Source organism: Micromonospora sp. NPDC048947, from assembly GCF_040649495.1.
Taxonomy (GTDB): Bacteria; Actinomycetota; Actinomycetes; order Mycobacteriales; family Micromonosporaceae; genus Micromonospora; species Micromonospora alfalfae.
Genome location: NZ_JBEZFO010000002.1, coordinates 341253 through 398511, shown reverse-complemented (window position 1 = coordinate 398511; position 57259 = coordinate 341253). Strand labels below are relative to the sequence as shown.

General features: G+C 71.4%; 54 protein-coding genes (2 of these 54 only partly in view). 24 read left to right on the top strand and 30 right to left on the bottom strand.

Features of this window, described 5'->3' with window-relative positions; all coding sequences use genetic code 11:
- The 3 genes from AB0B98_RS05230 to AB0B98_RS05220 form a co-directional block, all read left to right on the top strand.
- Positions 1-691, top strand: the 3' portion of a protein-coding gene (locus AB0B98_RS05230) for a hypothetical protein (RefSeq protein ID WP_357361051.1). Its footprint begins 269 nt before the window's first position; only the last 691 of its 960 coding nucleotides appear in the window; its start codon lies off the left edge, out of view; the stop codon is at positions 689-691.
- Positions 688-1950, top strand: coding sequence for an adenylosuccinate synthetase (locus AB0B98_RS05225; protein ID WP_357361049.1), 1263 nt, complete (start codon positions 688-690; stop codon positions 1948-1950). The genes AB0B98_RS05230 and AB0B98_RS05225 overlap by 4 nt, the downstream gene beginning before the upstream one ends.
- Before the next feature lie 179 nt (positions 1951-2129).
- On the top strand, positions 2130-2765 hold the full coding sequence (locus tag AB0B98_RS05220; RefSeq protein WP_238672749.1) for a DedA family protein: 636 nt from the start codon (positions 2130-2132) through the stop codon (positions 2763-2765).
- 6 nt (positions 2766-2771) lie between these two features.
- Here the strand turns inward: AB0B98_RS05220 and AB0B98_RS05215 are convergent, their stop codons facing one another.
- Both AB0B98_RS05215 and AB0B98_RS05210 read right to left on the bottom strand, forming a co-directional pair.
- Entirely contained in the window at positions 2772-3413 is a 642-nt protein-coding gene (locus AB0B98_RS05215; RefSeq protein WP_357361047.1) for a response regulator transcription factor, read from the bottom strand.
- On the bottom strand, positions 3410-4561 hold the full coding sequence (locus tag AB0B98_RS05210; RefSeq protein ID WP_238672747.1) for a histidine kinase: 1152 nt from the start codon (positions 4559-4561) through the stop codon (positions 3410-3412). The genes AB0B98_RS05215 and AB0B98_RS05210 overlap by 4 nt, the downstream gene beginning before the upstream one ends.
- A gap of 167 nt (positions 4562-4728) precedes the next feature.
- Here AB0B98_RS05210 and AB0B98_RS05205 point away from each other — a divergent pair, with 167 nt between their 5' ends.
- The gene (locus AB0B98_RS05205) at positions 4729-5376 is read left to right on the top strand and encodes a DedA family protein (protein WP_357361136.1); all 648 of its coding nucleotides are present in this window, start codon (positions 4729-4731) and stop codon (positions 5374-5376) included.
- A gap of 42 nt (positions 5377-5418) precedes the next feature.
- On the opposite strand, the gene AB0B98_RS05200 is transcribed toward AB0B98_RS05205, so the two are convergent.
- The gene (locus tag AB0B98_RS05200; RefSeq protein ID WP_238672746.1) at positions 5419-6057 is read right to left on the bottom strand and encodes a TetR/AcrR family transcriptional regulator; all 639 of its coding nucleotides are present in this window, start codon (positions 6055-6057) and stop codon (positions 5419-5421) included.
- A 67-nt stretch (positions 6058-6124) separates the two neighbouring features.
- On the opposite strand from AB0B98_RS05200, the gene AB0B98_RS05195 reads away from it, so the two are divergent.
- The 3 genes from AB0B98_RS05195 to AB0B98_RS05185 all read left to right on the top strand — a co-directional run bounded on the left by AB0B98_RS05195 (position 6125) and on the right by AB0B98_RS05185 (position 9608).
- Positions 6125-6577, top strand: coding sequence for an SCP2 sterol-binding domain-containing protein (locus tag AB0B98_RS05195; protein ID WP_357361045.1), 453 nt, complete (start codon positions 6125-6127; stop codon positions 6575-6577).
- 1 nt (position 6578) lies between these two features.
- A complete protein-coding gene (locus tag AB0B98_RS05190) occupies positions 6579-7793 on the top strand; it encodes an acyl-CoA dehydrogenase family protein (RefSeq protein ID WP_357361043.1) in 1215 nt (404 codons plus the stop codon).
- 252 nt (positions 7794-8045) lie between these two features.
- On the top strand, positions 8046-9608 hold the full coding sequence (locus tag AB0B98_RS05185; protein WP_357361041.1) for an AMP-binding protein: 1563 nt from the start codon (positions 8046-8048) through the stop codon (positions 9606-9608).
- A gap of 55 nt (positions 9609-9663) precedes the next feature.
- Here AB0B98_RS05185 and AB0B98_RS05180 read toward each other — a convergent pair whose 3' ends face one another.
- The 5 genes from AB0B98_RS05180 to AB0B98_RS05160 form a co-directional block, all read right to left on the bottom strand.
- A complete protein-coding gene (locus AB0B98_RS05180) occupies positions 9664-10866 on the bottom strand; it encodes a hypothetical protein (RefSeq protein WP_357361039.1) in 1203 nt (400 codons plus the stop codon).
- A gap of 5 nt (positions 10867-10871) precedes the next feature.
- Positions 10872-11456 (bottom strand): SigE family RNA polymerase sigma factor, encoded by a 585-nt coding sequence (locus tag AB0B98_RS05175; protein WP_357361037.1) that lies wholly within the window; start codon positions 11454-11456, stop codon positions 10872-10874.
- Positions 11457-11951: 495 nt separating this feature from the next.
- Complete coding sequence (gene purD, locus AB0B98_RS05170) at positions 11952-13202, bottom strand: phosphoribosylamine--glycine ligase (protein ID WP_357361035.1); 1251 nt, start codon at positions 13200-13202, stop codon at positions 11952-11954.
- Between the two features lie 119 nt (positions 13203-13321).
- Positions 13322-14251 carry a type IV toxin-antitoxin system AbiEi family antitoxin domain-containing protein gene (locus tag AB0B98_RS05165; protein WP_357361033.1) on the bottom strand — a complete coding sequence of 310 codons (930 nt, stop codon included), beginning with the start codon at positions 14249-14251 and terminating at the stop codon, positions 13322-13324.
- A gap of 198 nt (positions 14252-14449) precedes the next feature.
- On the bottom strand, positions 14450-15739 hold the full coding sequence (locus tag AB0B98_RS05160; protein WP_238672740.1) for an adenylosuccinate synthase: 1290 nt from the start codon (positions 15737-15739) through the stop codon (positions 14450-14452).
- Between the two features lie 124 nt (positions 15740-15863).
- Between AB0B98_RS05160 and AB0B98_RS05155 the strand changes: the two genes are divergently transcribed.
- Both AB0B98_RS05155 and AB0B98_RS05150 read left to right on the top strand, forming a co-directional pair.
- Positions 15864-16934: a diacylglycerol kinase family protein gene (locus AB0B98_RS05155; protein ID WP_357361031.1), complete on the top strand. Its 1071-nt coding sequence runs from the start codon at positions 15864-15866 to the stop codon at positions 16932-16934.
- A gap of 818 nt (positions 16935-17752) precedes the next feature.
- Positions 17753-19516 (top strand): chromosome partitioning protein, encoded by a 1764-nt coding sequence (locus AB0B98_RS05150; RefSeq protein ID WP_357361134.1) that lies wholly within the window; start codon positions 17753-17755, stop codon positions 19514-19516.
- Between the two features lie 45 nt (positions 19517-19561).
- Here the strand turns inward: AB0B98_RS05150 and AB0B98_RS05145 are convergent, their stop codons facing one another.
- Positions 19562-19990 carry a DUF3151 domain-containing protein gene (locus AB0B98_RS05145; RefSeq protein ID WP_238672738.1) on the bottom strand — a complete coding sequence of 143 codons (429 nt, stop codon included), beginning with the start codon at positions 19988-19990 and terminating at the stop codon, positions 19562-19564.
- 249 nt (positions 19991-20239) lie between these two features.
- Here AB0B98_RS05145 and AB0B98_RS05140 point away from each other — a divergent pair, with 249 nt between their 5' ends.
- Positions 20240-21433: a hypothetical protein gene (locus AB0B98_RS05140; protein ID WP_357361028.1), complete on the top strand. Its 1194-nt coding sequence runs from the start codon at positions 20240-20242 to the stop codon at positions 21431-21433.
- Positions 21434-21484: 51 nt separating this feature from the next.
- On the opposite strand, the gene fbaA is transcribed toward AB0B98_RS05140, so the two are convergent.
- Complete coding sequence (gene fbaA, locus AB0B98_RS05135) at positions 21485-22510, bottom strand: class II fructose-bisphosphate aldolase (protein WP_124853722.1); 1026 nt, start codon at positions 22508-22510, stop codon at positions 21485-21487.
- 135 nt (positions 22511-22645) lie between these two features.
- Positions 22646-23029: a phage holin family protein gene (locus tag AB0B98_RS05130; RefSeq protein WP_030491363.1), complete on the bottom strand. Its 384-nt coding sequence runs from the start codon at positions 23027-23029 to the stop codon at positions 22646-22648.
- Positions 23030-23152: 123 nt separating this feature from the next.
- On the opposite strand from AB0B98_RS05130, the gene AB0B98_RS05125 reads away from it, so the two are divergent.
- Together AB0B98_RS05125 and AB0B98_RS05120 are read left to right on the top strand one after the other, a co-directional pair.
- On the top strand, positions 23153-23365 hold the full coding sequence (locus tag AB0B98_RS05125) for a hypothetical protein (RefSeq protein WP_238672736.1): 213 nt from the start codon (positions 23153-23155) through the stop codon (positions 23363-23365).
- A 147-nt stretch (positions 23366-23512) separates the two neighbouring features.
- Positions 23513-25084, top strand: coding sequence for an LPXTG cell wall anchor domain-containing protein (locus AB0B98_RS05120; protein WP_357361026.1), 1572 nt, complete (start codon positions 23513-23515; stop codon positions 25082-25084).
- 74 nt (positions 25085-25158) lie between these two features.
- On the opposite strand, the gene AB0B98_RS05115 is transcribed toward AB0B98_RS05120, so the two are convergent.
- Positions 25159-26220 carry an LCP family protein gene (locus AB0B98_RS05115; protein WP_357361023.1) on the bottom strand — a complete coding sequence of 354 codons (1062 nt, stop codon included), beginning with the start codon at positions 26218-26220 and terminating at the stop codon, positions 25159-25161.
- A 2-nt stretch (positions 26221-26222) separates the two neighbouring features.
- Positions 26223-26702: a SigE family RNA polymerase sigma factor gene (locus AB0B98_RS05110; protein ID WP_112586142.1), complete on the bottom strand. Its 480-nt coding sequence runs from the start codon at positions 26700-26702 to the stop codon at positions 26223-26225.
- A gap of 182 nt (positions 26703-26884) precedes the next feature.
- Here AB0B98_RS05110 and AB0B98_RS05105 point away from each other — a divergent pair, with 182 nt between their 5' ends.
- Together AB0B98_RS05105 and AB0B98_RS05100 are read left to right on the top strand one after the other, a co-directional pair.
- On the top strand, positions 26885-28441 hold the full coding sequence (locus AB0B98_RS05105; RefSeq protein WP_357361021.1) for an LPXTG cell wall anchor domain-containing protein: 1557 nt from the start codon (positions 26885-26887) through the stop codon (positions 28439-28441).
- A gap of 130 nt (positions 28442-28571) precedes the next feature.
- Entirely contained in the window at positions 28572-29393 is an 822-nt protein-coding gene (locus tag AB0B98_RS05100; protein ID WP_357361019.1) for a DedA family protein, read from the top strand.
- Positions 29394-29559: 166 nt separating this feature from the next.
- Here AB0B98_RS05100 and AB0B98_RS05095 read toward each other — a convergent pair whose 3' ends face one another.
- The 10 genes from AB0B98_RS05095 to AB0B98_RS05050 all read right to left on the bottom strand — a co-directional run bounded on the left by AB0B98_RS05095 (position 29560) and on the right by AB0B98_RS05050 (position 38522).
- Positions 29560-29937 carry a metalloregulator ArsR/SmtB family transcription factor gene (locus AB0B98_RS05095; protein ID WP_030332125.1) on the bottom strand — a complete coding sequence of 126 codons (378 nt, stop codon included), beginning with the start codon at positions 29935-29937 and terminating at the stop codon, positions 29560-29562.
- A gap of 57 nt (positions 29938-29994) precedes the next feature.
- Complete coding sequence (gene pyrE, locus AB0B98_RS05090; RefSeq protein WP_112586136.1) at positions 29995-30534, bottom strand: orotate phosphoribosyltransferase; 540 nt, start codon at positions 30532-30534, stop codon at positions 29995-29997.
- 169 nt (positions 30535-30703) lie between these two features.
- Entirely contained in the window at positions 30704-31513 is an 810-nt protein-coding gene (locus AB0B98_RS05085) for an SDR family oxidoreductase (RefSeq protein ID WP_357361017.1), read from the bottom strand.
- A gap of 10 nt (positions 31514-31523) precedes the next feature.
- Positions 31524-32180 carry a hypothetical protein gene (locus tag AB0B98_RS05080; RefSeq protein WP_357361015.1) on the bottom strand — a complete coding sequence of 219 codons (657 nt, stop codon included), beginning with the start codon at positions 32178-32180 and terminating at the stop codon, positions 31524-31526.
- 72 nt (positions 32181-32252) lie between these two features.
- The gene (locus AB0B98_RS05075) at positions 32253-33017 is read right to left on the bottom strand and encodes a hypothetical protein (protein ID WP_357361013.1); all 765 of its coding nucleotides are present in this window, start codon (positions 33015-33017) and stop codon (positions 32253-32255) included.
- A 102-nt stretch (positions 33018-33119) separates the two neighbouring features.
- Entirely contained in the window at positions 33120-33698 is a 579-nt protein-coding gene (locus AB0B98_RS05070) for a DUF4178 domain-containing protein (RefSeq protein WP_357361011.1), read from the bottom strand.
- A gap of 82 nt (positions 33699-33780) precedes the next feature.
- Positions 33781-34632, bottom strand: coding sequence for a hypothetical protein (locus AB0B98_RS05065; RefSeq protein ID WP_357361009.1), 852 nt, complete (start codon positions 34630-34632; stop codon positions 33781-33783).
- Between the two features lie 69 nt (positions 34633-34701).
- On the bottom strand, positions 34702-35082 hold the full coding sequence (locus AB0B98_RS05060; RefSeq protein ID WP_357361007.1) for a hypothetical protein: 381 nt from the start codon (positions 35080-35082) through the stop codon (positions 34702-34704).
- Positions 35083-35200: 118 nt separating this feature from the next.
- Entirely contained in the window at positions 35201-37792 is a 2592-nt protein-coding gene (clpB, locus tag AB0B98_RS05055) for an ATP-dependent chaperone ClpB (protein ID WP_357361005.1), read from the bottom strand.
- A gap of 85 nt (positions 37793-37877) precedes the next feature.
- Positions 37878-38522 carry a helix-turn-helix domain-containing protein gene (locus AB0B98_RS05050; protein ID WP_357361003.1) on the bottom strand — a complete coding sequence of 215 codons (645 nt, stop codon included), beginning with the start codon at positions 38520-38522 and terminating at the stop codon, positions 37878-37880.
- Positions 38523-38607: 85 nt separating this feature from the next.
- On the opposite strand from AB0B98_RS05050, the gene AB0B98_RS05045 reads away from it, so the two are divergent.
- From AB0B98_RS05045 to AB0B98_RS05030, 4 genes are all read left to right on the top strand, one after another.
- Complete coding sequence (locus AB0B98_RS05045; protein ID WP_357361001.1) at positions 38608-39744, top strand: epoxide hydrolase; 1137 nt, start codon at positions 38608-38610, stop codon at positions 39742-39744.
- A 261-nt stretch (positions 39745-40005) separates the two neighbouring features.
- The gene (locus AB0B98_RS05040) at positions 40006-40506 is read left to right on the top strand and encodes a TrkA C-terminal domain-containing protein (RefSeq protein ID WP_030332098.1); all 501 of its coding nucleotides are present in this window, start codon (positions 40006-40008) and stop codon (positions 40504-40506) included.
- A gap of 5 nt (positions 40507-40511) precedes the next feature.
- A complete protein-coding gene (locus AB0B98_RS05035; protein ID WP_238669753.1) occupies positions 40512-41726 on the top strand; it encodes a cation:proton antiporter in 1215 nt (404 codons plus the stop codon).
- Between the two features lie 291 nt (positions 41727-42017).
- Positions 42018-42449 (top strand): hypothetical protein, encoded by a 432-nt coding sequence (locus AB0B98_RS05030; protein WP_030332093.1) that lies wholly within the window; start codon positions 42018-42020, stop codon positions 42447-42449.
- Between the two features lie 345 nt (positions 42450-42794).
- Here the strand turns inward: AB0B98_RS05030 and AB0B98_RS05025 are convergent, their stop codons facing one another.
- The 5 genes from AB0B98_RS05025 to dnaK all read right to left on the bottom strand — a co-directional run bounded on the left by AB0B98_RS05025 (position 42795) and on the right by dnaK (position 47536).
- Positions 42795-42989 carry a hypothetical protein gene (locus tag AB0B98_RS05025; RefSeq protein ID WP_357360999.1) on the bottom strand — a complete coding sequence of 65 codons (195 nt, stop codon included), beginning with the start codon at positions 42987-42989 and terminating at the stop codon, positions 42795-42797.
- A 136-nt stretch (positions 42990-43125) separates the two neighbouring features.
- Positions 43126-43566, bottom strand: a complete 441-nt coding sequence (locus AB0B98_RS05020) for a helix-turn-helix transcriptional regulator (RefSeq protein ID WP_030332087.1) — start codon at positions 43564-43566, stop codon at positions 43126-43128.
- Between the two features lie 30 nt (positions 43567-43596).
- Positions 43597-44778, bottom strand: coding sequence for a molecular chaperone DnaJ (gene dnaJ, locus AB0B98_RS05015; protein ID WP_357360997.1), 1182 nt, complete (start codon positions 44776-44778; stop codon positions 43597-43599).
- An 85-nt stretch (positions 44779-44863) separates the two neighbouring features.
- Complete coding sequence (gene grpE / locus AB0B98_RS05010; RefSeq protein WP_238669750.1) at positions 44864-45619, bottom strand: nucleotide exchange factor GrpE; 756 nt, start codon at positions 45617-45619, stop codon at positions 44864-44866.
- Positions 45620-45667: 48 nt separating this feature from the next.
- Positions 45668-47536 carry a molecular chaperone DnaK gene (dnaK, locus tag AB0B98_RS05005; RefSeq protein WP_112640920.1) on the bottom strand — a complete coding sequence of 623 codons (1869 nt, stop codon included), beginning with the start codon at positions 47534-47536 and terminating at the stop codon, positions 45668-45670.
- A gap of 220 nt (positions 47537-47756) precedes the next feature.
- Between dnaK and AB0B98_RS05000 the strand changes: the two genes are divergently transcribed.
- From AB0B98_RS05000 to AB0B98_RS04990, 3 genes are all read left to right on the top strand, one after another.
- On the top strand, positions 47757-49577 hold the full coding sequence (locus AB0B98_RS05000) for an ABC transporter (RefSeq protein WP_357360994.1): 1821 nt from the start codon (positions 47757-47759) through the stop codon (positions 49575-49577).
- Positions 49574-51259 carry a GTPase gene (locus tag AB0B98_RS04995; RefSeq protein WP_357360992.1) on the top strand — a complete coding sequence of 562 codons (1686 nt, stop codon included), beginning with the start codon at positions 49574-49576 and terminating at the stop codon, positions 51257-51259. Before AB0B98_RS05000 ends, AB0B98_RS04995 begins: the two co-directional genes overlap by 4 nt.
- Before the next feature lie 75 nt (positions 51260-51334).
- Complete coding sequence (locus tag AB0B98_RS04990; RefSeq protein ID WP_238669747.1) at positions 51335-52558, top strand: hypothetical protein; 1224 nt, start codon at positions 51335-51337, stop codon at positions 52556-52558.
- A gap of 41 nt (positions 52559-52599) precedes the next feature.
- Here the strand turns inward: AB0B98_RS04990 and AB0B98_RS04985 are convergent, their stop codons facing one another.
- A complete protein-coding gene (locus AB0B98_RS04985) occupies positions 52600-53223 on the bottom strand; it encodes a phosphatase PAP2 family protein (RefSeq protein WP_357360990.1) in 624 nt (207 codons plus the stop codon).
- 65 nt (positions 53224-53288) lie between these two features.
- Positions 53289-54185, bottom strand: a complete 897-nt coding sequence (locus tag AB0B98_RS04980) for a hypothetical protein (protein ID WP_357360988.1) — start codon at positions 54183-54185, stop codon at positions 53289-53291.
- A 525-nt stretch (positions 54186-54710) separates the two neighbouring features.
- Here AB0B98_RS04980 and pdhA point away from each other — a divergent pair.
- The 3 genes in view from pdhA to AB0B98_RS04965 are tightly spaced (each overlapping or abutting the next) and all read left to right on the top strand, a layout consistent with a single transcriptional unit that may run on beyond the window.
- Positions 54711-55886: a pyruvate dehydrogenase (acetyl-transferring) E1 component subunit alpha gene (pdhA, locus tag AB0B98_RS04975; protein WP_238669744.1), complete on the top strand. Its 1176-nt coding sequence runs from the start codon at positions 54711-54713 to the stop codon at positions 55884-55886.
- Positions 55886-56875: an alpha-ketoacid dehydrogenase subunit beta gene (locus AB0B98_RS04970; protein ID WP_357360986.1), complete on the top strand. Its 990-nt coding sequence runs from the start codon at positions 55886-55888 to the stop codon at positions 56873-56875. The genes pdhA and AB0B98_RS04970 overlap by 1 nt, the downstream gene beginning before the upstream one ends.
- On the top strand, positions 56872-57259 hold the start of the coding sequence (locus tag AB0B98_RS04965) for a dihydrolipoamide acetyltransferase family protein (protein ID WP_357360984.1). It continues 1121 nt past the right edge of the window; only the first 388 of its 1509 coding nucleotides appear in the window; it begins with the start codon at positions 56872-56874; its stop codon lies beyond the right edge, outside the window. The genes AB0B98_RS04970 and AB0B98_RS04965 overlap by 4 nt, the downstream gene beginning before the upstream one ends.

Below are 57259 nucleotides of genomic sequence, written 5' to 3'. Positions count from 1 at the left end.
ACGGCAGGGCTACGCCAGCGACCCGCAGATCATGTTCGGTGCCATCGGCGACGCCACCTGCGACCGGGTGCCGTTGCAGGTGGGCCAGTTCGAGTCGGACAACCGGATGGATGACGACCTCGGCCGGATCGTGCTCGAAGGCGGTGGCGGCGGGCAGATGAGCGAGTCGTACGAACTGGCCATGTACTTCATGGCCCGGCACACCGTCACCGACAACTGGGAGAAGCGCGGCCGGCGCGGTTACCTGTTCATCATCGGCGACGAGCTGGCGTACCAGCGGGTGAAGGCCCGGGAGGTGGCCGGCCTGATCGGGGACGACCTCTCCGAGGACGTGCCGCTGCGGCAGGTGGTCGACGAGGTGACCCGCCGCTGGGACACCTACTACCTGCTCCCCGCCGGCAGCCACTACGCCGGCAACGCGAAGGTGCTCGACTTCTGGCGGGACCTGTTCGGGCAGAACGCCGTGGTGCTCGACGACCTCGACGCGGTCTGCGAGACCATCGCGCTCACCATCGGCCTCGGCGAACAGGCCATCAACCTGGACGAGGGCCTACGCGACCTGGACCGCGCCGGCTCCGGCGCCACCGGGACCGTGTCGAAGGCGCTGGCCCGCCTCGGCCGGGAACGGCGGGCCGAGGTGTCGACGCTGCCGACGTTCACCGACACGGCCAGCGGGGTGACCCGGCTGTGAACCACGTGGCGGTGGTCGACCTCGGCTACGGCGACGCCGGCAAGGGCACTGTCGTGGACTGGCTCTGCGCCACCCGTGGAGTGCACACCGTGGTCCGCTTCAACGGGGGCGCGCAGGCGGCACACAACGTCGTGCTGCGCGACGGGCGGCACCACACGTTCGCACAGTTCGGCGCCGGCACCTTCCATCCCGGTGTGCGTACGCACCTGTCCCGGCACGTGGTGGTGGACCCGCTGGCGTTGGCCGCCGAGGCCGACCACCTCGCCACTGTCGGGGTGCCCGACGCGCTCGACCGGCTGACAGTCGACGGGGACGCGCTGCTCGCCACCCCGTACCACCGGGCCGCCAACCGGGCCCGCGAGATCGCCCGGGGAGCCGACCGGCACGGCTCCTGCGGGCTGGGGGTGGGCGAGGCCGTCGCGTACGGTCTCGCCCACCCCGACGACGCGCCCCGGGTCGCCGACTGCCACAGCCCGGCACTGCTGCGCCGCAGGCTGACCACACTGCGGGACCGGCTGACAGCCGAGCTGGGCCCGCTGGACGCGCCACCGGTCGACGACTGCCTGCCCGCGTTCACCGGCTTCGCCGGGCGGGTCGCGATCGTCGACGGGAGCTGGCTGGCCCTGGCGCTGCGCACCGGGACCTGCGTCTTCGAGGGTGCGCAGGGGGTGCTGCTCGACGAGTGGCACGGCTTCCACCCGTACACGACGTGGAGCACCACCACGTTCGCCAACGTCGACAGCCTCCTCGCCGAGGCGGGCCGGCCCGGCGACGTGACCCGGATCGGGGTGCTCCGGGTGGTCACCACCCGGCACGGGCACGGTCCGTTGGTGACCGAGGACCCGAGCATGCCGTTCACCGACCGGCACAACGCCACGAACCCGTGGCAGGGCCGGTTCCGGTTCGGCCACTTCGACGCGGTCGCCCACCGGTACGCCCTCGCCGCGGCCGGCGGCGTCGACGGCCTGGCAGTGACCCACCTCGACCTGGCCGGCCCCGACCTGCGGATCTGCCGCCGCTACGACACCACCGAGCGGCTCACCCCGGGCCCGCCCGGCGACCTGGACCGGCAGGCCGCGCTCACCGCCCGCCTACTGCGCTCCCGCCCGGTGTACGACGACCCGCCGACGGACTGGGCCGAGGCGGTCGGCGCGGAGCTGGACGCACCGGTGGTGCTGACCTCGCACGGCCCCACCGCCGACGACAAGACCTCACACGGCCCGCTGCTCACCCCACCGGCGCTGGTTCACTCGGTCTGACCCACCCACCCCACCCCACCCCGCCCCGCCGCAACCCGTCGATCTTGCACTTTCGGTTGTTGTTCTGCGGCTTTTGCAGGGATTGGTTAGCGCCCAAAGTGCAAGATCGGCGCGGGGAGAGGTGGGGTTATCCCGCGGCTTCGGCCACCGGGCGGGTCGCACCCGGCGAGCATGGGGGAATGGATTCCGCGCTCGACCTGCTCCGACAGCTGGTCACCTCACCGTGGGTGTACCTGCTGATCTTCGGGCTCACGGCGGTCGACGCGTTCTTCCCGGCCGTACCCGGCGAGGCGGCCGTCATCACCGCCGCCGTGCTCTCCACCAGCGGAAATCCCAAGCTGGCGGCGGTTGTCGCCGCCGCTGCGGTGGGCGCCTGCGCCGGTGACCACGTCTCGTACGCCATCGGGCGCGGTGGCGGCGCGAGACGCCTCGCCGGGTTTCCCGACGGCAGCCGCCGACGAGCCAGCTCGGAGTGGGCCCGGCGCGCGCTGAACCGGCGCGGCGGGCTGATCCTGACCACCTCCCGGTATCTGCCGGGCGGGCGGACCGCCGTCACCCTCACCATGGGCGCGGTGCGCTATCCCCGCCGGTCGTTCCTGCTGTACGACGCGATAGCGGCGGTCACCTGGGCCCTGTACTGCGGGCTGCTCGGCTACTTCGGTGGGCTGGCCTTCGAACGGCACCCCGTCAAGGGTGTCCTCGCCGGGATCGGCCTGTCGGTGATCGTCACGCTGGGCATCGAGGGCGTCCGTTGGCTGCGCCACCGGGCCCGCCGCCGCGCCGCCGCCACCACCGACCGGGCCGGCTCGACCTGACACCCGTCACAGCAGGTCGGCGTCGTGCACCAGGATGGCCAGCTGCACCCGGTTCCCCGCGTGGAGTTTCGCCAGCGCCCGGCTGACGTGTGCCTTGACGGTGGCCTCGCTCATCGTCAGCCGCCGGGCGATCTCCGCGTTGCCGTGCCCGCGCGCCACCTCCCGGACGATCGCCAGCTCCCGCCCGGTCAGCGGTGCGAGCCGCTCACGGGCCGCGTCCCGGCGGGCCGGACCACGCTCGGCGAACGAGCTGATCAGGCGGCGGGTCACCGTCGGGGCGAGCATCGCGTTGCCGGCGGCCACCGTCCGAACGGCGGCGGCCAACTCGCGGGGCGGGGTGTCCTTGAGCAGGAAGCCGACAGCCCCGGCCCGCAGCGCCCGGTGCACGTACTCGTCGAGGTCGAAGGTGGTCAACATGATCACCTTCGGGCCGACGGCGACCACCGCGGGCGCGACGGTCAGCCCGTCGACGCCCGGCATCCGCACGTCGAGCAGTACCACGTCGGGGCGTAACCGCTGGGCCTGATCCAGCGCGCCGACGCCGTCGGCCGCCTCGCCGACGACAGTGATGTCCTCAGCCGCCTCAAGGATCAGCCGCAGCCCGGCCCGAACAAGCTGCTCGTCGTCGACCACCACCACCCGGATCACGCCGCACCCGCCAGCGGGATCAGGGCCCGGACCAGGAAGCCGCCGTCCACGGGAGCTGCCTCCAACCGGCCGCCGAGCAGCTCCACCCGCTCACGCAGCCCGAGCAGCCCCTGCCCGGCACCCGGCAGCCCCGACCCGCCCTCGGACGGGCCGTTGCGGATCAGCACCTCCAGCCCGTCGGGCAGGTAGCGCAGGCAGACAGTCGTCTCGGCGTCGGCCGCGTGCTTACGCACGTTGGTCAACGCCTCACGGACCACCCGGTACGCGGTACGGCCCAGCGTCGCCGGAAGTGCCGTCGGCACACCTTCGTCCTGCCGGGACACCCGCAGACCGGCGGCGCGGGACTCCCCGATCAACTCGTCCAACGTGTCGAGCCCTCGCTCCGGCGTCACGGCAGGGTCTGCCTGGCGCAGCACACCCAGCACCTCGCGCAGGTCGGTGAGCGCCTGCCGGCCGGTGGTCCGGATCAGCGCGGCGGCCTCGACGGTCGCCGGGTCGACGGCTGTCACCTCCAGCGCCCCGGCGTGCACCACCATCAACGAGACCCGGTGTGCCACCACGTCGTGCATCTCCCGGGCGATCCGGGTCCGTTCCTCGGCCCGGATCCGGTCGGCGCGGGCCTCCTGCTCGCGTTCCAGCCGCTCGGCCCGGTCCCGCAGAGCGGCGAGCGTGTCCTGACGGGCCCGCACCCAGAGACCGAAGACCAGCGGAAGCCCCACCAGGCAGGCGGCGAGAAGCAGCACGTTGCCGGTGCTGGCGGTGGTGATCCGGCGTACGCCACCCACCGCCAGCCCGACCAGCACCCCGCCGGTCAGCACCACTGCCACACCGGCGAGGTAGCCGGCGAGTTGGCGACCGCGCAACCGCAGACCAGCCTGGTACGAGGCCAGCACCCCGGCCGCCGCCGCGGCGAGCACCAACCAGCCGACCGCCGCGGCCAGGAACAACGGCCAGCGGCGGGACCGGATCGTGGCGGCGGCCCACGCCGAGCCCAGTGCGATCAGCAGCACGACAGCGCTCGGCAGCGGCGAGCGGACCCCGATGTCACCGGTCGCGCTGGCCCACACGGCCACGGCGACCAGGACGGCGAGCAGCAGCGGGGCGTACCGATGGACGACCCGCCGGGGGGCGACGGCGCTGGAGGCCACGCAGCGAGCCTAGAGCGCAGCCGACGGATGGGGGCGCCTCGCAACGCCGTACCCGGGTGAGGTGGGGGATGACCCCTATGCGCAGTCCGGGCCGGCCGCTACCTAAGTAGTGCCGCCCGCCTGACCACTGGCCGATGTCGGGAGCCGCCGCCCCGACCAGCATCAGGATCATGGATCTGCTCGACCTGCTGCACGACACGATGTCCTCGCCCTGGGTGTACCTGGCGATCTTCGCGATCGCGGTGCTCGACGGCTTCTTCCCGGTGGTACCGAGCGAGACGGCGGTGATCACCGCAGGGGTGTTCGCGGCCTCCGGTGCGCCGTACCTTCCTGCGGTGATCCTGGTGGCCGCGAGCGGAGCACTGATCGGCGATCACATCTCGTACGCCATCGGTCGGGGCGGTGGCACCCGGCTACTCGACCGGCTGCCAGCCGAGGGCCGGCGCAGGGCCGCCATCGAGTGGGCCCGTCGAGGGATCGCCACCCGGGGCGGCCTCATCCTCACCGTGGCCCGTTATGTGCCGGGCGGCCGGACGGCGGTCACTCTCACCATGGGCGCTGTGCGCTATCCCCGACGGCGGTTCCTGGCCTTCGACGCCCTCGCTGCCGGCTCGTGGGGTCTCTACTCCGGGCTGGTGGGCTACCTCGGCGGAATGGCCTTCGAGCAGGACCCGCTGCGCGGTCTCCTGCTTGGTCTGGGCCTCGCGCTGGGCGTGACCACCATCGTCGAGGTGGTTCGCTGGCTGGGCCGGCGTCGCCGATCCACGGGGTCGGCGTCGGCGACCGAACCGGTGCGCCGAGTGCCGGTGCGCTGACCTCGGGGGGGCTGCCGGGGCCGGGCGCTGACCTCGGGGCGGTCAGTCGGCGGCCGGGCGCCAGACGACGCCGTGCAGCAGTTGGGCGGCACCGAGCCAGGCCACGTTCATCATCCGGGTGGCGGTCTTCTCCGGGTCGGCCTCCGGGTGGTCCGCGAGCCAGTCGGCAAGCGACTCGGTCGCGCCGACCAGTGCGTACGCGACGACCTCCAGGTCGACGGCGGCGATCTCCCGGCCTTCGGCGCGCAGGGCGTGGTCGAGCATCCCGGCGACCACCTCGACCAGCCGGGCCCGCATGGTGGCCAACTCGCCAGCGAACGGCTGCTCACCCCGGGCCTGCCGGTAGAGCACCGCCCAGCCGTCGCGGTGCGCGCCCACGAAGCCGAAGAACGCCCGCAGCCCGCGCCAGAGCCGCTCGTCGGCCGGCAGGTCGGGAGCCGCCGCCCCGGCGATGGCCTGCATCATCCGGGTGCCCTCCCGGTGCAGACAGGCGACGAAGAGCTCCTCCTTGGTGCCGAGGTACGCGTACACCATGGGTTTGGAGATGCCGGCGTCCTCGGCGATCTCGTCCATGCTGGCGGCGTGGAAGCCACGTCGGGAGAAGACCTTGACGGCCGCGTCGAGCATCTGCTGCTCGCGGACGGCGCGAGGCAGGCGCTTGAATGCGGGGACGCTGGACACCTTGCGAGCATACCTACTCGTGCGTAGGGTTACGCGCGAGTAGCCAATCTTCCGGAAGGCGCACCTGATGACTGACTTCGACCCGGCCACCTTCGCGAACGTCGGCCCCAAGGAGTTCGCCCAGCTGGTCAAGTCCACCCCGGACGACAAGATCGCCCAGGTGATGTCCGGTGACATGCGGGACAAGGTCCTGGGCGAGGTGTTCGGTCGGATGCCGTCGCTGTTCCGCGCGGACCGGGCCGGTTCCACCAACGCGGTCATCCACTGGGTCATCACCGGTCGTCCCGACGGCGGCAGCGACACCTACGAGGTGGTCATCGCCGACGGCACCTGCGTCGTGAACCAGACCCCGCAGCACGACCCGAAGCTGAGCCTCACCATGGGCCCGGTCGAGTTCCTGAAGATCGTCTCCGGTGGCGCCAACCCGGTGATGATGTTCATGACCGGCAAGTTGAAGGCGAAGGGCGACCTGGGCCTCGCCGCCAACATCGCCAACCTGTTCGACATCCCCAAGGCCTGACATGGCTGAGTTCTCGCTCGACCTGAACGAGGAACAGCGGGATCTACGCGACTGGGTGCACGGCTTCGCCGCCGAGGTCGTGCGCCCGGCCGCCGCCGAGTGGGACGAGCGCGAGGACACCCCGTGGCCGGTGATCCAGGAAGCCGCCAAGGTCGGCCTCTACGGCTTCGAGTTCCTCGCCACCTGCTGGGCCGACCCGACCGGGCTCTCCCTTCCGATCGCCAGCGAGGAACTCTTCTGGGGTGACGCCGGCATCGGCCTGAGCATCTTCGGCACCTCACTCGCCGTCGCCGCCATCTACGGCGCCGGCACCCCCGACCAGATGGTCGAATGGGTGCCGCAGTGCTTCGGCGACGTCGACTCGCCGGCCGTCGCCGCCTTCTGCACCAGCGAGCCGGAAGCCGGCTCCGACGTCGGCGCGATGCGCACCCGGGCCGTCTACGACGAGGCCACCGACGAGTGGGTGCTCACCGGTCAGAAGGCGTACGCCACGAACGGCGGAATCGCCGGAGTGCACGTGGTCACCGCCTCCGTCGACCCCGCGCTCGGCTCCCGGGGTCAGGCGGCGTTCGTCGTACCGCCGGGCACCCCCGGCCTGGCCGCCACCCGCAAGCTGCGCAAACTCGGCCTCCGCGCGTCCCACACCGCCGACGTCTTCCTCGACGGGGTACGCGTACCCGGACGCTGCCTGCTCGGCGGACGGGACGCCCTGCTGGAACGCCTGGACCGGGCCCGCTCCGGTCAGCGGGCCACCGGGCAGGCCGCGATGCGCACCTTCGAGCTGTCCCGACCCACAGTCGGCGCCCAGGCGCTCGGCGTGGCCCGGGCCGCCTACGAGTACGCGCTCGACTACGCGAAGGACCGGGTCCAGTTCGGACGCCCGATCATCGAGAACCAGGCGGTCGCGTTCGCGCTGGCCGACATGCGGATGGAGATCGACGCGGCGCGGCTGCTGGTCTGGCGGGCCTCGTGGATGGGCCGTAACAACCGCCCGTTCACAGCTGGCGAAGGGTCGATGTCCAAGCTCAAGGCCGGCGAGGCGGCCGTGTCGGTCACCGAGAAGGCCGTGCAACTGCTCGGCGGAGCCGGCTTCCTGCGTGACCACCCGGTCGAGCGCTGGTACCGGGACGCCAAGATCTACACCATCTTCGAGGGCACCTCCGAGATCCAGCGACTCGTCATCTCGCGGGCGATCTCCGGGATGCAGATCCGCTGACCGACCGGCGCCCTGCGGCTCGGGGGTGCCCAACGGCCGGCCGGCCCGGGGGCGGGCGGTCCCTGCTCCGGCCGGCCGCGCCGCACGCCGCCGCGCACCGCAGCCGGAATCCACGATCTGTGCAGTCTTCGTCACCCCACGCCGACGCGGACTGGGCCTTCCGCAGCGCCCAGTGCATGATCAAGGAAAGAAGCCCTGATGGACGGGGGAACCAGTCGCCCGTCCGCGCACCGCCCGTAGGAGGTCTGCGGCATGGACCTGCCGTTCTTCGTCGCCACGCTGACTCGTCGCGGGCTGCTCATGCCGGGCAGCCCGATCCGGATCACCTCTCAGCTCAACGCGTTGCGCACCTGGGGGTGGAGCCTGGCCGGCGAACTACGCCAGGCAGCCGCCCGCGACCCTGGCCGGCTGGCGGTCATCGACGAGGACGGCACCGAGCTGACCTACCAGGACCTCCTCGACCGGGCCGAACGGATGGCCCGGTCGATGCGGGCCGGGCTCGGCGTACAGGCCGGCGACCGGATCGGCGTGCTCTGCCGCAACCACCACGGGCTGATCGAGACGATCGTCGCAGCCAACCTGCTGGGTGTGGACGCGGTCCTGGTCAACACCGGGCTCTCCACCGCCCAACTGGTCACCGTCGCCGAGGAGCAGCGACTCCGGCTGCTGGTGCACGACGACGAGTTCGCCGAGCGGGTCCTCGGCCTCCCCGCCGAGCTGCCCCGCCTCGACGAACGCACCCGCGAGGAGTTGGTCGCCGGGGCCCTCCCGGGCGAGCTGCACCCTCCGGAGCGCGACGGCAGGATCATCGTGCTCACCTCGGGCACCACCGGGGCACCCAAGGGCGCCCGACGACCCACGCCCAGTGGTTTCGGCCCGCTGGTGTCCATCATCGATCGCATCCCGCTGCACACCCGCGATCGGGTAATGATCACAGCGCCGATCTTCCACACCTGGGGCTTCGCCGCCCTCCAGGTCTGTTTCGCGCTACGGGCCACCATCGTGCTGCAGCGCCGCTTCGACCCGGCCGCCACGCTCACCGCGCTGCACCATCACCGGTGCGACGCGCTCTTCGCCGTACCCGTGATGGTGCAGCGACTGCTGGAGGTGCCCGCGCCAGACCCGCGTCCGCCACTCAAGGTCGTCGCCGTCAGCGGTTCGGCGCTGCCTGGTGGGCTCGCCCCGAAGTTCATGGACGTCTACGGAGACGTCCTCTACAACCTCTACGGCTCCACCGAGGTCTCCTGGGCCTCCATCGCCGGTCCCCAGGATCTGCGCGAGGCACCCACGACGGCAGGCCGACCACCACACGGGACCCGGCTGGAGTTGCTCGACGACAACGGGCAGCCGGTCGCGAACGGACAGGTCGGGCGGATCTTCGTCGGCAACGAGATGCTCTTCGAGGGGTACACCTCAGGTGCCAACCGGGAGACCCGCGACGGGCTGCTCGACACCGGTGACCTCGGCCGACTCAGCCCCGACGGGCTGCTCTTCGTCGACGGCCGGGCCGACGACATGATCGTCTCCGGTGGTGAGAACGTCTTCCCGTCCGAGGTGGAGGATCTGCTCGCCCAACTGCCACAGGTCCGCGAAGCGGCCGTGATCGGCGTGCCCGACCCCGAGTACGGCCAGCGACTGTCGGCGTTCCTCGCCCTGCACCCCAACGAGACGCTCGACCCCGAGGCGGTACGCGAGTACGTCCGGCACTACCTGGCCCGATTCTCCGTCCCCCGAGACGTGATCTTCGTGAAGTACCTGCCCCGGAACGCCACCGGCAAGGTGCTCAGCCGGGAACTACGCCGCTACTACGGCTGACCGCCCCGAAACCGTCAGCGAAAGCCGACGAGTTCCGGGGCGGTTACCGCCCCCGTCAGTCGACCGTCAGCGAAGGCCGCCAGTCCGGCTTGGCCTCGGCGAGGTCGAGGCGCTGGAACAAGCCCTTCGTGCCCTGCTCATCGAGCGTTCCGCTGTGTGCGTCGATCTTGACCACCATCCCCCGTACGTCGAGCACCTCCAGCGTCTCCGACGAACTCGGATCAGCGGCAGCGTAGAAGGAAGCCTGATGACCGTCGACTGTGGTGTTCGGCGGCCGGAAGAATTCCTTACCTTTCAACTCGGCCCGAACCTTGTCGGTCATCTCGACGTACGGAAAGAAGCCGACGTCCACCGTCTTCGCCCGCTGCCTGCCGGGATCCGCCGTGGAGGGTTCGGCGCTGTAGGTGACGCCGGCATACCACCGCCAGCCGTCCGGGGTGAGCGGCCCGGAGACGTTGGTCTGGATCGGCCGCACCTTCTGCGGCACCCCCTTCACCTGGGCCGGCATCCGCACCAGCTCGGTCGTACCGAACCTGAGCCTCTGCGCCACGTGCAGGGCGATCTCGCGGGCATCCTGCCCCGCCGCCCAGGGTGAGACATCGACAGCGGCCCAGCCGTCCGGGGCGTACTGCCAGCGGAGGGAGAGCCGGTCAGTGCCGTCGACGTCGTACTGGGTGAAGGTCGCCGATGTGCCCCGCACATCTGGCGCGGGCGCCGTAGTCAGGGTGGGTGCCCGTTGGTCGATGCCCATGACCTGCGGCGCGGGCGGCGTCACCCCTCGCGGGTGGAGACTGACCGCAACCCCTGCCCAGTTGGGGTTCGGCGAGTCGACGGCGTGCGCGATCAGGACGACACCCGGCCCGCTCAGCAGCAGACCCGACTGGTACTGCAAGCTGTCCAGACCCGACGGCAACCAACCGAACCGAACGTACTGAACGGTCGGATCGATCGTCTCCAACGCGGCCGGGATCCGGGACGTGTCGGGTGACGGCACCTCCCCGGTGTACGGCTCCAACGGCGCCAGCGCACCGACCATCTCCAGCGCCGGCGGCGACGACTCGTCCGGCGCGACCAGGCCCGGCACCGTGACCGCGCCGACGGCAACCGCGACCACCGCCAGCGCGGCACCCGCGCCCCGTGCGTACCAGCGCTGCCGCCGCCCGACGGTCATCGCCCGTTCGATGTTCACAACGACCGACGGTGTCTCGGCCGCCTCGACCTCGGCGCGCATCAACCGCGCCACATCCGTGTCATCCATCATCGTCAACCTCCGTGGGCCAACACACTGGTCGGCGTACCACTCGCCATGCCGGTCTGCATGGTGGTCGGCACGTCATCTCGGGCGGGGGCGAGCAGGCCTCGCAGCGTCGCCAGCCCCTTGGCGGTCTGGCTCTTGACGGTGCCCGGCGCGCAGCCGAGCGCCTGCGCCGTCTCCTCCACCGTCAGGTCCTGAAAGAACCGCAGCACCAGGACGGCGCGCTGCCGAGGCGCGACCTGGCGCAGCGCCGCCACCAGATCGAGCCGTTCAGCGGCGTCCGGGGCGGTCGGTGCGGGCCGCTCCGGTAGCAGGTCGGTGAGCCGCACCCGCGCCCAGCCGCGTCGCCGCTCGTCGATCAACCGTCGCATCAGCATCGTCCGCACCAGTGCGTTCAGGTTGCCGGCCCGCCGTGCCCGGGACCAGTTGCGGTACAGCTCGGTGAGCACCCGCTGCACGACGTCGTCGCCCTGGTGCCAGTCACCGCTCATCAGGTACGCCGTCCGCCGCCACTGCGGCAGACCAACCCGAACGCACTCGGTGTACTCGGCATCGGCCGCGGCCCGCTCGGCCGATGTCCGGCTCAGCGGCATCCTCGGACCTGTCCTCCCACCGGCCACCAACAGCACGGCGATCGTCCGCAAACCCGCATTTCCACTCCTCGCGTCGTTGTGCCTCCGACACCGCTAAGTCGTGGCCGGAGCAACGCAGGGTTGCCCCGCGGGGGGCGACAACCTCACCGGACCGGCGCATCTCCTGCCCGCAACGACCCGCCACCCGACCGACCGACCGGGCCACTCGGCCAGGCGACGGATCGGCACGCCGGCTGGACTGTCGGCGGCCGTCCGGCCGTGGTGGGGACAGAACGTGCCCGGGTGCGGCCCTTCAGGGTGCCGTTCGGCGGCACCGGAGCATGGCGAACCCGCCGACCGCGCCCACGGCGATCCGCTCCGCCCGCCCGGATCAGGGCATCGAGCTACGCGATCATGGACGACCTGCAAGGGTGGCCCGGAACAGGGTAGAGGTCCATCAGCCCGACCCACACCGCGGACGTTCGCGATCGAAACCCAGCCCGCCGACGCGGGGACTCAGCTGGGGATCGTGATCCGGTTCTCGATCGCGGCGGCGGCGATGTCGGTGCGATGCTGCGAGCCGGCCAACTCCACCCCGTCCACCAGCGCGTACGCGGCGTCCCGCGCGGCAGCCAGGTCGGCGCCGGTGGCCGTACCGCAGAGGACCCGGCCGCCAGCGGAGAGCAACGCGCCGTCGCTGGCCCGGCGGGCGGTGCCCGCGTGGATGATGCCCGGACGGTCCGCACCGGTGATCACGTCGCCGGTGCGCGGCGCCGCCGGATAACCCGCCGAGGCGAGCACCACCGTCACGGCGCTACCGTCGCGCCACCGCAGCGGCGGGTGCTCGGCCAACGAGCCGGTGGCCGCCGCGTGCAGCAGCCCACCCAGCGGGGTCTCCAGCAGCGCGAGCACCACCTGAGTCTCCGGGTCACCGAAGCGCGCGTTGAACTCGATCACCCGAGGGCCGGCGGCGGTGATCGCGAGCCCGACGTAGAGCAGGCCGGCGAACGGGGTGCCCCGGCGACGCATCTCCGCGAGCGTCGGGTGGACCACGTCGCGCATCACGTCGTCGACCAGCCCGGACGGGGCCCAAGCCAGCGGCGCGTACGCCCCCATGCCACCGGTGTTCGGCCCGGTGTCGCCGTCACCGAGCCGCTTGAAGTCCTGTGCCGGCACCAGCGGCAGCGCCGCCTCGCCGTCGGTGACCACGAAGAGGCTGACCTCCGGGCCGTCGAGGAACTCCTCGACCACGACACGTCCACACTCGTTCGCGTGCGCCAACGCGGCAGCCCGGTCGTCGGTCACCACCACGCCCTTGCCGGCGGCGAGCCCATCGTCCTTCACCACGTACGGCGCGCCGAACTCATCCAGCGCCCGAGCGGTGCTCGCCTCGTCCGTGCAGACGTACGCCCGGGCGGTCGGCACACCGGCGGCGGTCATCACGTCCTTGGCGAACGCCTTGGAGCCCTCCAGCTGCGCGGCAGCACCGGATGGACCGAACACGGCGATGCCCTTGGCGCGCACCGCATCGGCGACCCCGGCGACCAGTGGCGCCTCGGGCCCGATCACCACCAGGTCAGCGGCGGTCTCCACGGCCAACGCCGCCACCGCCGCCGGATCTGAGGCGCTCACCGCACGCAGCTCAGCCACCGAAGCGATCCCCGGATTACCAGGCGCCGCAACAACCGCGGAAACCCCCGAGTCGCCAGCCAGCCCGAGCGCGAGCGCATGCTCCCGCCCACCACCACCCACCAAAAGAACCCGCACGCCCGAGATCCTACTGTCCCCCACTAACTCCCCGTTGATCATGAAGTTATTGCCCTCCACCGCGGCGAGTCGTGGCAATAACTTCATGATCAACGGGGCGGAGGCGTTGGCAATCGGGATCAACGGTGACGGGAGTTGGCGATTGCCTGGCGGATGGTCCAGGGGATGTAGTCGGGGCGGAGGGTGTCGTCCCAGGTGAATCGGAGGACAGTCCAGCCTGCGTTGACGAGGCGATTCTGGCGGCGACGATCGGCATAGACGGCCTCCGGGGCGCCGTGCGGGCCGCGGCCGTCGGCCTCGGCGATGAGCCGGGGAACACTCCAGCCGAGATCGCCGATTCCCAACAGGTAGCCGTCCTCATCGCGGACCTCAAGTTGCAGTGCGTCCGGTGGCACCTTTCCGTCGACGCAGCGCAGCCGGGCCCGCGTCTCAAGCGGAGACTGCGAACGCCCATCGGCCTCGGTGAGATAGCCGCGCGCCGCCACCGCACCGCGTCGTCCGCGAATGAGGCCCGGAACGGAGAGCAGGTCATCGGTGGTCACGAGCCGACGGTTCAGCGCCGAATCCAGCACGCTCACCGCCGAGAACCGATCAACCCTCAGGCTCACGTCAGCAAGGGTCCGCAGCGGTTCGGTAGCGGTGATTCCGTGCACCCGGACAAGCTGCTCGGGCTGGATGACCAACTGGTGGACCACCACCTCCGGGTGAGCGAGCCGGGCGGGCCTGGCGATCGGGCCTGGCACCGATAGGTCGATCACGTCGGTGGCCCGCAGACCGGCCAGTCCGTGCAGTTCCGCGGCCGTTGCGAGCACAGCGGCTGCGGCTGGTCCAAAGGAGGCCACCGCAGCCCTGATCCGCGCCGATCGAGGAACGCCGTCGTACAGGTCGGCGTCCACCAGGTAGCTGCCACGCGCCACAACCCGCCAGCGTCCAGCCCGACAGAGCCGCTGCACCTCATGCGTGGTCAGGCCGGCCGCGCGCGCCTGCCCGAGCGTCACCACTCCGTCCTGCGCGGCCGCAACCCGCCGCGCCACGTCCAAGGCGTCCACCCGCCCACCCTGGCCCAGCCCGAAGCCTCAAAACACCCCCTGTGGACAACCACTCCGCCCCTGTGGATAACCAGCCTGATCACCACAGGTTGATCATGAAGTTATTGCCAGTCACGTCGGCGTGTCGTGGCAATAACTTCATGATCAACGCGGCGGGAAAGGGGGTGGGGGGTGGGGGCGGGCAGGGGGTCGGGGGGGTTAGGGGAGGAGGGGGTGGAGGACTACGTTTTCTTCTCGGCCTGGGCCTACGCCCACGACGCTCACCCTCGTGTTGCAGATCTCTTCGACCCTCGCGATGTAGCGGCGGGCGTTCTCCGGGAGGTCGTCGATGGTGCGGGCCTTGGTGATGTCCTCCCACCAGCCGTCGAGTTCCTCGAAGACCGGCTTGGCGTGGTGGAAGTCCGTCTGGCTCATCGGCATGTCGTCGACCCGAACGCCGTTGATCTCGTAGCCGACGCAGATCGGCACCTTGGGCAGGCCGGTGAGCACGTCGAGCTTGGTGATGACCAGGTCGGTGACGCCGTTGAGGCGGCAGGCGTACCGGGCGACGACAGCGTCGAACCAGCCGCACCGGCGCTCCCGCCCGGTGGTGGTGCCGTACTCCGCGCCGATCTTGCGCAGGTGGTCACCGTTGGCGTCGAACAGTTCGGTCGGGAACGGCCCGGCACCGACCCGGGTGGTGTACGCCTTGCTCACCGCGATGACCTTGTTGATCGCGGTCGGCGGGATGCCCGCCCCCACACAGGCGCCACCGGCCGTCGGGTTGGACGAGGTGACGAAGGGGTAGGTGCCGTGGTCCATGTCGAGCATGGTGGCCTGGGCGCCCTCCAGCAGCACCGTCTCGCCCCGGTCCAGGGCGTCCCAGAGCATCGCCCGGGTCTCCGCGATGTACGGCTTGAGCCGCTCCGCGTACGCCAGGTACTCCTCGACGGTCGCCTCAACGTCGATCGCCTTGCGGTTGTAGACCTTGAACAGGATCTGGTTCTTCTCGCGCAGGGCGAGTTCCAGCTTCTTGCGCAGGATGCCCGGGTCGAGCAGGTCCTGGAGGCGGATGCCGATCCGGGCGACCTTGTCGCCGTAGGCCGGGCCGATGCCACGGCCGGTGGTGCCGATCCGGGACGAGCCGAGGTAACGCTCGATGACCCGGTCCAGCGCCCGGTGGTGCGGCATGATCAGGTGCGCGTCACCGGAGATCCGCAGCCGGGACACGTCGACGCCGCGCTCCGCCAGGCCGTCGATCTCGGCGAGCAGCACCTTCGGGTCGACCACCACACCGTTGCCGATGACGATCATCGCGTTCGGCGAGAGCGCGCCGGACGGCATCAGGTGCAGCGCGTACTTCTGGCCGTCCGGGGTGATCACCGTGTGCCCGGCGTTGTTGCCGCCGGAGTAGCGCACGACGTAGTCGACCCGCTCACCAAGCAGGTCGGTAACCTTGCCCTTGCCCTCGTCGCCCCACTGAGCGCCGATGAGCACGATCGCTGGCATCTTTTCCGCCTCCAGAAGGCTCGGGTGCCAGGTGGCGACCGCTCGGCGAGCCCGGGGTGTCAGGTTAACAAGTAGTGACGGCGTGGCCGGCAGGGGTCGCGTCGAGAGGCAGGAGGCTCCTTCCGTGTACGACGTGGTGCTGCTCACCCTCGGTTCGGAGCGGGACGCTCCCGGGGGCTGTGGCAGCGGCGGGGCCTGCTGCGGCGGCGCGACCGGGGCCGACACCGGCCAGACCGACAGCAGCCAGGCCAACACCAGCCAGACCGACAGCAGCCAGACCGACAGCAGCCAGGCCGACACCGACACCGGGCAGTGCGCGACCGAGCGGCCACGGGTGCCGGTGCTGGCCTGCGCCGACGCGCTGAACGCCCGGGGTGCCCGCGTGGAGACGGTCACCGCCCGCTCCGACGCCGAGATCGACGCGGTGTTGGCGCGGCTCGACGGTCCGGCCCGACCGGACGGCCTCACCTGGCCGGACCCGGACAGCAAGACCCGGCTGGTCGTCGCCACGGCCAGCGACGGGCAGTTGCGCGCCGTGCTGCGCCGGCTGGTCAAGCGGTACGCCCCGGCGCCGAGCAAGCGCCCGGCGGATCTGCCCGGCAACCGGACCCTGCCCGACCTGCCGCCGGTGGCCGTACTCCCGCTCGACCCGGCCCGTGGCGGCACCCACCGGGACCTGGCCGCGCAGCTCGGGCTGCCCCGTGACCCGGCGGCGGTGGCCGCCGCGGTGCTGGACGGCACGCCGCGCCGGTTGGACCTGCTCCGCAACGATGGTGGCTCGGTGACCCTGGACGGCGCGCTCCTCGGCGCGGCCGACGACGCCGGCCGGCCGCTGCACTGGCGCGCCCGGGTGGAGGTCGACGACACCATCCTCAGCGACGGTGCGGAACCGCTGCTGGCCTGCGCGGTCGGGAACGCCGGCGGGTACGCGACGCTCAACGACGTGACGCTGTTGACCGCGCCGGACCCGGCCGACGGTCAGGTCGAGGTCGCGGTGGCCGTGCCGGTGGTCGTCCGCTCGGCGTGGGGGCGCAAGCGGGTACGCCTCGAAGTTCGGCGGGCTCGTGGACGGGCGGTGTCGGTGCTGCCCAGGGAGGGCAAGGTGCCTTACCTCGACGATGGTGTCGAAGGCGAGCTGACCCGTAAGCGTTCCTGGTGGGTCGAGCCGGGCGCCTGGGCGGTCTGGTCGAGCTGACCTCGACCGCACCGACCGGCCGACCTGTCTGCACCGATCGGCCCTGGTGGGCGATTGGGCCTATCCTCGCAGGAGGACTGGGGAGGGCCGTAATGGACGAGAACGCCGACCGGGCGCAGGTGCCCGGCCAGCAGCCGGTGCCGGAGCGGGACGTCGAACCACTCTGGCCGCCAGATCCGGGCGACCAGGGCGCGGTGCCACCGTGGGCTGCGGTCGCCGAGCAGCGGGGTGGGCCGTCTCCGGTCACCCATCCGGTCACGCCGCCGGTGGCCGCGCCGCCGATCGGGCGACCGCCGGCTCCCGGCCAGCCCGGCGCTGCCGCCCAGTCGCCGCCCTCGCCGTCGGACTACCCGTCGCTCACCGGCGCCGTCCCGGCACCTGGGGGGTGGACGGCAAGCGGCCCGTCCGGCGTCGGGTCGGGTTGGGCGCCGGCGCAGCCGAGTTGGCCGCCGCCGACCGACCCTGCCGCTGCGTCACCGCCGGCCGCTCCGCCAGCTACCGGTGTCCGGCCGACGCCGTCGGCGACCGGCCCGGGGAGCAACGGCGGGCCAGCCGGCCCCGGCGTCCCGGCTGTCGCCGCGACGCCGAGCACCACCTCCGCGCCGAGGGACGGCCGGCCCGCCGCGATCGACGGAGGCAGTGCCGCGCCCGATGCGGCCGGCCAGGTCGGTGACGCGGCGCAGGTGCAGTCCGGCGACCGGGGCCCGACGGCCGCGCCGGTCACCCCGGGCGGCGTCGACCTGAATCTGCCGTTCACGCTGGACCACCCGGCCGCCGCCGACCGCACCGCCGCACCGGCACCCGCCGAACGGCCCACCATGTCCGCAGCCACCGACCACCCCGCCGCACCCGCACCCGCCGGCCGGCCCACCACGGCGGCCACCGCGTCTGCCGCCGGTCCGAACGCCACCGACAGCCCGCGCGCCACCGACAGCCCGACGGCCGCCGGTTCCGCGCCGGCAGACCCCTCGGCCACAGCCCGCGCAGCGGCCAGACCGGCATCGCAGCCTGTCGGGTCGGCATCACAGCCTGCCGGGCCAGTGCCGCAGGCTGGCCGCCCGACACCACAGAATGGCGCGCCGACACCGCAGAATGGCGCGCCGGCACCGCAGAATGGCGCGCCGGCACCACAGCCCGGCGGGACCGCGCCGCAGCCCGGTGGTCCAGGTGCGGACGGGTCCGCCGACGGGCCGGCGCGCCCGATTGCCGAGTCGCCGTGGGCGTACCCGCCGCAGCGCCCGGCCGGAGCGGCCGCGCCCGCTCAGGACGAGGCCGGCGCGACGCCTCCGATTCCACCTCCGCCTCCGGTCGTCCCGCACGCTGGTCCCGCGCAGGCACACCCCGGGCAGCCGTTCATCCCCGGCCAGGCCGGCCCGGCGCAGATTCCGCCGCCGCCCGACGTGACGCAGTTCAGCAGCCCACCGCACGGCCTTGCCGCACCGCAGCACGCTCCCGGGCAGGCCGGGCCGGCGACCCCACCGCCGGGGCCGTTCCCGCCCTCGCCGGGTTGGTACCCACCGCCCTGGCAACAGGGCTCGCCCGGCGGCACGCCCGGTCAGCAGTACCAGGAGGCCGACGGGGTGACCCGGGTCCCGGCGCCCGCGTACCCGGACGCGACCGCGTACCCGGACGCCAGCTGGACACCGGACACCACAGCCGCGCCGACCGCCGAGGACTTCGCCCGGCGCCGTCAGGTTCGACCCGCCGACCCGGTGGCGACCATGGGTGTACGCGCGGTGGTCAACAAGATGGGCCTGCTCCGGCTCTCTCCGGGGCGGCACGAGCAGGAGCTCAAACGGGACATCGAGATGGTGCGCCGCAACTTCGGTGGTCTGCGGCAGGTGACCGTGGTCAACCCGAAGGGCGGCGCTGGCAAGACGGTGGCCATCCTGCTGCTCGCGATGACGTTCGGTCAGAAGCGTGGCGGCTACGTGCTGGCCTGGGACAACAACGAAACCCAGGGCACCCTCGGGATGCGCGCCCAACAAGACTTCCACTCCCGCACGGTGCGGGACATGTTGCGGGACCTCGGGCAGTTCCAGGGCGCGCACGGGCGCGTCGGCGACCTGTCGCAGTATGTCCGCTCGCAGGGCGAGGGGATGTTCGACGTCCTGGCCTCGGACGAGTCGGCCACCGGTGGCGAGATGTTGACGGCTGCCGCGTTCGCCGAGATCCGTGAGGTGGTCAGCCGGTTCTACAAGTTGATCTTCGTGGACACCGGGAACAACGTCCGGGCGCAGAACTGGCAGGCGTCGATGGACGCCACCGACCAGTTGGTTGTCACCATGTCGGCCCGTAACGACTCCGCCGAGACCGCCGCCCGGATGCTCGACCACCTGGAGCAGACCGGCCGGCAACGGCTGGTCCGTCAGGCCGTGACGGTGGTGTCGATGCCGCCGTCCCGCAAGGAGATCGACCTGCCGGCCATCCAGGAGCACTTCGCGGCCCGCACCCGGGCGGTGCTGCTGGCCCCGTACGAGCGGCTCATCGACAGTGGCGAGCCGATCCGGTACGGCGGGCTCTCCTCGGCCACCCGGGACGCCTGGCTGAAGATCGCCGCCGCGGTCGCCGAAGGGCTGTGACCCGCCGACGGCCGGCCCGATGTCGGGCCGGCCGTCGGGACGGGATCAGTTGCTCGCCAGCGCGTCCGCCGCTTCCGGGTCGCAGTCGCGCAGGAACTGGGCACAGCGGGCCGCCTCGTCGGCCTCGCCGATCTCGTCGGCGGCGCGGGACAGCACGTACAGGCAGCGGAGGAAGCCCCGGTTGGGCTCGTGTGACCACGGGACCGGGCCGTGCCCCTTCCAACCACTGCGGCGCAGCTGGTCGAGGCCCCGGTGGTAACCGGTGCGGGCGTACGCGTACGCCGCCACCACCTGGCCCTGCGCGAATGCCCGCGCCGCGAGCTCCGCCCAGGCCGCGCTGTAGGTCGGGAAGCCGGCCGCCACGTTGGCGTACGCCTCATCGGTGCCGGCCTCGTCGGCGGCGGCCAGGGCGGCGTCGGCCTCGTCGTTCACGGGCAGGCGGGTGGCCGGTGGCTCTGGCAAAAGGTTCTGCATCGCCCCATTCAACCCGCTGGACAGGGCGACACGCGAGCGGGTCGGCCGACGTGTCCCGCTGAACGGCTGAGGAGTTGGTCACGCCTGCGGCCTATGCCGCTGCCTGGTGTTTTCCACTACAACTAATGGTCCGGAGCCTCCCCAGGAACCGGTAATGCAGGAGCCCGGTGGCCACGACCATCGGGCTCCTGTCCGTTCCGCCACTGGCCCGAGGTTTGACCGGCCCTCGCGGAGGGGCAGGATGGCCCGGTGCCGACCCCACCTCCCGCAGACGTCATCGAGCCGCACCTGCATGCCGGTGAGATCCAGACCCGGGCCGAGTTCGACAGCCAGCTGAGCACCGGTCGGCTGGCCGGGCTGACCGTGCAGGGCCTGCGGCTCGACCTCACCCCGGTGCCCGACCTGACCGGCGTCGACGTCGCCGGCACCCTCTTCGTCGGTTGCCGGTTCGCGTCCCGGGACGTGGGCGCCGACCTGGTCCGGCGTGGCGCGAACGTGGTGCCGCCGTTCTCCGGGTTGCCGTACCCGACCCAGCCGACGCACCTCTACACCCCTGACGACCTGGCCGCCGGGTTCGCCGACGGCGGGTTCACCGGGATGTACGACACCCGGGTGTACGACCACTACCGGGCGCACGGCGGCGCGCTGCCGGACGTCAAGGAGGCGCTGGGTCAGCGGCTGCACGACCACGGCGTGGACAACGCGCTGGCCGACGCCACGAGGGTCTGGCTGGCCGCGTACGGGCCGCAGTCGGTGGTGGGCATCATGGGCGGGCACGCGGTGCGGCGCGGCAGTCCCGCGTACCGGATGGCGGCCGTGCTGGGTTGGGAGCTGGCGCGGGCCGACCGGCTGGTGGTGACCGGCGGCGGCCCGGGTGTGATGGAGGCGGCGAACCTGGGCGCCTACCTGGCGGACCGGCCGGAGACCGATGTGACGGCGGCGATCGACCTGCTGGCCACCGCGCCCGACTTCACCGACCACCACCGGTACACGGCCACGGCGCTGACGGTCCGGCAGCGCTACGCGGGGGTGCCCCGGCAACGCGGCGACGACCTGGGCTGGGCGCGTGCCGGTGGGCTGGCCATTCCGACCTGGCTGTACGGGCACGAGCCGGCGAACCTGTTCGCCGGGCGGATCGCGAAGTACTTCTCGAACGCGATCCGGGAGGACACCATCCTGCGCCTCGCCCGGGGCGGCATCGTCTTCGCGCCGGGGCGGGCGGGCACCGTGCAGGAGGTGTTCCAGGCGGCGACCAAGACCTACTACGGCACCGACGGTGCCAGCGGGGCGTACATCTTCCTGGACCGCGCGTACTGGACCGGGGAGCTGCCGGTGGAGGCGCTGTTGCGTCCGCTGCTGGCCGCGTCCCCGTTCGGTGATCTGTCGTCGACGATCCACCTCACCGACGACGTTCGCGAGGCGGTACGCCTGCTGACGACGTGACGACGACGGCCGACTCCCCGGGTGGGGAGCCGGCCGTCGGGTGGGACGTCGTTACTTGGTCATCGTGGTGCCGGTCGAGCGCAGGTGCTCGCAGGCCTCGACGACCCGGGCGGCCAGGCCGGCCTCGGCGGCCTTGCCCCAGGCGCGCGGGTCGTACTGCTTCTTGTTGCCGACCTCGCCGTCGATCTTCAGCACGCCGTCGTAGTTGCGGAGCATGTGGTCCACGACGGGGCGGGTGAAGGCGTACTGGGTGTCGGTGTCGATGTTCATCTTCACCACGCCGTAGTCCAGAGCCTCGCGGATCTCGCTCAGCAGGGAGCCCGAGCCACCGTGGAAGACCAGGCTGAGCGGCTTGTCCTTGCCGTACTTGGCGCCGACGGCGTCCTGGATCTGCTTGAGGATCTCCGGACGCAGCTTGACGTTGCCCGGCTTGTAGACGCCGTGCACGTTGCCGAAGGTCAGCGCCGCCATGTAGCGGCCCTTCTCGCCGAGGCCGAGCGCCTCGACCATGGCAAGGCCGTCATCGGTGGTGGTGTAGAGCTTGTCGTTGATGGCGTTCTCGACGCCGTCCTCCTCGCCACCGACGACACCGACCTCGATCTCAAGGACGATCTTGGCCTTGGCGGCCTCGTCGAGCAGCTGCGCGGCGATCTGCAGGTTCTCCGCGACCGGCACTGCCGAGCCGTCCCACATGTGCGACTGGTACAGCGGCTCCTCGCCGCGCTTCACCCGCTCCTGCGAGATGCCCATCAGCGGACGCACGAAACCGTCCAGCTTGTCCTTCGGGCAGTGGTCGGTGTGCAGGGCGATGTTCACCGAGTACTTCTTGGCGACCTCGTGCGCGTACGCGGCGAACGCCACCGCGCCGGTGACCATGTCCTTGATCGAGGGGCCGGAGAGGTATTCGGCGCCACCCGTGGAGACCTGGATGATGCCGTCGCTCTCCGCGTCGGCGAAGCCCTTGAGCGCTGCGTTCAGCGTCTGGGAGGAGGTCACGTTGATCGCGGGGTACGCGTACCGGCCAGCCTTGGCGCGGTCCAGCATCTCCGCGTAAGCCTCGGGGGAAGCGATGGGCATGTGATGTGCTCCTTACTTACCACTCTCGGCCGTGCTGGCCGCTGTTCTTCATTTGTGCGCCGGACCGCGCTGTCCTCCACCCGAAGTATCCCGTAGGTGAGGTGCACCGGAGAAACCGACCCGGGTGCCAGCCGCTCACCGGCGGTCGAGGTTGTCCGGCACGATGACGCTGATCAACCAGGTCACCACTGTCATCACGATGGCTCCCCAGAACGCCGGCCAGAATCCGTCCACCTGGAACGGCAGGTCGAGCCCGCGGGCTATCCGGTCGGTGAGCAGGAACAGCAACGCGTTGACCACCAGCGCGAACAGGCCCAGGGTCAGCAGGTAGAACACACAACCGACGACCCGGATCACCGGTTTGAGCACCGCGTTGATCACACCGAAGATCAGAGCCACCACGATCAGGGTGAGAACGGTGTTGCCACCCGAACGACCGTGCACGTCGACCCCGGGCACGATCAGCGTGGTTATCCACAACGCGACAGCGGTGATCGCCAGTCTGATGAGGAAGCCCACTGCACCATCCTGGCACCGGGTCGCGTCGCCGAGGGCTGATTCCGCCTACTCCGCTTCCGGGCGGCGCGCCGGCCCAACCCGTACGGTGGTGGGGACCGTGCCCCGAGACTCCCGGGAGGGATGATGGGTCAGCCCGACGAGGACTTCACCCCCGGCGACCACCTCGCGCCCGACGAACGCGACCCCGAGGCGGACCCGGCCGACGCGGTCGAGCAGGCCACTGTCGCCGGCCCGGCCGACGTCGACAGCGAGCCGCACCGTGGCCTGGAGGTCGGCGACTGGGACGCGATGGAGCAGGCCCGGGTGGTCACCGGGGACGAGGACGACTACCGCTGATTCCGTCGCGGGGTCGGTTGCCCGTTGCGACAGGGGTGTTCAGCCGTTCGGGTCATTAGACGAATATCGATCCGAAAGGGGTTACCGGAGGAGTCTGGGCGTCCCTAGGTTGGACGAGCGCCACCTGTACCCCCACGGGAGGACCTCATGCTCAAGCACTCGCTCCGCTGGTTGACCGGGCTCGGCGCCGCAGGCGCGTTGATCGCCGCCTCCGCCACCCCTGCCGTCGCCGCACCCACTATCGAGCCCTACTTCCAGGACGCCACACTGGCCATCGGCTCGGAGGCGACCATCCGGGGCCTGTTGCTGCACGCCGACGAGCCGACGGTCCTCACCGACGTCTCCGTGCGGTACGACTACCGCTCCCTGGCCAACAAGGTCACTGTGACTCCTGCCGACGGCCAGGAGTGCACCGCGCCGGAACCGGGCGTTCTCGTCTGCACTGAGCCTTCCGATGTCGTCCTGTACGAGATGCCGCCGCTCGGCAGCGGGATCTACCGCAACGGAGCCAAGCGGGTGCACCTCGGCCTCACCGAGGATGCGCAGCTCGGCGACTCCGGCGACGTCGTGGTCAGCTTCCAGGCGGCCGGCGGTCAGCGCGGCAGCTACACCTCCCGGGTCCGGGTCGGCGAGGGGGTCGACCTGGCCGGCGGACCGTTCACCAGCCTCTCCGCCAAGCCGGGTGGGAAGTTCACTGTGCCGCTGGTCGTGGCCAACGCCGGCGACATGACCGTCACCGGGTTCGTCGCGGTCTTCGACCTCCCCTACTCGATCCGAACCAGGGACCGCTTCAGCAACTGCCGCTACTCCGACGACCACCTGGTCTCCTGCCACTTCGACGAGGACATCCCGGTCGGCACCGGGCTGGCCACCACGCTGAACCTCGAATTCGGCAAGGACACCTACGCGCCGGCCAACCACTCCGGCTACGCCCAGTTCATGACCACTGCCGACTTCGAGGACCTGACCCGGGTGCGGACGGCCGTCGGCACCCGTGCGGCCACCCCCGGCAGCGGCCCGAAACTGACTCTTGCCGAGGCCCCCGACAGGGTGCGGCAGGCCGACCAGACCGATGTCGGCCCGGGTAACGACTACACCGGGTGGACCATCAAGGCCACCGGCCAGAACGGCACCGACCTCGCGGCGATCGGCGCCACGCTCAAGGGCACGGCCGGCACCATCGTCACGGCGACCGTCGGCTTCCGGAACAACGGCCCGGCGACGCTCGACAGAACGAACGGGGACTTCGAGGCCGCCACACACACCGACGTCGAGCTGCCGCCGGGCACCACCGCCGTCGAGGTCCCCGACAGTTGTCAGTTGCGGCAGGGCACTCGCACCTACCAGTGCGCGTCGGAGATGCTGCTGGTGGCCGGGCAGAGCTACCCGCTGAAGTTCCGGCTGCGCATCGACAGGGTCATTTCCAACGCCCGGGGTGCGGTGCGGGTCAACGCGCCGTGCGAGTGCCCCGCCGGCGGCGGCTTCAAGGACGACACCAAACCGGCAAACGACACCGCCCCCATCGTGGTCAACGCGGCCCAGGGCGGCGGTGGCCAAGGCAACGGTGACGGTGATGGTGATGGCGGCGGTGGCGGTGGCTCACTGCCCATCACCGGTGCTCCCACCACCCTGATCGCCGGCATCGGGGCCCTGCTGCTCGTCGCCGGTGCGGCGAGCTGCCTGCTGGCCCGACGCCGCAGCCCCCGCTCCGTGGCCTGACCCCGGCCCGCTCCGAGCGACGCCCCGCCGGCCCGTACCGGGCTGGTGGGGCGTCGTCGTGATGTCCTCGTTCCTCAGCGGACGGGATCGACCTGCTCCGGGTGCTGCGCCACCCACTGCGCCAACCGATCCTCACGCAGCGCGGCGAGGAACTCCGGGCCCTGCCTCGGGTCCAGCGGCAGCCGCGAAGCGTCGTCCACCGGGGGGCCGACCGGGAGGCTGAGCCCCACCGGGTCGACGCTCTTGAGCTCGGGTAACACCGCCACCAGCCGGGTCAGCGGCAGACCGTCGTCGTCGACCGCCAGACCCGTGCCGGCCGCCGACAGCAGCCGGGCGAGCCGGACCGGATTGGTCAGTACGTCCTGCGCGACCGCCCGCCGGACCAGCCCGGCGACGTAACGCTGGGCGTTGCGGTCCCGGTCCAACGCGCCGTCGGGCAGGTACCGCCGTTGCCGCAGCAGGTCGACGGAGGCAGCCCCGTCGAGCACCTGACAGCCGGCCGGGAAGGTCCGGCGGGTGTGCCAGGACCGAACCTCCTTCGGCAGGCACACCTCCACCCCGTCGACCGCCTCGGTGATCCGACGCAGACCGGCGAAGGTCAGCACCGCGCCAGCGTCGACGCGTACCCCGGTCACGTCGGCGACCACCCGGCGGGTCAGGTCGTAGCCGGCGTCCAGGTCGGGCCGGGGCTCGCCGGCACCGCTGTAGAACGCGCTGTTGAGCTTCTCGATCCCCCGGCCGGGGATCGACACCTCCAGGTCGCGCGGCAACGAGATGAGGTACGGCCGGCTCCGGTCGGCCGGGATGTGCACCAGCAGGACGGAGTCCGCCAACCGGTACGGCGGCTCCTCGCCGAATCCGTCCACGCCGAGCAGCAGGACATTCAGCGCCCCGGACTGCGCATCAACCGGTCGACCAGGCAACAACGAGCCCTCTACCGGTCGATCGGGCCGCAGTTGCGGCACCCCGATTCCGAGCGCGCCGAGCAGGGCGAGCGTGACGCCAGCGGCCTGGAAACGCTGCCGACGGCGACGGCGGACAGCGGCGAGCCGGTCGATCGCTACCCGCAGCGGCCCGGCCGACGGGGTCAACGGTTCGTGCCGGGCGAACGCGGCACGCAGGTCATCCTCGATCATGTTCACGCCTCCACGTACTCGGCCCGGAGCGTGGCCAGGGCTCGGGAGATGGACGAACGGACGGTCCCGACGGCACAGCCGAGAATGTCGGCGATCTCGACGTCGGGCAGGTCCTCGTAGTAGCGCAGCACCAGAGCGGCCCGCTGCCGACGGGGCAGCCGGGACAGCCAGGACCAGACCTGGTCCCGGTCCACGGCGGACTGGGCGTGGTCGGTGGGCACCGGCACCGACGCGTCGGGCTCCCCGCGCAACAGCACCCGGCGCACCCACGAGCCGCGCCGCCAGTCGACGTACTGGTTGGTGAGCATCCGGCGTACGTAACGCTCGGGCGAATCCGCGCGGGCGACCCGACGCCAGTTGAGCTGAACCCGGACCATGGTCTCCTGGACCAGATCCTGAGCCTGGTGTGGTTCGCCGGTCAGCATCACCGCGTACCGCAGCAGCGGGGCCAGCCGCGTGTCCGCGAACTCCTCGTACGTCACTGCACCTCCCGGGGGGCTCCTGCCTCAGATGACGGAAGCGGACCGATCGAACATTGCGGTGACTCTGATCAACCTTTTGGTTTGTCTTGCTCAGCGGGCGGCTTTGCGGGCTGCCGCCAGTCTTAGCGGTTCCTTAAGATCCGCAGGCTCCACCTGATCCCCCAACTGGAGGAACCCCCCTCATGCTCACCCACTCCACCCGGCGTTGGCTCGCCGGCCTGGGCGTGGCAGGCGCGTTCGTCGCTGCCGCCGCCATCCCCGCCTCCGCCGCACCGGCAGCCTCCGCCGCACCGGCAGAGAATCTCGACCTGTACGCGAACAACGTGATCGTCGCGTCCGGCGGCATCGAGAAGTGGGTCACCCTCTTCTCGCTCACCACGGAGCGGCAGCCCGGTGACTACACGATCAAGGTGGACCGGAGCAAGATCGACGGTTTCGCCGACGTCGAGAGCAGCGGGGACAACTGCACCGAGTCCGGTGCGATCCTGACGTGCAAGGTCGAGGACCAGGACGACGACGGCTCGTACCTGAACCTCGTCTCCCTCGTCGTTCGCGCGAAGGCCGACGCCAAGCCCGATCAGAAGGGCGAGCTGGGCTTCACTGTCACGCCGGACGGCAGGTCCGGATCCGCCTCTTACAGCTCGACTGTCGAAACGGGCGAGGGCGTCGACCTCCGCACCAACGAGTCCCTGGAGCTCAAAGGCGCGCCCGGTGCCACGCTGAAGGCCCCGTTCCAGGTGACGAACCGGGGCGAGGTGCCCGCGAAGGACGCGGTTCTCTACGTCGTCGCCCCGGACGGTCTTCAGCCGTCGAAGCGCTACGAGAACTGCGAGTACACCGAGGGCCTGCTGCACGACTTCGAGTTCGCCTGCCGCCTGGACGCCACTATCGCCAAGAACGGCAGCTTCCGCCTCGACGACAGCTTCGGGTTCACCGTGCCTGCCGACACCTGGGCGCCGAACACGTTCGGTGGGTTCTCCATCTGGTTCACGCCCGCCGACTGGGACGAGTACAGGTCCGAGGCCGAACTCCCGGCCAAGCTCGGGCCGAACGGTACCGAGGGTGAGCTGAAGCTGGAGCCGGTCATGAACCTGCGCTCCCGGCAGACCGACCTCAACCCGTTGGACAACTCGACCTGGGTCGATCTTCAGGTGACCGGCGACCAGCGGGCCGATGTGGCGGCGCGCGGCGCGACGGTGACCGGTGCCGTCGGCGCCACCGTCGGGCTCGCTGTCGGTTACGTCAACAACGGGCCGGCGACCGTCAACACGGGTGGTAGCGAGTCGCCCTGGATCGGCACCACTGTCACGCTGCCGAAGGGCGTCACCGCCGTCCGCGCTCCGGAGAACTGCTTCGACTCCGACGACGACGCGTGGGAGCCGGGCAAGCCCGGCGCGCGGGTCTACCGGTGCTTCGTGGACGGCTCGATCAAGAAGGGCGAGAAGGCCGACTACGAGTTCCAGGTGCGGATCGACCAGGCCGGTGACCAGGCCGGCGAGGTCAGGCTGCGCACCGGGCACGAGGAGACCGAGATCAAGGACCTGAACCCGGCCAACGACGTCGCCAAGATCCTGGTGAACGCGACCGGCGGCAACGGCGGCGGTGACGGTGACGGCGGCTCGCTGCCGATCACCGGTCAGTCCACCGGGCTGATCGCCGGCCTCGGCGCGCTGCTGCTCGCCGCGGGCGTCGGCGGCTACCTGGTGGCCAAGCGTCGCCGGACCCGCTTCGTCGCCTGACCCACCCCGCACCACAGGTGCCCCGTCGACCACCACTGGTCGGCGGGGCACCGTCGTTGGACCCCACGGCGCGGGCGGGTGGTGACGGGCCGGTCCGGCGCGGGCGGGACCCTGGGCTTCGGTACCCTTTGTGGCCGTGGACACAGCTGAGAAGACCCGCGCTCTCGTGGAGAGCGTCGCCCTGAACCCGCTCGATCCCAAGGATCTGTTGCAGACCTTCGGGCTGATCGGCGTGTGGGTGATCCTCTTCGCCGAGACCGGCCTGCTGGTGGGCTTCTTCTTCCCGGGTGACTCGCTGCTGTTCCTCGCCGGGGTCGCCTCGTCACCGGTGGCGGACGCGATCTTCGGCGACGGCACCCGCCTCTCCCTTGCCGGCCTGCTGATCGGTGGGCCGATCTGCGCGGTCGTCGGCGCACAGTTGGGGCACTGGCTCGGAGCGCGGTACGGCCGGCCGATGTTCGAACGGCCGAACTCCCGGCTCTTCAAGAAGGAGTACGTGGAGAAGGCCGAGTACTACTTCCAGAAGTTCGGCCCGGCGAAGGCCGTCGTGCTGGCGCGCTTCATTCCGATCGTCCGGACGTTCCTCAACCCGGTCGCGGGCGCGCTCGGGATGCCGGCCAAGAAGTTCCTGCTCTGGAACATCGTCGGCGCGGTCCTCTGGGTGGACGGCATCCTGCTGATCGGCTACCTGCTGGCCGAGCAGATCTACCAGGCCATCGGCGACAAGATCGACCACTACATCCTGCCGGTGGTGGCCCTGATCATTCTGATCTCGGTACTGCCGATCTTCTTCGAGTTCCTGCGTGACCGGCGGGCTCGCAAGCGCGGCGAGGCGGTCGCTGTGGTCGCGGCGGCCAGTGCCGCCGGTGCTGTGGAGGCGGCCCGCGAGGCGTTCGACCACGACGGGCACCAGCACGGTCGTCAGCACCCGGAGCACGGTCAGGACCGTTGAGCGGTACGACGACGGCCGGCCCCCTGGCAAGGGGGTCGGCCGTCGGCATGTCGAACCCGGCCTCCGGTGGTGCGACCGGGGACGAGCAGGTGTCAACCACCGGTGGCGCCACCCCTGGCTCGCCACCGGACGCCGCCCCGGCTCGGGACGGCGTGTAGTGCCTACGTCAGCGGGCCTTCTTGGTGGCCCGCTTACGCGGCGGGGTCAGCAGGTCGGCGATCGTCGCGATCGCACTCGGGACCAGGCTGTAGTACGCCCAGACACCGCGCTTCTCCCGCTGCAACAAGCCAGCCTCGGTGAGGATACGCAGGTGATGACTGACCGTCGGCTGAGAGAGGCCGAGCGGCGCCGTCAGGTCACAGACGCACGCCTCGCCCTCGGGGGCCGACTGGATCAGGCTGAGCAGCCGCAACCGAGCAGGATCAGCAAGGGCCTTGAGGACCCCGGCGAGACGCTCGGCATCGGCACGTTCGATCGGCTCGCCGTTTAGCGGCGAGATCTGAGGCATAGTCATTTCGGCCAACGCAGTTCCCACGTATTCCATCCTTCCACCAGCAGCATCGATCCGCCTGCATATCAGCAGATCCGAATCGGCAGACTTTTACGCCACAAGGCCGAGGTCAGCCAACGTATAGGCCGCCCGGTACGGCAATCCGGCGGCTCGCACCGCGTCGCCGGCGCCTCGATCAACAATAACCACCACGCCCACGACTTCCGCCCCGGCCTCGCGAAGCGCCTCGACAGCTGTCAAAACACTTCCGCCCGTCGTGGATGTGTCCTCCACCGCCAACACTCGACGGCCAGCCACCTCCGGTCCCTCGATCCGCCGCTGAAGACCGTGGGCCTTGCCCGCCTTGCGCACCACAAAGGCGTCCAGGGCCCGACCGGTCGGAGCGGCGGCGTGCAGCATCGAGAGCGCGACAGGGTCCGCGCCCAGGGTGAGGCCCCCAACGGCGTCGAACTCCCAGTCGGCGGTGAGGTCCAGCAACACCCGGCCGACCAGAGGAGCGGCCCGGTGATGGAGCGTGACGCGCCGCAGATCCACGTACCAGTCTGCCTCGCGCCCCGACGAGAGCACGACCCGGCCGTGGACCACAGCCAGGTCGGTAATGAATTTACGCAGGTCGTCGTGGTCCCCCATGGCGATAGAGGTTACTGCGCAACTCTGAACGCCGTGTGCGGGGTCCACCCTGATCAGCCCCGAGGGGAACCGATGACTGGCTATGTTCGACTACGCTCAGCAACTGGCCCGACAGCGGCGTGCCAACGTCGTCCCACCACGTGATCGGTGTCGGCGGGCCGGTCGAAGCTCAGCGCTCGTCGCGACCGATCCGGCCGCGGGTGTCCCGCGCGACCGCCTGGAGCAGTCGCCGCGGTGCGTGTCGCATGCCGGCGACGACCACCTTGTACTTCCACGCCGGGATGCTGACCATCTTGCCTTTGCGCAGGTCACGCAGGGCTTCGTCCACCACATCCTCGGCCCGCAGCCACAGCCACTCCGGCGTCTTGGACATGTTGATGCCAGCCCGCTGATGGAATTCGGTGCGGGTGTAGCCGGGGCAGAGGGCCATCACCTGGACGCCGAACGGCCGCGTCGACTGCCCGACGGACTCACTGAAGTTGGTGACCCACGCCTTGCTGGCGGAGTACGTCGATCCGGGCATCGCCGTACCGAACCCGGCGACCGAAGAGACATTTATCACTGCCCCATTTCGCCGTTCAGTCATCGGACGGAGCGCCGCCAGGGTCAGCCGCATGACCGCGTGCACGTTGAGTCGCAACAGTCGCGCCTCGTCCTCCGCCGTGGAGCGCAGGAACGGTTTGTTCAGGCTGATCCCCGCATTGTTGACCAGCAGGTGCACCGGACTGCCGTCGGCGAGCCGCTGCTCCACGGTCGCGCAGCCGTCGTCGGTGGACAGATCCGCCGAGATCGTCTCCACCTCGTGTCCGTGCGTGGAACCCAGCTCGGCGGCCAGCTCGGCCAGCCGCGCCGCGTCGCGGGCAACAAGCACCAGGTGCCAGCCGTCGGCGGCCAACCGCCGCGTGAACGCCGCGCCGATGCCGGCGGTGGCCCCGGTGATCAGGGCACGGCGCTCGGCAGTCGTGGGGTCGAGCGTCACGGAGTGGTCCTCACCTGGGCGGGTACGGGGGCGTGTGCGGCGCCGGCGGGGGCTGGTGCGGGGCGGGCGGGAACATGGGCGGGGCGGTTGGCGCAGTCGAGCGGTGGCGGCCGAACCACCTGTTCGCCGCCGGCAGTACCAGCAACGTAGCTACTACAAGGTAACCGAGCGCCTGTGCGACGGAAAGCCCGGCGTTGAGCGGGATCCACCAGGACGGGTACGCGTCGCCGATCAGACCCAGCAACTCGGCGAGAGCGTGCTCGTCGGCGCCCAGTTGCAGTGGCGCGGCCCGTTCGCCGACCACCACCGCCACGCTGCAACAGCCGGCGAGCAGGCCCAGCCCGCTGACCACCCAGGTCGCCACCCGGACACCGTTGCGACCGGCCAGCAGACCGAGGGCCAGGCCGGCGAGCAGCGGCGCGGAGAGCACCGCCACCACCGCCGACAGCACCGCGGACGCGCGGAGCAGAGTCACCACGTCGTCGATCTGCTCCGGGCTCGCCGAGGTGTCGCGGGCGGCGGAGCGGAACGCGTCGACAGTCCCGCCCAGCACCACAAGGTCGACCACGGCGTACGCCAGCGCGGCGACAGCCATCACCAACAGCACGGTCACGGCCGACAGGACGGCGGCGGGCCGGCGGGCCGGTGCCGATTCCGGGTACGACACGACGAATCCCTCCGGTAGGCGTCGGGTTGCAACCTACTCGGAGGGATCGTCGGCGTCGTGCTTATCGAGCCGTCAGCTCGTCGACGGCGGGGTTGACCCGGGCCGATCCGTGGGCGGCGTGTCGTCCGGCCGGTTCGCTGCCGGTGGCGGCGGGTAGCTCGGCTCCCCACTCGACGGATAACCCGGCTCACCCGATGCCTGCGGGTAGCCCGGCTGACCGGGCGCCTGCGGACCCGGGTAGCTGGCGCCCGGGGTCGGCGGCTCCCAGCCCGCTGTGGGCTTGCGGAAGAACGGGTTGGCCTTCGGCAACGCCAGCAGGACCAGCGCGGCGATCAGCGCGATCAGGCCGAGCACGCCGAGCACGAGGCTGACCGGGGTGACCCAGGAGGGCAGGGCCTCGTCCAGGCGGCGCTGGATCTCCTCGGGGCTCGGCCCGTCGCCGGTGGTCCCGCCACCGGTGTTGAACCCGCCGGCCGCGTTGCTGAGCAGGCCACCGCCCACGCAGCAGACCATGATGCCGCCGACGATCCAGGTGGTGATCCGGGCGCCGTTGCGGCCCTGGTTGTTGAACAGAGCCAGCACGCCCAGCACGACCGCGAGCAGCAGCAGGACGATGCTCCCGCCGATGCCGACGACGGCGAAGACGTCGGCCACCTGGTCACCATCGGTGGCGCTGTCCGCGTACGCCGCACGGACCGCGTCCCGCGTCGTGCCGAAGGTGCTGAGCGTGACGATCAGACTGATCACCTGGAGTGCCAGGAACAGGAAAAGCAGGTAACTGGAAATCGACACAATGGATGGCCGCTGACGGGCCGGCGTGCTCTGGGAATCGACCACGATTCTCCTTCCCTAAGATCGCGCCCACACCGTATCGACAACCGGCCAGTTCGGCATGCCGTGACGAGCCCGGCGCGTCCGCCCGGTCCGGCTCAGCGGGCCTCAGGCACGGGGCGGGCGGATCGCCAGGTCGACGCTGTCGAGCAGCTTGCCGCGCGCGACCCGCCAGCCCTCTTCGCCGTACGCCTCGAAGGAGAGCCGCGCCGCGCCACCGGACTGGTAGTCGTGGTAGCGCATCGTCCCGGTCGACGGCAATTCGGTCTCGCCGGTGGCGGTGTAACGCGCCTGCCCGGTCTCGGCCCAGGTGTAGCGCCGCCCGCCGAGCTCGATGGTCGGGGCGCCCGGGGTGACTGTGGCGCCTGGTTCGGCGGTCCAGAACACCAGCTCAAGTTCGGGGCCGTTCTCCACGGAGAGCCGGTGGCGGGTCCCGGAGTCGTCGTCGATGAGGTGCTGCACCCAACTCCAGTCGCCCTCGACGAGGCGGATCGTGGCAATCACCGCGTACTCCCGCTCGCGGATGCGCACGCGGTCACCAGGGGTCAGTCGGAGCGGGCCGCCGCGTGGTGGCTCCGCCGGCTGGCCGTCGGGCCGGCCCGTCGGCCGTCGGCGGGCCCGCACGACGACCACTACCACCGCGAGTACGGCAACAGCCGCCACCAGGCACGTCACCAGCGCTTCCATGCGACCACCTCCCCAGGTACGTCGGCGCAGACGGTAACAACCCTCGGCACCAGGAAGGCCCTTGCTGTGGCCGACAGCTCAGCTAGCGAAGGTGGTCGGGCATGTCGTCCGGAGGGGCCGCCGGCGGTCCGGTCGGCCCTGGTGAGGTGCCCGGCGCTCCCGGCGTCAGGTGCGCGGCCGGGTCGGGGCAGATCAGGTAGCCGGGTGGGAGCGGCTGGTTCGGCGGCAGGAAGCCCGGCACGAGCGGAGCTGTCGGGTATCCGTAACCGGTAGGGGCGTAGGCGGGGACTGGCATCACCCAGGCCGGGCCGGGCAACGCCTCGTTCGCGGTGCGCGGCACGAACCAGCGGTTCGCCGGCGGCAGGGCCAGTAGCAGGACCACTGTTGCGGAGAGGGCCAGAACGGTGAGCACACCCAGCCCGGCCGCGGGGAAGAACAGGTCGTCCCAGGGATCGGTGCCGGAGTAGAGCGTGTCGAAGAACGTGGAGGTCTCCCACTCGTCCCAGTCCTGAGGCGGCTCGTCGCCGATGTCCGGCATGGTCAGCGCCGGCACGAGAAACCCTCCGCAACAGCACTGCGCGAAGCAGACCAGCAACTGCCCGCCACTGGCCACGAAGACCAGGACCCGTGCGACGTTGACGCCCCGCCGGACCGGGACGGCGGTGGCCGCCAGCCAGACCGCGAGCAACACCGCCGGCACGCCGAGGACCAGCGTCATCGCGACGTTGCCCTGCCGCTCGCCAGCCACCTCGGCCGGGTCGGCGTCCGGCACCAGCCGTACCGCGCGGTCGATCTGGCCGTCGAAGTGCACCGCCTCGGCCACCGTCAGCGCGGCCAGGCCGAGCAGCACCAGCACCACTGCCAGTTGCAGCCAGAAGGCGACGGTCACGGTGATCGGGCGGGGCGGACGCGGCGCGGTGGCGGGCGGGCTCATGGCTCGCAACGTACGGCGCGTCGTCCGCGACCGGCAGCACCGATCGGGCAGCACCGACCGGCGAATGGATCATGCTGCGGCGAGCCGCCGACTGGCGTACGTGCCAAGGGTTTCCCGGTCCATCACGCAGCCGACGAACGTGGTGAACTCGCTCGGATCGTCCCGCAGCGACGTCCAGGCCGCTCGAGCCGCCTCCGGGTCGATCCGCTCCAGCAGCGTGGCCGCGTACGCCCGGCCTGCGGGTGTGCCGTCGGCCAGCACCCGGTCGAGCTGACGGCGTACCTCCTCGGGGTGGTCGCTGAGGGCGGCCTCGACCCGGTGGTACGCCTCGGTCACCGGCAACAGCGTGCCCGCGATCCCCACCCCACCAAAGGCGAGCGTGTCAGCCGCCACCAACTCGTCGACGGCGGCGCCCAATTCGCGCTCCCATTTCTTCCCAATCCCAAACATGCCCCACCCCTTTCCCCATCCACCCCCGTCCCACCCTGTTGATCAAGAGGTTTGCGTCATGAGAAGACGCGAATCTGACGCAAACCTCTTGATCACCGCGCTCGGGGGGGTGAGGGGATCAGGCGGAGGTGACGGCCAACCCTTCCTTCGCGTCGGCCAGGTCGACCTTGACGGTGTCGCCGTCCCGGATCGTTCCGGAGAGCAGTGCCTTGGCCAGTTGGTCTCCGATTGCGGTCTGGACCAGGCGACGGAGCGGTCGCGCACCGTAGATCGGGTCGTAGCCGTGCTCGGCCAGCCAGTCCCGGGCGGCATCGGTGATCGCCAGACCCAGCCGGCGATCGGCCAACCGCCGCCGCATCCGGTTCAACTGGATGTCGACGATGGAGCGCAGGTCGTCCCCACGCAGCGAGGCGAAGACCACGATGTCGTCCAGCCGGTTGAGGAACTCCGGCTTGAAGTGCGACCGGACCACTGCCAGCACGCCCTCCCGGCGCTGCTCATCGGCGAGCGTCAGGTCGCTGATCACCGACGACCCGAGGTTGGACGTGAGGATCAGGATCGCGTTGCGGAAGTCCACGGTGCGGCCCTGGCCATCGGTGAGCCGGCCGTCGTCGAGCACCTGGAGCAGCACGTCGAAGACGTCCGGGTGAGCCTTCTCCACCTCGTCAAGCAGCACCACCGAGTACGGCCGTCGGCGCACCGCCTCGGTGAGCTGACCACCCTCGTTGTAACCGACGTAGCCGGGCGGGGCACCGACCAGGCGAGCGACCGAGTGCTTCTCGCCGTACTCGCTCATGTCGATGCGGACCATGGCCCGCTCGTCGTCGAAGAGGAACTCGGCGAGGGCCTTGGCCAGCTCGGTCTTGCCGACGCCGGTGGGGCCGAGGAACAGGAAGCTGCCGGTCGGGCGATCCGGGTCGGCGATGCCGGCCCGGGCACGGCGTACCGCGTCGGAGACCGCGCCGACCGCCTCGGCCTGGCCGACCACCCGGCCGCCCAGCGACTCCTCCATCCGCAGCAGCTTGGCCGTCTCACCCTCCAGCAGGCGGCCGGCGGGGATGCCGGTCCAGGAGGCGACCACCGCGGCGATGTCGTCCGCGCCGACCTCCTCCTTCAGCATCGCGCCGTCGGCCTGGAGCTGGGCCAGTTCCTCCTCGGCCTGCTTCAGCTCGACCTTCAGGGCGGGGATCCGGCCGTAGCGCAGCTCGGCGGCGCGTTCCAGCTCGCCGTCCCGCTCGGCCCGCTCGGCCTCACCGCCGAGGCGTTCCAGCTCCTCCTTGGCCGTGGAGAGCTTGGTGATGTGGCTCTTCTCCGTCTGCCAGCGCTCGGAGAGCACTGTGAGCTGCTCGCGCTTGTCGGCCAACTCCTTGCGGAGTCGTTCCAGCCGCTCGGCCGAGGCGGCGTCCGGCTCCTTGGCCAGCGCCATCTCCTCGATCTCCAACCGGCGGACCGCCCGCTCGATCTCGTCCACCTCGACCGGACGGGAGTCGATCTCCATCCGGAGCCGGGACGCGGACTCGTCGACCAGGTCGATCGCCTTGTCCGGCAGGAACCGGTCGGTGATGTACCGGTCGGACAGCGTCGCGGCGGCCACCAGCGCGGCGTCGGTGATCCGTACGCCGTGGTGCACCTCGTAGCGCTCCTTGAGCCCACGCAGGATGCCGATGGTGTCCTCGATGGTCGGCTCACCGACCAGCACCGGCTGGAAACGGCGCTCCAGCGCCGGGTCCTTCTCGATGTGCTCGCGGTACTCGTCAAGCGTGGTGGCGCCCACCATCCGCAGCTCACCACGGGCCAGCATCGGCTTGAGCATGTTGCCGGCGTCCATCGAGCCCTCGCCCTTGCCGGCGCCGACGACCGTGTGCAGCTCGTCGAGGAACGTGATGACCTGCCCGTTGGAGTTCTTGATCTCCTCCAGGACGGACTTCAGCCGCTCCTCGAACTGGCCGCGGTACTGCGCGCCCGCGACCATCGCGCCGAGGTCCAGCGAGATCAGCTTCTTGTCGCGCAGGGACTCGGGCACGTCGCCGGTGACGATCCGCTGGGCCAGGCCCTCGACGATCGCGGTCTTGCCGACGCCGGGCTCGCCGATCAGCACCGGGTTGTTCTTGGTACGCCGGGAGAGCACCTGGATGACCCGACGGATCTCGGAGTCCCGGCCGATGACCGGGTCGATCTTGCCGTCCCGGGCGCTGGCGGTGAGGTCGACGCCGTACTTGGTCAGGGCCTGGTAGGTCTGCTCGGGGTCGGCGGTGGTGACCCGGCGGTCCCCGCCGCGGACGGTCGGGAAGGCGGCGACCAGTGCCTCCTCGGTGGCACCGGCGGTCTTCAGCGCGCCGGACACCGCTCCGCCCACCCGGGCCAGGCCGGCGAGCAGGTGCTCGGTGGAGGTGTACTCGTCGCCCAGCGGCCGGGCGATCTGCTCGGCGGCGCCGATGGCGTTGACGAACTCCCGGGCCAACGTCGGCTCGGCGATGCTGGAGCCGCGCGCGGCCGGCAGGTTGTCGACAGCGCGCTGGGCGGCCTGGCGCAGCTCGGTCGGGTCGGCCCCGACGGCGCGCAGCAGGCCGGTGGCGGTCGAGCCGTCGGTGTCCAGGAGTGACAGGAGCAGGTGCCAGGGCTCCACTGTGGCGTGGCCACGCTGGTTGGCCAGCGCGACAGCGCCCGTGATGGTTTCGCGGCTCTTTGTGGTGAGTCTTTCGGTGTTCATGGGCTCCCCCGGATCGGCGTTGTCCATTGGGTTGGACACAACCAGAGTTGAGCGTATTCCGCTCAACCTTAGCGCGTGACGCCCATCACTCCCGGCGCCGCCACCGCCAGTCGAACTCGCCGGCCGCCGGAGGCGGGCCGGGCAGCGGGTCCGCGCCCGACGCCGACGACAGACCGGCCAGCAGGACCGCGAGCTGCCGGCGGCGCAGTTGGCGGGTCCGCTCCGGATCGGGTACGCGGACCGCCGCGCACGCCTCCAGCAACAACCCCAGGTCGTGTACGACGGCGTCGGGGCGCAGCCGCCCGCTGGCGTGGGCCCGGTCGACGAGGGCGGTGGCCAACTCACCGGCGCGCATCGCGTCCCGGCCCATCTCCTCGGTCGGAGTGAAGGTGCCGGCCAGGTGGACGGTGAGCGAGTGCACGTCGGCGTCGACCACCCGGGCCAGGAAGCCGGTGAACGCGGCCCAGTCGTCCGGCTTGTCGAGGGCGGCCTCAGCCTCCGCGACGTACCGGCGCAGCCCGTCGTGGCAGAGCTGGCGCAGCAGGTCCTCCTTGCCCGCGTAGCGCCGGTAGAGAGCGCTGATGCCGACGCCCGCGCGGTCCGCGACGGCGGCGATCGGGGCCTTCGGGTCGTCGAGGAAGACGGCGCGGGCGGCTTCGAGGATGACCTCGTCGTTGCGGGCGGCCTGGGCGCGGCGACCGCCCAACGTCTTGCCAGAAGTCGTTGACATGCCCTCAGCCTAACAGTGGAACGGATCGTTCCGCTCTGCTATGGTGATTGCAGAACGAAACATTCCGTTCCGAAGGGGTTCCCTCATGAGCGACACCGCGATCCGCCCGTTCCACGTCGAGATCCCGCAGACCACCCTCGACGACCTGGCCGCCCGGCTGGCCCGCACCAACTGGCCCGCCGACCTGCCCGGGACGGGCGACTCGTACGGGATGAGCAGCGACCGGGTACGCGCCCTCGTCGACCACTGGCAGGGCAAGTTCGACTGGCGGGCCGTCGAGGCCCGGCTGAACGCCCACCCGCAGTTCGTCACCGAGATCGACGGTGAGCAGATCCACTTCCTGCACGTCCGGTCGTCCCGGCCGGACGCCACCGCGCTGGTGCTCACCCACGGCTGGCCCGGGTCGGTGCTGGAATACCTCGACGTGATCGCCCCGCTCACCGAGCCGACCGACCCGGCCGCGCCGGCGTTCCACGTGGTCATCCCGTCGCTGCCGGGCTACGGCTTCTCCGGCCCCACCCGCAGCGCCGGCTGGAACCGGTACCGCATCGCCCGCGCCTGGGCCGAGCTGATGAACCGCCTGGGGTACGACAGCTACGGCGCGATCGGCAACGACGCCGGCTCGATGATCGCGCCGGAGTTGGGCCGGGTCGATCCGGAGCGGGTGCTCGGCGTACACGTCACCCAACTCTTCTCGTTCCCCTCCGGCGACCCGGCCGAGTTCGCCGGGCTCTCCGAGACCGACCAGGCGGCGCTCGGGCACCTCCAGTGGTTCTACGAGAACAAGTTCTCCTTCAACCAGGTGCACAGTCAGCAGCCGCAGACCCTGGCGTTCGGCCTGGTCGACTCGCCGGTGGGGCTGCTCGCCTGGAACGCCCAACTCTTCGACGAGAGCCTGGACGCCGACTTCATCCTGGCCAACGTGGCGCTCTACTGGTTCACCGGCACTGCCGCCTCGGCGATCCGGCTCTACTGGGAGGACGCGCACGCCGGCGAGGCGCCGACCGAGCCGACCACCGCTCCGACCGCGCTGGCCATGTTCCCCGGCGACTTCCAGTCCATCCGCCGCTTTGCCGACCGCGACCACGCGAACATCGTCCGGTGGACGGCGTACGAGACCGACGTCGACGGCCGGGGCGAGGTCGGCGGCCACTACGCGGCCCACCAGGCCACCGGGGTGCTGGTCGCCGACATCCGCGAGTTCTTCGCCAGCCTCCGCTGACCGTAGGCGTGTCCAGGTGCCCGCGCCCGCTCTGCCGGCGCGGGCACCAACGCGTCCCAGCCCCGCCCCTCGGCCCGTCCGGCCCCGCCCCTCGGCCCGTCCGGTGCGGTTGATCGACTCGGCTTTCAGGAAGTCGGGGCATCCCGCCACGTCGGATACCGCGGTTTCAATGAAGTCGAGTGGACCATGGTCGCTGCGGTACGCCGGGGGCGCCGTCCGTCCAAGATCTGCGCTCTGTTCACGAAGCGGTAGCCTTGGAGAGTGCGAGTACGTGTCGAGCAGACCGCCCTACCCGGGATCGGGGTACGTCACGATCTGGTGACGGAGTCCGGACGCCGCCTGGGCGTCGTTTCCCACCGCAACGGCCGCCGTGATCTCGTTCTCTACGATCCCGACGACCCCGACGCCTGCCAGTCGGACATTCCGCTGACCGACGACGAGGCTGAGGCTCTGGCCGACATCCTCGGCGCGTCGCTGATGCTCGGCCAGCTCTCCGGGCTCCGCGAGCAGGCCGCCGGTCTGCTCACCGAGCAGATCGCCATCACGGCCGGTTCCCCGTACGTCAACCGGAAGCTCGGCGACACCAAGGCGCGCACCCGCACCAGCGCCTCCATCGTGGCTGTACTGCGTGAAGGCGAAGTGATCGTCTCGCCACTCCCCTCCTTCCGCTTCGCGGCCGGCGATGTGGTGGTCGTTGTCGGGACCCGTAGAGGTCTCGACGGCGTGTCCGCCATCCTCGCCGACAGTGACCCGGACGGCTGAGGCGGATGCACGATTCCACCACTCTGCTCGTCGAAGTCGGCGCGCTGCTGTTGCTGCTTGGCGTCCTCGGTCGGTTGAGCCGCCGGGTAGGCCTGTCGCCCATCCCCCTCTACCTGCTCGCCGGGCTGGCGTTCGGGCACGGTGGGCTACTTCCGCTCGCCGCCAGCGAGGAGTTCTTCGCTGTGGGCGCCGAGATCGGCGTCATCCTGCTGCTGGTGATGCTCGGCCTGGAGTACTCGGCCAACGAACTGGTGGGCAACCTCCGGTCGGCGGCCCCGGCCGGGCTGATCGACGGCGTGTTCAACGCGCTGCCCGGTGCGGCCTTCGCCCTGCTGCTCGGCTGGGACTGGGTCGCCGCCCTGGTGCTCGGCGGCATCACCTGGGTCTCCTCCTCCGGCGTGATCGCCAAGGTCCTCGCCGATCTGGGACGACTGGGTAACCGGGAAACCCCGGTGATCCTGTCGGTCCTCGTGATCGAGGACCTGGCGATGGCGCTCTACCTGCCGCTGGTCACCGCCGTGCTGGCCGGCACCGGCCTGCTCGGTGGCGGCATCGCACTCGCCGTCGCGGTGGGCACGGTGCTGCTCGTGCTGGTCGTCGCCATCCGGTACGGCCACCTCATCTCCTCCGCCCTGTCGGCGAAGGACCCGGAGGCGTTGCTGCTCGGCGTACTCGGTCTGACCCTGCTGATCGCCGGGCTCGCGGCGAAGCTCCAGGTGTCGGCGGCGGTCGGCGCGTTCCTTGTCGGCATCGCGCTCTCCGGCCCGGTGGCACACCACGCGACCGAGTTGCTCTCACCGCTGCGGGACCTGTTCGCGGCGGTGTTCTTCGTCTTCTTCGGCCTGGTCACCGACCCACGGGACATCCCGCCGGTGCTGCTGCCGGCGCTCGCGTTGGCAGTGGTCACCATGGCGACGAAGACGCTCACCGGCTACCTCGCCGCCCGCCGGGTCGGTATCGCCGAACCCGGTCGATGGCGGGCCGGCCTGGCACTCGTACCCCGCGGTGAGTTCTCCATCGTCATCGCCGGGCTGGCGGTGGCCGCCGGGAGCGTCGAGCCGCGGTTGGCAGCGCTGGCCGCGACGTACGTCCTGATCACCGTGGTGACCGGGCCGATCCTGGCTCGGCTTCCCGACTTCCCGTGGTTCAAGCGGTGGCTGCGCAACCGCGCGGCGGCCCAGCGGCGGGAGCAGACCCCGGTCGTCGACTCGGTGGGCTGAACTCCACCGGTCGCGGTCCCAATCCCCGGGACAGCTACCGGGAGGGGCGAAAAGCCACTCCAGCCCCATGACGAACTCGGCGTCGGCACCCGCTGACACCGCCTAACGTGGATCGTCATGGGAGCGTGATCGGCTGCGCCGTCGATGCAATTGACCCGCCCATGCCAACGGTTGCGGAATTGCTCCTCGCGGGTACTACCGCAGCACCCGACGGCGGGTTACCGTTTCGCCCCAGCAGCCAGGGTCCGCAGGCAGCGTTGCCAAACGCGGGCGAGAGCGGAAGGTTGGCCGGTGAGCGTGCAGGAGTCGACGTTCCACGGCTTCGCCAACCCCGTCGATCCGACTCCGGCGGAGTTGCGAGCTTGGGCGTACAAGCCCGATTCGGTCCCGTTGGCCTCGATGCCACCCGACTGGGACCTGCTGGTCTCCGGCGACCGGCTGGTGTTGACGCTCTTCGAGTTGGCGATGGATCCAACCTGCCCGGCCCGGCGTTTTGCGCTGCACTGCCTCTACATCTACGCGGCCGACGGCATCCGGACGAACTTCCGCGCCCACCCCAAGCGCCGCTTCCGCAAGCTCGTCGAGCAGGCCGAGCGGGACGGCGACGAGCTGATGAAGATCTGGGCGCACAACGGCCGGGTGCTGTTGGCCCGACCGGACCTCTTCGTCTACCGGGACTGGTGCGAGGGCGGCCTGGTCCGCGAAAACCGCCGCCTCGGCTGATTCGCCGGATTCGCCGACCAGCGGCGGCGGGTAAAGGGCGACTAAGCCCCTTTGGAGCTGATGTCGCAAACGATTCACACCCGCGAGGCCCTCTCAGTCGGCACAACGAGGCGGTTCGGAGCCGGAGCCGCCGCGCGATGTCGTAGACGATTCAGCTCCAAAGGGCCTGCGACTCGATTGCCGGCCTCCGCGGCGGCAAGGAACCAAGCCGCGTCCCGGCCCGCACCCGACCGCGCCGAACGGGCCGGGACCCCCACTGCGGCAACCCGACGTCCCGGCCCGCACCCGATTACGGCGAACGGGCCGGGACCCCCCGTGGGTCCCGGCCCGCACGTCGGTCACCGGTTATTCCTGCTTGCGTTCCGTCTCGGCTCGGGCCTGTTCGTCGGCGTGGTCGCCGTCTTCGGCGAACCGGCCGGCGATGATCCGGTCCCGGTAGGTCCCCTCGGTCACCTTGTCGAACTTCTTGCGGACCGTCTCGGCCAGGTCCTCCAGCCGGTCCTCGGTCTGCTGGGCCACCTTCTTCGCCGGTTCCGCCATCGCTCCCCCTCGCCATGCCGGTAGGTCCGGATTAAGCCGATTGGACCCTTATCGACAGGCTAACCGAAGCGGCCCGGACCGCGCCGGGAATCCAGCGCGGTCCGGGCCGAGAAGACAGGTCCGGGTGAGCAGCAGGTCAGCGATCGGGGGTCCGGCGGGGGCGCCACACCACCAGGGCCGTGGAGGTGCGGTTGGTCGGCACCAGATCCCGGCCCGGGAAGCGGGCCAACGACTCCAGCTCCGCCACCCGGCGGTACGCGGCGTCCAGCTCCGCCTCCAACCGGGCCACCCGCTGCTGCGCCTGCTCCAGCAGCCGCTCCAGCCCGATGATCCGCTTGACGCCGGCCAGGTTGATCCCGTCGTCCTGGCTGAGCCGCTGCACCTCGCGCAGCAGCACCACGTCGCGGACGCTGTAGCGACGCCCGCCACCAGCGGCTCGGCCGGGCTGCACCAGCCCCAGTCGGTCGTACTGGCGCAGGGTCTGCGGGTGCATCCCCGCCATCCGTGCCGCTACCGAGATCATCAGCACCTTGGCCTCGTAGGCAGGGTCGCCCGAACCGAGGAACTCGCCCGACATCCCGCTCACCTCCGCGTCCATTCCACCGGACTAACTGACTCGACGCACCCGTGCGTCGAGATGTTCCCGGGCCGCCGGCGGGGTCTGCTCGGCGAACGACTCCAGCGCCGTGCGGGCCTCGTCCGACAAGCGGGCCGGCACCACCACGTCCAGCGTGACCAGCAGGTCACCGGCCTGCCCGTCGCGGCGGACCACACCCTTGCCGCGGGCCCGCAGCACCCGCCCGCTCGGCGTCCCCGGCGGCACCCGCAGGGTCACCGCACCGTCGAGCGTGGGCACCCGCAGGTCCGTGCCGAGCACGGCCTCCGCGAAGGTGACCGGCACGGTCAGCGTCAGGTCGTCCCCGGTACGCCCAAACAGCTCGTCCGGCCGAACCTTGACGTGCACGAAGAGGTCGCCGGCCGGGCCACCGCGCTCGCCCGGCTCGCCCCGCCCGGCCAGCCGGATGCGTTGACCGTCGGCCACACCGGCCGGGAAGCGCACGTTCATGGTGCGGGTCTTTGTGACACCGCCGCTGCCGTGGCACTCCGGGCACTTCTCCTCGACCACTGTGCCGACGCCCTGGCAGTTGCGGCACGGCTCGGAGAAGCTGAACGACCCCTGGTCGCGGGTGGTCACGCCGGCACCATGACAAACCGGGCAGGTACGCGGCTGGGTGCCGGGCTTGGCCCCGTTGCCGTGGCAGGTGTCGCAGACTCCCGGCGCGCGCAACGTCAGGGGCAGTGTCACCCCGCGCACCGCGTCGCCGAAGTCCAGCGCCACCTCGGTCTCCACGTCCCGACCACGAGCCGGACCGCGTGGCGCGGCCTGCCCGCCGGCCTGACCGCCACTGAAGATCGAGCTGAACAGGTCCTGGAAGCCGGCACCGCCGAAGCGACGATCGCCGCCCCCGCCGCCGCCGAACATGTCGGAGACGTCGAACGGCACGCCGCCCGGCTGACCCCCACCCCGGGCGTTACGCCGGAACGCGCCCGAGCCGAAGAGCGACCGCATCTCGTCGTACTCGCGACGGCGGCCGCTGTCCGACAGCACGTTGTACGCCTCGGACGCGGCCTTGAACCGTTCCTCGGCCTTCGGGTCGCCCGGGTTGTGGTCCGGATGCGACTCCCGGGCCACCTTGCGGTACGCCTTCTTGATGTCATCCGCGGAGGCGGCCTTGTCCACGCCGAGCACGGCGTAGAAGTCCTTCTCGATCCAGTCCTTCGAACTCACCGGTCCACCTCCTTCCGACCCTGGTGGCCCGGCCGTCCCGCCCACCGCTGAACGGTGGACGGGACGGCCCGGTCACTGTCTGGCACTATTCCGGATCCGCGACCGCGACCAGCGCGGGGCGCAGCAGCCGCTCACCGAGCTGGTAGCCGCGTCGCATGACCTGTACGCAGGTCGGCTCGCTGACGTCGGCCGAGGTCTGGTGCGCTACCGCCTCGTGCCGGGTCGGGTCGAACGGGTCGCCCTGCTCGCCGAAGGCGTTCAGGCCGAACTTGCCCAGCGCGGTGGTGAGCTGCTCGGCCACAGTGCCGAACGGCCCGACCAAGTCGCCGTGTTCCCGGGCCCGGTCCAGGTCGTCCAGGATCGGCAGCAGCGCGGCCAGCACCGAGCCGGTCGCCTGCTCCTGCACGAGGCTGCGGTCCCGGTCGACCCGCTTGCGGTAGTTGGCGTACTCCGCCGACACCCGCTGCAGGTCCCTGGTCCGCTCGTCCAGCTCGGCCCGGAGCGCCTCCAGCTCGGCACCGAGCGAGGTGCCCGCGCCGCCGCCGTCCACCGGCTGCGCCGGGGCGTCCACCACCGGCGGACCGGACGGCTCCGGCCCGTCGGTGGAGTTGACCTCGACCTCGATCTCGTCGACCACCACCTCGGCGTCCTCGACCAGACCCTCGGCCGGCACACCGGTCTCCGCGTCGGCGGCGGTCCCCTCCGGCTCGGCGGTGTCGACGAGCTTGCGCTTGTTGCGGATGACGACCCGCTCCCCGTCGCCGGTCGGCTCCGTGGTCGCGGAGCCACCCGGCGTCGACCCGGTGTCGCCCGGGTCGGCGGCTCGTGGCTTCTGCGTCATGCGGCTACCTCATCCCCTTCGCGGTGGAAACGTGTCGGAGGCCGACGGTCACTTCTTACCGTCCTCGTCAACGATTTCCGCGTCGACGACGTCGTCGGCGCCGCCGGCCTGCGCGCCGGTCGCACCGGTCGCGCCGGTCGCACCCGGACCGGGCTCGCCACCCGGCTGCTGACCCTGCTCGGCCTGCTGCGAGTAGAGCAGCGAACCAGCCTGCTGGGAGACCTGCGCCAGCTTCTCGTGCGCCGACTTGATCTTCTCGATGTCCTGACCGCCGAGGGCGCCACGCAGCTCGCCGAGCGCCTCGTTGAGCTGCTCGCGGTTCTCACCGGGCAGCTTGTCGCCGCTCTCGGCGAGGAACTTCTCGGTCTGCCACTGGAGCGCCTCGGCCACGTTGCGGGTCTCGGCGTCGTCGCGGCGGCGCTTGTCCTCCTCCGCGTGCTCCTCGGCGTCCCGGCGCATCCGCTCGATGTCGTCCTTCGGCAGCGAGGAGCCGCCGGTGATCGTCATCTTCTGTTCCTTGCCGGTGCCCAGGTCCTTGGCGTGCACGTTGACGATGCCGTTGGCGTCGATGTCGAAGGCGACCTCGATCTGCGGCACGCCGCGCGGCGCCGGCGGGAGGCCGGTCAGCTCGAAGGTGCCGAGCTTCTTGTTGTACGCCGCGATCTCCCGCTCACCCTGGAACACCTGGATCAGCACCGAAGGCTGGTTGTCGTCGGCCGTGGTGAAGACCTCGGAACGCTTGGTCGGGATGGTGGTGTTGCGCTCGATCAGCTTGGTGAAGATGCCGCCCTTGGTCTCGATGCCCAGGCTCAGCGGGGTCACGTCGAGCAGCAGGACGTCCTTGACCTCACCCTTGAGCACACCGGCCTGGAGGGCGGCGCCGACGGCGACGACCTCGTCCGGGTTGACGCCCTTGTTGGGGTCGCGGCCGGTGAGCTGCTTGACCAGGTCAGTCACGGCGGGCATCCGGGTCGAACCGCCGACCAGGATGACGTGCTCGACGTCGGAGATCTTGATCCCGGCGTCCTTCACGGCCTGCTCGAACGGGCCCTTGCAACGGTCCAGCAGGTCCTGCGTCATCCGCTGGAACTCGGCGCGGCTGAGCGTCACGTCCAGGTGCAGCGGGCCGGCCGCGCCGGCCGTGATGTACGGCAGGTTGATGTTGGTGGTGGTGGCGGCGGACAGCTCGATCTTGGCCTTCTCGGCCGCCTCGCGGAGCCGCTGGAGGGCCATCTTGTCCTGGGAGAGGTCGATGCCGTGCTCACCACGGAAGGTCTTGACCAGGTGGTCGATGATCCGCTGGTCCCAGTCGTCGCCACCGAGCTGGTTGTCACCGCTCGTCGACTTGACCTCGACGACGCCCTCGGCCAGCTCCAGCAGCGACACGTCGAAGGTGCCGCCACCGAGGTCGAAGACCAGGACGGTCTGCTCCTTGGAGCCCTTGTCCAGCCCGTACGCCAGGGCGGCGGCGGTCGGCTCGTTGACGATCCGCAGCACGTTGAAGCCGGCGATCTCACCGGCCTCCTTGGTGGCCTGGCGCTGGCTGTCGTTGAAGTAGGCCGGGACGGTGATCACCGCGTCGGTGATCTGCTCGCCCAGGTACGCCTCGGCGTCCCGCTTGAGCTTCATCAGCGTCCGGGCCGAGATCTCCTGCGGGGTGTACTTCTTGCCGTCGATGTCGACGGACCAGTTCGTGCCGACCTCCCGCTTGACCGACCGGATCGTCCGGTCCGGGTTGGTCACTGCCTGGCGCTTGGCGACCTCACCGACGAGCACCTCGCCGTTGCGGGCGAACGCGACGATCGAAGGAGTCGTCCGCGACCCCTCAGCGTTGGCGATGACGGTGGGCTCACCGCCCTCGAGAACGCTGACGCAGGAGTTCGTCGTGCCGAGGTCGATACCGACCGCACGTGCCATCTTCGCTTCCTCGCTTCGTAAGGTTGTGCAGGTGACGGGCGTCGCCCGTGGGCTGCTGGCGAGCACCGCCCGCAGCGGGCCCCACCACAAGTTGAGTGAACTTGACTCAATAGTGCCACGCGTTGGCCAATCGTCAAGTTGACTTGAGTCAACCCGACGCAACCCAGCCGTTATTACCGTCCGGTTGTCTTCCCTTGCATCGGTCGGGCACGCTTTAGCGGTGACGACGCACGGCGATCCCGCCACCCGTTCCGGTGCGCCCGCCGTCGCAGCCCGCACCGACCCGCCGGACGCCGCGGGGGAGCCGCCCGCCACTACCGGGGACGACAGCCTCCCCGGCGCACTGTCGGGCCTCCGGGAGGCGATCGGCGCGGCCCGGTATCCCCTCGCGCTGCCCTCTGCCAACTCTGCCCGGCACAGCGCCACAGCACTCACCGACCAGCTCGACGACTACCTGCTGCCCCGGCTCGCCCGGTTGGACGCGCCACTGCTCGTGGTGGTCGGCGGCTCCACCGGCGCGGGTAAGTCGACCCTGGTCAACAGCCTGGTCAAGGCCCGGGTCAGCGCGGCCGGCGTGCTCCGGCCGACCACCCGCTCCCCGGTGCTGGTCTGCAACCCGTCCGACGCGGCCTGGTTCCGGCAGGGTGACCTGCTGCCCGGGCTGACCCGCACCACCGAGCCGAGCGACGATCCGCGCGCCCTGCACCTCGTCACCGCCCCGGCCCTCCCCGCCGGGCTGGCCTTCCTCGACGCGCCCGACATCGACTCCGTCGTCGACGCCAACCGGGCGCTCGCCACCCAACTGCTGGCCGCCGCCGACCTGTGGCTCTTCGTCACCACCGCCGCCCGGTACGCCGACGCGGTGCCCTGGGAGCTGCTGCGCAGCGCCCGGGCGCGCGGCGCGGTGATCGCCATGGTGCTGGACCGGGTGCCCGCCGAGGCCACCGACGAGATCGCCGCGCACCTGACCGAGATGCTCGCCGAGCAGGACCTCGGCCGGGCGCCGCTGTTCGTGTTGCCCGAGACCTGGGTCGACGGTCAGGGGCTGCTGCCCGAGGGAGTCACCGCCCCACTGGCCGACTGGTTCGCCCGGTTGGCCGCCGACGTGGACGCGCGGGCGGCGGTGGTCCGCCAGACCCTCGACGGGGCGCTGGCCGCACTCCACCCCGCCGTGGAGGATCTGGCCGACGCCGCCGACGAGCAGCTCGCCGCCGCCGACGGGCTGGACGAACGGGTCCGGGCCGCGTACCGGGCCGCCGAGCGCACTGTCGAGCAGGGGCTCCAGGACGGCCGGCTGCTAAGGGGTGAGGTGCTCGCCCGCTGGCAGGAGTTCGTCGGCACCGGCGAGCTGTTCCGCACGCTGGAGGCACGGATCGGCCGCCTCCGGGACCGGGTCGTGGCCGCCGTCACCGGTCGGCCGGCGCCCGCCGCCGAGCTGCGCAACGCCATCGAGTCCCAACTGGTGACGCTGCTGCGCGGGGTGGCCTCGGAGGCCGCCGAATCCGCCTACACCGGGTGGAAGGCACACCCGGCCGGTGCCGGGCTGCTCGACCCGGCGCTCGCCCACCCGAGCGACGACCTACCCGAACGCGCCGAGCGCATGGTCCGGGACTGGCAGCGCGGTGTGCTGGAGCTGGTCCGGGTCGAGGGCGGTGACAAGCGGTTCGTGGCCCGCACCGCCGCGTACGCGGTGAACGCCACCGGGCTGGCCGTGATGATCGCCGTCTTCGCCTCCACCGCGTTCATCCCGACCGGGCTGGAGCTGGCCACCGGGGCCGGCACCACTGTCGCCGCACAGGCCGTCCTCCAGGCGATCTTCGGCGACCAGGCGGTGCGTACCCTCGCCGCCAAGGCCCGCACCGACCTGCTGGACCGGGTGCGGACGCTGCTCGCCGCGGAGGCCGACCGCTTCCTGAGCCGCACCGCCGACGCCCGCCCCGCCGAAGACGCCGGCGACGGTCTGCGCCGGGCCGCCGGCCGGGTCGAGCTGGCCCGGCACCGCAGCGGCCTGTCCGCCGCCGACGAGGAGGGTTCCCGGTGAGCAACATCGCCGGCCGGGTACGCGAGGTGTTCCGCGGGGACCAGCGGGTCGACGCCGACGCGTTGATCGCGCGCCTGGACGCGGTACGCCGGTTCCTGACCGCCGTGGACGGTCTGCTGCCGGACGCCGACCTGGTGCCCGCGCACACTGTGGTGGAGCGGGCCGGCACCCGGCTCACACTGTCCCGGGACCACACAGTGGTCGCCCTGGCCGGCGCCACTGGCAGCGGCAAGTCCAGCCTCTTCAACGCGCTGGCCCAACTGGAGCTGTCGCCGGTTGGGGTCCGCCGGCCGACCACCGGCGTCACCCACGCCTGCGTGTGGGGGCCGCTGGAGGGCGCCAACCATCTGCTCGACTGGATCGGCGTGCTGCCCCGACACCGCTTCGTCCGGGAGAGCGCCCTGGACGCTGACGACGAGACGGCCCTGCACGGGCTGATCCTGCTCGACCTGCCCGACTTCGACTCGGTGCAGCGATCGCACCGGCTCGAGGTGGACCGGCTCCTGGGCCTGGTGGACCAGGTCGTCTGGGTGGTCGACCCGCAGAAGTACGCCGACCGGGTCATCCACGACAGCTACCTGCGCGAGTTCCACAGGCACCGCGACGTCACAGTGGTAGTGCTCAACCAGGCCGACCGTCTGCCCCCGGCCGAGGTGCCCCGGGTCCTGGACGATCTTCGTCGGCTGCTCGACACGGACGGGCTGACCGGGGTGCCCCTGCTGGCCACCACCGCCATCGACCCGGCCGGGATGGTCGGGCTGCGCAACGCGCTGGAGCGCACTGTCGCCGAGCGGCAGGCCGCGTTGCGTCGGCTCGCGGGTGACGTCGACACTGTCGTCGCCGACCTGGACGAGCTGGTCGGTTCGGCCCGGCCGCCGGGCGGGCCGGACGACACAGCCGTGAACGGGCTGAACCGGGCGTTGGCCGGGGCGGCCGGGGTGCCAGCGGTGACAGAGGCCGTGGAGCGGGCGTACCGGCACCGGGCCGGCGCGGCCACCGGCTGGCCCGTGGTCCGGGGCTGGCGGCGGTTGCGACCCGACCCGCTGCGTCGGCTGCACCTGCCCGGCCCCACCGGCGACCAGGCCGACCCGGCGGAGAGCCTGGTAGCGGCCACCTCGGTACCCGACCCGACGGCCGCCCAACGCTCGGCGCTCGGCCTCGCCATCCGCGCGGTGGCCGACCGGGCCGCCGACGACCTGCCCGCCGCCTGGCCCGGCGCGGTGACCTCCGCCGCCCGGTCCCGCCTCGGCGACCTGCCGGACGCCCTGGATCGCACGATCGCCGGCACCGACCTCGGCCTCGACCGTCGCCCGCTGTGGTGGCGGGTCGTCGGCGGTGTGCAGTGGTTGGTCACCCTCGCCGCGGTGGTCGGGCTGGGCTGGCTGGTGCTCGGCTACGCGCTGCGAGCGCTCGGCCTGCCGGCGCTGGACAACCCGATGGTCGGCCAGGTGCCGCTGCCGACCGTCCTGCTGCTCGGCGGCCTGCTGGCCGGGCTGCTGGTGGCGGCGCTGACCCGGCCGGTGGTGCGTTGGGCCGCCCGGCGCGCCCGGGCCCGCGCCGACCAGCGGCTGACGGCGCGGGTCGCCCAGGTGGGCGACGAGTACGTGCTGGCTCCGGTACGGATCGTGCTCGGCTCGTACGCCCAGGCACGCGACGCGCTGCAGGACGCCGCACGCCGCTGACGCTCCGCACGCCGCCGACGCTCCGCACGGCTCGCTACCGCTCTGCGTACGCCTCGGGCGGCGTAGGGTCGGAGCATGGCCACGCCTCAGACCCCCTACGACGCGGTGCTGCACGCCGCACGCGACGTGACCAAGCTGGAGTCCGCCCTCGACGCCGAGATGCTCGGCAGCGCCCTGCTGGGCAGTGTCTACGCGATCGCGGAGACCGACCGCGACGCCGCCGTACGGGAGTTCGTCACCGGCTTCCTCGCCGCCACCGCCCGCCGCAGGGTCGCGGCGGCGACCACCATCCGGCAGGTCTTCGCCACGCTCGTCCCGACCGCCGAGGGCACCGATCGGGTGCGCGCGGGCAGCCAGGCGCCCACCTGGACAGCCCAGCTCGGCCGGGTGCACCTCACCGGCACCTGGGCGTACGGCGACGTGTACGGCGACCAGACCTCCTACCTCGCGACCTTCGCCTACGACGACGAGTCCGGCGGCTCCGAGCACGCGCTGGTGGCCCTGGTGGACCACAACATCGGGATCACCAAGGACATCTTCGTGGGCGGGCCGGCCGAACGGATCCTGGACCAGGTCCGGCAGATGTGCGCCGACGACGAGCTGACCTGGTTCCGGACCGAAGATCCAGCCCGGTTCCGGGGCGAGGTGGCTCGCCATCTGGCGGTCACCGACGACCTGGGCGAGTTGCCCGGCGAGGGGTCGCTCGCCACCGACCGAGCGTTGGTCGGGGCCCGCCTGGCGGTGCTGCCCACCGCTGCCGACCCGACCGGTCCGGCGGAGGTCGAACCGCTCTCCGCGGCCGAGCGCACCGACCTGGTCCGACGGTTCCTCGGCGCGCCGGAGGCCGCCCGCTTCGGGCTGGACACCGTCGACGGCCCGGAGTTGGCCTCCCTGCACTTCTGCCTGAGCCTGCTGCTGGACCACTCGGCGAGCTTCCCGGACGCCGATCCGATGCGCTGGAGTCCCGCGGTGTCCGGGCTCTTCCTGCTCGACTGGGTGCACCGCCGGGCCGTGCTGGACATGGACGACGCGGCGATGCTCCCCCGGGTGCTGCGGGCCTGGGCGCGGTACGCGTCGCGCCAGCGCGGGCTGCCCGAGGCGGCGGCGACGCGCACCGACGAGGCGATCGAGGAGATGGTGCCGGAGTTCGCCCGGCTCTACTCGACCGGTGAGCGGCGCAGCGCGGCCACCGCAGCGGTGGCGCAGCTGATGGCCGACGGGGTGGACCCGGACGACCCGGCCGCGCTGGACGCGTGGATCGAGGCGAACCGCCACCGCCTCGCCGACGACGGCGCCTGACGACGTCCGAGGGTGGGTGGCTCCGCGCCGCCCTCCCTCGGCTAGCGCAGCGGGCCGAAGATCAACGCGGCGATCAGGGCGCCGAGCGCACCTCCGGTCAGCACCTGCGCCAGCGTGTGGTCTTTGAGCCGTACCCGGGACCAGCCGACCACCGCCAGCAGCGGTGCGGCGACGACCAGCCGGGTCCCGAAGGTCAGGATCAGGATGACCAGCGTGCCGGCGGCCACCGCCGAGTGGATCGACATCTTCCACCAGTGGCTGACCGACACGGCGACGACGAGGCCGACGAGGCCGGACACCGCCAGTGCCAGCACCTGGCGGGGCGCGCCGAGCACGGCGAGCAGGGCGAGCCCCGCAGCGACCGAACCGAGGCCGACCAGCAACGGCGCCCGGCGCTGCTCCCGGCGGCCGACGTGGTGGTCGGTGAGCCGGCCACGGCGTACCCCGCCGACGATGTAGGCGAACGGGATGCCGGTCACGAAGAGAGTGGCGAGCAGACCCCAGACCAGGCCCTGACCGGGGCGGCTGGCGCTGTGCCAGCTCACTGTGATGATCAGCAGCGACACGAGCACCGCCGGGGCGGTCACCTCGGTGACCAGCCGGGCGATCCGCAACCCCGGGCCGGGCCGGGTGGCGACCGGGCGGGGTTCCGCACCGCCGCCCACGCCGCCCCCTCCGGTACGCGCCTACCGCCGAACGCCGCCGTCGCCGGACTGGCCGCGCCTGATCGTCACCGTACCGTCGGCGACGCCGCGGGGTCTGTCGGTCCGGCCAGTGGCGCCGGGCTGACGCTGGGCGTCGAGGCGACGACCGACGGCGACGGGGTCGCCGGGTCGGGTCGGCGGGTCGGTACCGCGGGCGGCGTGGGTGTGAGGGCCGGGACGGACCGGGTGCTGGTCGGCACGGCGGTCGCTGTCGCGTCGTCGGTCGGCGTGGGTGTCGGGCCCAGCGTGGGCGTCGGTTCCACGGTCAGGGTCGGGGTCGGATCGGGACCGTCCGAGCCGGTCGGGTCCGGGCCCGGCGAATCGGTGGGGTCCGGCGAGTCGGTCGGGTCGGGGTCGGTCGGGGTCGGGTCCGGCGAGTCGGTCGGGTCGGGGTCGGTCGGGTCCGGGCCCGGCGAGTCGGTCGGGTCGGGGTCGGTCGGCGGTGGCGGAGCAACGGGCGGGGGTACCGGCGGCGAGGTGCTCCGCGTGGGTTTCGGTGCCGCCGGCGGGGCGGTCGTCCACCGGGCGGGCCCGGCATCGGCGGCGGGCCCTTCCCGTGGACGAGACGGGGCGGCCGGGAGCCAGCCGCTGGTCGGGTCGACGCTGGGTGTGCCGAGCGGGGGAAGCGGTGGTTGGCTGGTCATCGGCATGGGGATCACCACCGGCCCGACGGACGGGGTCGGCATGAACGGGGTGCTGCTGTCCGGTAGGGCGGTGCTGCCCGGGGTGGCCGAGCCCGCGCTGATCGCGGCGAGGATGGGCATCGACGCCGTGCCGGCCAGCAGCGCGACGGTGAGCAGGTAACCGCGGGAGGGGCCACCGGCGCCGGGGGCCCGGTGGACACCGACCACCCGGCGGTAGCCGCCGGCCGACCGGTGCCGACCGAGCGCTGGTGTGCCGGGACCGTCACCTGGCTCGTACACCGCACACCCCTAGTCGTCGGCCGTCGGAGGACATCAATGGACGCCACCGGGGGGCAAAAAGCCGACAATTAACCCGATAGGCGCGATCCTGCGGGAATCAGCCTCGCGCAGTCACAGTGGGTCAGCCAACCTCCACCGCGTGTCGACACGCAGTGCTGCCCGAACGGTGACGAATCGTGGCGCAACGCACGGGAAACGCGGGCCGGCATGATGGCGACAAACGGCGTCAAAGCATGGGCTGTCGGATTGCGGAGGCAGGCGTACTGTGGGCGCGCTCACCTGCTCTGCGAATATGGAGCACGACGGCAACGCAGCCGTGACCTCCGCGCACCCTCGCGGCAGGCGCGGTTGAGCGCCGGCGCTCCCGATCCGGGTTCGGCCAGAACCCGGATCACGCCGTGCGGCAACCCCCACCGGGGCTAGGCGCGGCCGCCAGGAACCGGTCCGGCAGCAGCCGGGCAGGCGCACGAGTTGCGCGGCCGGGTGACCCCCCGGTGCCGACGCAGACACGACAGGGAGAGACCGATGGCAAAGGGCGACCCCGGGGGCACCACCCGCAGCAGGCGGGCTGCACCCCGCTCCAGGAAGGGCGCGGCCGGCGACCCCGCGCTGGTGCAGCTCCTCACCCCCGAAGGCGAACGGATCGACAGCGCCACCGGGCCGGACGGCACCGAGTACCGCGTCGACTTCACCGACGAGGAATACCGCGGTCTCTACCGCGACCTGGTGCTGGTCCGGAAGCTGGACGCCGAGGCGACCGCTCTCCAGCGCCAGGGCGAGCTGGGCCTCTGGGCCAGCCTGCTCGGCCAGGAAGCCGCCCAGGTCGGCTCCGGGCGGGCGCTGCGTACCCAGGACATGGCCTTCCCGACCTACCGGGAGCACGGCGTCCTCTACTGCCGGGGCATCGACCCGATCATGCCGCTCGGCCTGTTCCGCGGCGTCGACCAGGGCGGCTGGGACCCGAACGAGTTCAAGTTCAACATGTACACGATCGTCATCGGGGCGCAGACACTGCACGCGACCGGCTACGCGATGGGGATCACCATCGACGGCAAGACCGGCACCGACGACGGCGAGGCGGCGATCGCCTACTTCGGCGACGGCGCCACCAGCCAGGGCGACGTGAACGAGGCGTTCGTCTGGGCCAGCGTGTTCAACGCGCCGCTGGTCTTCTTCTGCCAGAACAACCAGTACGCGATCTCCGAGCCGCTGGAGCGGCAGACCCGTGTCCCGCTCTACCAGCGGGCCGCCGGCTTCGGCTTCCCCGGCGTACGGGTGGACGGCAACGACGTGCTCGCCACGTACGCGGTCACCCGCACCGCGCTGGACAACGCCCGCCTCGGGCAGGGCCCGAGCCTGATCGAGGCGTACACCTACCGGATGGGCGCGCACACCACCTCCGACGACCCGACCCGCTACCGCATCGCCAGCGAGGTCGAGGCGTGGCAGGCGAAGGACCCGATCGCCCGGGTCAAGGCCTTCCTGGAGAAGCAGCAGATCGCCGACGCGGGCTTCTTCGCCGAGGTCGACGAGCAGGCCCGCCGCGAGTCGGTGCACCTGCGCGAGCGGGTGCTCGAAATGCCGGACCCGGAGCCGGTGACGATGTTCGACAACGTCTACCCCAACGGGTCTCCGCTGCTCGACGAGCAGCGCGCGAAGTTCAGCCGCTACATGGAGTCGTTCGAGGGGAGCGCGCACTGATGGCCACGGAGACGCTCACCATCGGCAAGGCCCTCAACACCGGTCTGCGCCGCGCCCTGGAGAACGACCCCAAGGTCGTCATCATGGGCGAGGACGTCGGCAAGCTCGGCGGCGTCTTCCGGATCACCGACGGTCTGCAGAAGGACTTCGGCGACCAGCGGGTGATCGACACCCCGTTGGCCGAGTCCGGCATCATCGGCACCGCTGTCGGTCTGGCCATCCGCGGCTACCGGCCGGTCTGCGAGATCCAGTTCGACGGCTTCGTCTACCCGGCGTACGACCAGATCGTGTCGCAGGTGGCGAAGATGCACTACCGCTCGGGCGGCCGGCTCAGCATCCCGATGGTGATCCGGATTCCGTTCGGCGGAGGCATCGGCGCTGTCGAGCACCACTCCGAGTCGCCGGAGGCGTACTTCGCGCACACCGCCGGCCTGAAGGTGGTGACCTGCGCCAACCCGCAGGACGCGTACGTGATGATCCAGCAGGCCATCGCCTCGGACGACCCGATCGTCTTCCTGGAGCCCAAGCGGCGCTACTGGGAGAAGGGCCAGGTCGACCTGGACGCGCCGCTGTCCGACGCGTACCCCCTGCACTCGGCCCGGGTCGTGCGGCCCGGCACCGACGTCACCGTGCTGGCCTACGGCCCGATGGTGCGGACCTGCCTGGATGCGGCGACCGCCGCCGCCGAGGACGGCCGGGAGTTGGAGGTCATCGACCTGCGCTCGCTCTCGCCGCTGGACCTGACCGCGGCGTACGAGTCGGTGAAGCGCACCGGCCGTGCGGTCGTGGTGCACGAGGCGCCGTCCAACATCGGCCTCGGCGCCGAGTTGGCCGCCCGGATCACCGAGGAGTGCTTCTACTCCCTGGAGTCGCCGGTGCTGCGGGTGACCGGCTTCGACACCCCCTACCCGGCCGCCCGGGTGGAGGAGGAGTACCTGCCCGACCTCGATCGGGTGCTCGACGCCGTCGACCGCACCTTCGGCTGGTGAGCGACATGTCCCGGATCAAGACGTTCAACCTGCCCGACCTGGGCGAAGGGCTGACCGAGGGCGAGATCCTGGCCTGGCTGGTCAAGGTCGGCGACACCATCGAGCTGAATCAGCCGATCGTCGAGGTGGAGACGGCGAAGGCGGCGGTGGAGATCCCGGCGAAGTGGGCCGGCCAGGTCCAGGCGATCCACCACCCGGAGGGCACCACTGTCGAGGTCGGTACGCCGATCATCGCGATCGACACCGACCCGGGCGCCGGGCCGCTGGACGCGCCGTCGACCACGGCCACGCCCAGCGGTGACCTGCCCACCCCGTCGGCGGCCTCGCTGGCGGCGGTGGAGGTGGCACCGGCCGAGGGCATGATCGAGCCCGGCCTGATCGGCG

Bases quoted from the DNA above. Each gene is read 5' to 3' on its own strand.
- AB0B98_RS05220 (WP_238672749.1), top strand. From the start codon at position 2,130: ATGGATTCCGCGCTCGACCTGCTCCGACAGCTGGTCACCTCACCGTGG.
- AB0B98_RS05195 (WP_357361045.1), top strand. From the start codon at position 6,125: ATGACTGACTTCGACCCGGCCACCTTCGCGAACGTCGGCCCCAAGGAG.
- AB0B98_RS05190 (WP_357361043.1), top strand. From the start codon at position 6,579: ATGGCTGAGTTCTCGCTCGACCTGAACGAGGAACAGCGGGATCTACGC.
- AB0B98_RS05185 (WP_357361041.1), top strand. From the start codon at position 8,046: ATGGACCTGCCGTTCTTCGTCGCCACGCTGACTCGTCGCGGGCTGCTC.
- AB0B98_RS05180 (WP_357361039.1), bottom strand. From the start codon at position 10,866: ATGGATGACACGGATGTGGCGCGGTTGATGCGCGCCGAGGTCGAGGCG.
- AB0B98_RS05175 (WP_357361037.1), bottom strand. From the start codon at position 11,456: ATGCCGCTGAGCCGGACATCGGCCGAGCGGGCCGCGGCCGATGCCGAG.
- AB0B98_RS05160 (WP_238672740.1), bottom strand. From the start codon at position 15,739: ATGCCAGCGATCGTGCTCATCGGCGCTCAGTGGGGCGACGAGGGCAAG.
- AB0B98_RS05150 (WP_357361134.1), top strand. From the start codon at position 17,753: ATGTCCGCAGCCACCGACCACCCCGCCGCACCCGCACCCGCCGGCCGG.
- AB0B98_RS05145 (WP_238672738.1), bottom strand. From the start codon at position 19,990: ATGCAGAACCTTTTGCCAGAGCCACCGGCCACCCGCCTGCCCGTGAAC.
- fbaA (WP_124853722.1), bottom strand. From the start codon at position 22,510: ATGCCCATCGCTTCCCCCGAGGCTTACGCGGAGATGCTGGACCGCGCC.
- AB0B98_RS05125 (WP_238672736.1), top strand. From the start codon at position 23,153: ATGGGTCAGCCCGACGAGGACTTCACCCCCGGCGACCACCTCGCGCCC.
- AB0B98_RS05120 (WP_357361026.1), top strand. From the start codon at position 23,513: ATGCTCAAGCACTCGCTCCGCTGGTTGACCGGGCTCGGCGCCGCAGGC.
- AB0B98_RS05115 (WP_357361023.1), bottom strand. From the start codon at position 26,220: ATGATCGAGGATGACCTGCGTGCCGCGTTCGCCCGGCACGAACCGTTG.
- AB0B98_RS05105 (WP_357361021.1), top strand. From the start codon at position 26,885: ATGCTCACCCACTCCACCCGGCGTTGGCTCGCCGGCCTGGGCGTGGCA.
- AB0B98_RS05095 (WP_030332125.1), bottom strand. From the start codon at position 29,937: ATGGAATACGTGGGAACTGCGTTGGCCGAAATGACTATGCCTCAGATC.
- pyrE (WP_112586136.1), bottom strand. From the start codon at position 30,534: ATGGGGGACCACGACGACCTGCGTAAATTCATTACCGACCTGGCTGTG.
- AB0B98_RS05070 (WP_357361011.1), bottom strand. From the start codon at position 33,698: ATGGAAGCGCTGGTGACGTGCCTGGTGGCGGCTGTTGCCGTACTCGCG.
- AB0B98_RS05065 (WP_357361009.1), bottom strand. From the start codon at position 34,632: ATGAGCCCGCCCGCCACCGCGCCGCGTCCGCCCCGCCCGATCACCGTG.
- AB0B98_RS05060 (WP_357361007.1), bottom strand. From the start codon at position 35,082: ATGTTTGGGATTGGGAAGAAATGGGAGCGCGAATTGGGCGCCGCCGTC.
- clpB (WP_357361005.1), bottom strand. From the start codon at position 37,792: ATGAACACCGAAAGACTCACCACAAAGAGCCGCGAAACCATCACGGGC.
- AB0B98_RS05050 (WP_357361003.1), bottom strand. From the start codon at position 38,522: ATGTCAACGACTTCTGGCAAGACGTTGGGCGGTCGCCGCGCCCAGGCC.
- AB0B98_RS05045 (WP_357361001.1), top strand. From the start codon at position 38,608: ATGAGCGACACCGCGATCCGCCCGTTCCACGTCGAGATCCCGCAGACC.
- AB0B98_RS05035 (WP_238669753.1), top strand. From the start codon at position 40,512: ATGCACGATTCCACCACTCTGCTCGTCGAAGTCGGCGCGCTGCTGTTG.
- AB0B98_RS05025 (WP_357360999.1), bottom strand. From the start codon at position 42,989: ATGGCGGAACCGGCGAAGAAGGTGGCCCAGCAGACCGAGGACCGGCTG.
- AB0B98_RS05020 (WP_030332087.1), bottom strand. From the start codon at position 43,566: ATGTCGGGCGAGTTCCTCGGTTCGGGCGACCCTGCCTACGAGGCCAAG.
- grpE (WP_238669750.1), bottom strand. From the start codon at position 45,619: ATGACGCAGAAGCCACGAGCCGCCGACCCGGGCGACACCGGGTCGACG.
- dnaK (WP_112640920.1), bottom strand. From the start codon at position 47,536: ATGGCACGTGCGGTCGGTATCGACCTCGGCACGACGAACTCCTGCGTC.
- AB0B98_RS04990 (WP_238669747.1), top strand. From the start codon at position 51,335: ATGGCCACGCCTCAGACCCCCTACGACGCGGTGCTGCACGCCGCACGC.
- pdhA (WP_238669744.1), top strand. From the start codon at position 54,711: ATGGCAAAGGGCGACCCCGGGGGCACCACCCGCAGCAGGCGGGCTGCA.
- AB0B98_RS04970 (WP_357360986.1), top strand. From the start codon at position 55,886: ATGGCCACGGAGACGCTCACCATCGGCAAGGCCCTCAACACCGGTCTG.